General features: G+C 55.3%; 44 protein-coding genes, 1 tRNA gene and 2 pseudogenes (2 of these 47 cut by a window edge). 22 read left to right on the plus strand and 25 right to left on the minus strand.

All coding sequences use genetic code 11. The features are described from left to right. On the plus strand, window positions 1-59 hold the 3' end of the coding sequence (gene ychF / locus CKW31_RS21780) for a redox-regulated ATPase YchF (protein WP_095099930.1). It extends 1,042 nt beyond the left edge of the window; the window shows 59 of its 1,101 coding nt (coding positions 1,043-1,101); the start codon falls outside the window, past its left edge; it ends in the stop codon at window positions 57-59. A gap of 340 nt (window positions 60-399) precedes the next feature. Here the strand turns inward: ychF and CKW31_RS21785 are convergent, their stop codons facing one another. The 8 genes from CKW31_RS21785 to CKW31_RS21820 form a co-directional block, all read right to left on the minus strand. Continuing rightward, on the minus strand, window positions 400-1,047 hold the full coding sequence (locus CKW31_RS21785; RefSeq protein WP_095099933.1) for a response regulator: 648 nt from the start codon (window positions 1,045-1,047) through the stop codon (window positions 400-402). 3 nt (window positions 1,048-1,050) lie between these two features. Then, the gene (locus CKW31_RS21790) at window positions 1,051-4,302 is read right to left on the minus strand and encodes a hybrid sensor histidine kinase/response regulator (protein ID WP_095099936.1); all 3,252 of its coding nucleotides are present in this window, start codon (window positions 4,300-4,302) and stop codon (window positions 1,051-1,053) included. 93 nt (window positions 4,303-4,395) lie between these two features. Then, window positions 4,396-5,592, minus strand: coding sequence for an EAL domain-containing protein (locus tag CKW31_RS21795; protein ID WP_095099939.1), 1,197 nt, complete (start codon window positions 5,590-5,592; stop codon window positions 4,396-4,398). Then, window positions 5,589-8,405 (minus strand): response regulator, encoded by a 2,817-nt coding sequence (locus tag CKW31_RS21800; protein ID WP_095099942.1) that lies wholly within the window; start codon window positions 8,403-8,405, stop codon window positions 5,589-5,591. The genes CKW31_RS21795 and CKW31_RS21800 overlap by 4 nt, the downstream gene beginning before the upstream one ends. 146 nt (window positions 8,406-8,551) lie before the next feature. Continuing rightward, window positions 8,552-9,493, minus strand: coding sequence for a fimbrial protein (locus tag CKW31_RS21805; RefSeq protein WP_095099944.1), 942 nt, complete (start codon window positions 9,491-9,493; stop codon window positions 8,552-8,554). Between the two features lie 241 nt (window positions 9,494-9,734). Then, on the minus strand, window positions 9,735-12,293 hold the full coding sequence (locus CKW31_RS21810) for a fimbria/pilus outer membrane usher protein (RefSeq protein ID WP_095099947.1): 2,559 nt from the start codon (window positions 12,291-12,293) through the stop codon (window positions 9,735-9,737). A gap of 122 nt (window positions 12,294-12,415) precedes the next feature. Next, window positions 12,416-13,159, minus strand: coding sequence for a molecular chaperone (locus CKW31_RS21815; RefSeq protein ID WP_095099950.1), 744 nt, complete (start codon window positions 13,157-13,159; stop codon window positions 12,416-12,418). A gap of 47 nt (window positions 13,160-13,206) precedes the next feature. Further along, a complete protein-coding gene (locus CKW31_RS21820) occupies window positions 13,207-13,731 on the minus strand; it encodes a fimbrial protein (RefSeq protein ID WP_095099953.1) in 525 nt (174 codons plus the stop codon). A 216-nt stretch (window positions 13,732-13,947) separates the two neighbouring features. On the opposite strand from CKW31_RS21820, the pseudogene CKW31_RS21825 reads away from it, so the two are divergent. Beyond that, window positions 13,948-14,293, plus strand: a pseudogene (locus CKW31_RS21825) (DUF933 domain-containing protein); the annotation flags it as partial. A gap of 53 nt (window positions 14,294-14,346) precedes the next feature. Here CKW31_RS21825 and CKW31_RS21830 read toward each other — a convergent pair. From CKW31_RS21830 to CKW31_RS21840, 3 genes are all read right to left on the minus strand, one after another. Next, the gene (locus CKW31_RS21830; protein WP_095099956.1) at window positions 14,347-14,922 is read right to left on the minus strand and encodes a serine acetyltransferase; all 576 of its coding nucleotides are present in this window, start codon (window positions 14,920-14,922) and stop codon (window positions 14,347-14,349) included. Beyond that, window positions 14,919-16,130, minus strand: a complete 1,212-nt coding sequence (locus CKW31_RS21835) for an O-antigen ligase family protein (protein WP_095099959.1) — start codon at window positions 16,128-16,130, stop codon at window positions 14,919-14,921. Before CKW31_RS21835 ends, CKW31_RS21830 begins: the two co-directional genes overlap by 4 nt. 667 nt (window positions 16,131-16,797) lie before the next feature. After that, the gene (locus CKW31_RS21840; RefSeq protein ID WP_095099962.1) at window positions 16,798-17,706 is read right to left on the minus strand and encodes a LysR family transcriptional regulator; all 909 of its coding nucleotides are present in this window, start codon (window positions 17,704-17,706) and stop codon (window positions 16,798-16,800) included. Window positions 17,707-17,851: 145 nt separating this feature from the next. Between CKW31_RS21840 and CKW31_RS21845 the strand changes: the two genes are divergently transcribed. From CKW31_RS21845 to CKW31_RS21855, 3 genes are read left to right on the plus strand one after another with little or no spacing between them, the layout of a single operon-like run. Further along, window positions 17,852-18,742: an NAD(P)-dependent oxidoreductase gene (locus tag CKW31_RS21845; RefSeq protein ID WP_095099965.1), complete on the plus strand. Its 891-nt coding sequence runs from the start codon at window positions 17,852-17,854 to the stop codon at window positions 18,740-18,742. 3 nt (window positions 18,743-18,745) lie between these two features. Beyond that, window positions 18,746-20,263 (plus strand): aldehyde dehydrogenase family protein, encoded by a 1,518-nt coding sequence (locus CKW31_RS21850; RefSeq protein ID WP_095099968.1) that lies wholly within the window; start codon window positions 18,746-18,748, stop codon window positions 20,261-20,263. Between the two features lie 5 nt (window positions 20,264-20,268). Then, window positions 20,269-21,426: a M20 aminoacylase family protein gene (locus CKW31_RS21855; protein WP_095099970.1), complete on the plus strand. Its 1,158-nt coding sequence runs from the start codon at window positions 20,269-20,271 to the stop codon at window positions 21,424-21,426. A 616-nt stretch (window positions 21,427-22,042) separates the two neighbouring features. On the opposite strand, the gene CKW31_RS21860 is transcribed toward CKW31_RS21855, so the two are convergent. Further along, window positions 22,043-23,419: an L-serine ammonia-lyase gene (locus tag CKW31_RS21860; RefSeq protein ID WP_095099973.1), complete on the minus strand. Its 1,377-nt coding sequence runs from the start codon at window positions 23,417-23,419 to the stop codon at window positions 22,043-22,045. 128 nt (window positions 23,420-23,547) lie between these two features. On the opposite strand from CKW31_RS21860, the gene CKW31_RS21865 reads away from it, so the two are divergent. Next, window positions 23,548-24,462 (plus strand): LysR substrate-binding domain-containing protein, encoded by a 915-nt coding sequence (locus CKW31_RS21865; RefSeq protein WP_027902858.1) that lies wholly within the window; start codon window positions 23,548-23,550, stop codon window positions 24,460-24,462. Between the two features lie 182 nt (window positions 24,463-24,644). On the opposite strand, the gene CKW31_RS21870 is transcribed toward CKW31_RS21865, so the two are convergent. Both CKW31_RS21870 and CKW31_RS21875 read right to left on the minus strand, forming a co-directional pair. Continuing rightward, a complete protein-coding gene (locus CKW31_RS21870) occupies window positions 24,645-25,973 on the minus strand; it encodes a DUF3100 domain-containing protein (protein ID WP_095099976.1) in 1,329 nt (442 codons plus the stop codon). A gap of 543 nt (window positions 25,974-26,516) precedes the next feature. Then, entirely contained in the window at window positions 26,517-28,574 is a 2,058-nt protein-coding gene (locus CKW31_RS21875) for a methyl-accepting chemotaxis protein (RefSeq protein ID WP_095099979.1), read from the minus strand. A 294-nt stretch (window positions 28,575-28,868) separates the two neighbouring features. On the opposite strand from CKW31_RS21875, the gene CKW31_RS21880 reads away from it, so the two are divergent. From CKW31_RS21880 to CKW31_RS21905, 5 genes and pseudogenes are all read left to right on the plus strand, one after another. Next, window positions 28,869-29,990: a J domain-containing protein gene (locus CKW31_RS21880; RefSeq protein ID WP_095099983.1), complete on the plus strand. Its 1,122-nt coding sequence runs from the start codon at window positions 28,869-28,871 to the stop codon at window positions 29,988-29,990. Window positions 29,991-30,110: 120 nt separating this feature from the next. Further along, window positions 30,111-30,187 (plus strand) — tRNA-Met (locus CKW31_RS21885). Between the two features lie 274 nt (window positions 30,188-30,461). Continuing rightward, window positions 30,462-31,517: pseudogene (locus tag CKW31_RS21890) on the plus strand (DUF927 domain-containing protein); the annotation flags it as partial. Between the two features lie 93 nt (window positions 31,518-31,610). After that, window positions 31,611-32,555: a chromosome segregation protein SMC gene (locus tag CKW31_RS21895; RefSeq protein ID WP_095099986.1), complete on the plus strand. Its 945-nt coding sequence runs from the start codon at window positions 31,611-31,613 to the stop codon at window positions 32,553-32,555. Between the two features lie 220 nt (window positions 32,556-32,775). Continuing rightward, window positions 32,776-33,141: a histone-like nucleoid-structuring protein, MvaT/MvaU family gene (locus tag CKW31_RS21905; RefSeq protein ID WP_095099993.1), complete on the plus strand. Its 366-nt coding sequence runs from the start codon at window positions 32,776-32,778 to the stop codon at window positions 33,139-33,141. Window positions 33,142-33,468: 327 nt separating this feature from the next. On the opposite strand, the gene CKW31_RS21910 is transcribed toward CKW31_RS21905, so the two are convergent. The 4 genes from CKW31_RS21910 to CKW31_RS21925 are packed head-to-tail and all read right to left on the minus strand — an operon-like array spanning window position 33,469 to window position 38,906. Continuing rightward, the gene (locus CKW31_RS21910; protein ID WP_095099996.1) at window positions 33,469-34,431 is read right to left on the minus strand and encodes a hypothetical protein; all 963 of its coding nucleotides are present in this window, start codon (window positions 34,429-34,431) and stop codon (window positions 33,469-33,471) included. Then, entirely contained in the window at window positions 34,418-36,493 is a 2,076-nt protein-coding gene (locus tag CKW31_RS21915) for a hypothetical protein (RefSeq protein WP_095099999.1), read from the minus strand. The genes CKW31_RS21910 and CKW31_RS21915 overlap by 14 nt, the downstream gene beginning before the upstream one ends. 2 nt (window positions 36,494-36,495) lie before the next feature. After that, window positions 36,496-37,458 (minus strand): hypothetical protein, encoded by a 963-nt coding sequence (locus tag CKW31_RS21920; RefSeq protein WP_095100002.1) that lies wholly within the window; start codon window positions 37,456-37,458, stop codon window positions 36,496-36,498. After that, complete coding sequence (locus tag CKW31_RS21925) at window positions 37,458-38,906, minus strand: hypothetical protein (RefSeq protein ID WP_141230174.1); 1,449 nt, start codon at window positions 38,904-38,906, stop codon at window positions 37,458-37,460. The genes CKW31_RS21920 and CKW31_RS21925 overlap by 1 nt, the downstream gene beginning before the upstream one ends. A gap of 882 nt (window positions 38,907-39,788) precedes the next feature. Here CKW31_RS21925 and CKW31_RS21930 point away from each other — a divergent pair. The 3 genes from CKW31_RS21930 (at window position 39,789) to CKW31_RS21940 (ending at window position 42,734) form a co-directional block, all read left to right on the plus strand. After that, complete coding sequence (locus CKW31_RS21930; protein WP_095100007.1) at window positions 39,789-40,343, plus strand: winged helix-turn-helix domain-containing protein; 555 nt, start codon at window positions 39,789-39,791, stop codon at window positions 40,341-40,343. Window positions 40,344-40,377: 34 nt separating this feature from the next. Beyond that, window positions 40,378-41,166 (plus strand): hypothetical protein, encoded by a 789-nt coding sequence (locus tag CKW31_RS29890; RefSeq protein ID WP_176469944.1) that lies wholly within the window; start codon window positions 40,378-40,380, stop codon window positions 41,164-41,166. 833 nt (window positions 41,167-41,999) lie between these two features. Then, window positions 42,000-42,734, plus strand: a complete 735-nt coding sequence (locus CKW31_RS21940; RefSeq protein ID WP_095100010.1) for a hypothetical protein — start codon at window positions 42,000-42,002, stop codon at window positions 42,732-42,734. A 328-nt stretch (window positions 42,735-43,062) separates the two neighbouring features. Here CKW31_RS21940 and CKW31_RS21945 read toward each other — a convergent pair whose 3' ends face one another. After that, window positions 43,063-43,326, minus strand: a complete 264-nt coding sequence (locus CKW31_RS21945) for a hypothetical protein (RefSeq protein WP_095100012.1) — start codon at window positions 43,324-43,326, stop codon at window positions 43,063-43,065. Between the two features lie 388 nt (window positions 43,327-43,714). Here CKW31_RS21945 and CKW31_RS21950 point away from each other — a divergent pair, with 388 nt between their 5' ends. Together CKW31_RS21950 and CKW31_RS21955 are read left to right on the plus strand one after the other, a co-directional pair. After that, window positions 43,715-43,930, plus strand: coding sequence for a type II toxin-antitoxin system prevent-host-death family antitoxin (locus CKW31_RS21950; RefSeq protein ID WP_095100015.1), 216 nt, complete (start codon window positions 43,715-43,717; stop codon window positions 43,928-43,930). 285 nt (window positions 43,931-44,215) lie between these two features. Beyond that, the gene (locus CKW31_RS21955; RefSeq protein WP_095100018.1) at window positions 44,216-44,677 is read left to right on the plus strand and encodes a hypothetical protein; all 462 of its coding nucleotides are present in this window, start codon (window positions 44,216-44,218) and stop codon (window positions 44,675-44,677) included. Here the strand turns inward: CKW31_RS21955 and CKW31_RS21960 are convergent. Next, window positions 44,667-45,203 carry an AAA family ATPase gene (locus tag CKW31_RS21960; protein WP_095100021.1) on the minus strand — a complete coding sequence of 179 codons (537 nt, stop codon included), beginning with the start codon at window positions 45,201-45,203 and terminating at the stop codon, window positions 44,667-44,669. The two genes, CKW31_RS21955 and CKW31_RS21960, sit on opposite strands and share 11 nt — an antisense overlap. 153 nt (window positions 45,204-45,356) lie before the next feature. Here CKW31_RS21960 and CKW31_RS21965 point away from each other — a divergent pair, with 153 nt between their 5' ends. From CKW31_RS21965 to CKW31_RS21980, 4 genes are all read left to right on the plus strand, one after another. Beyond that, a complete protein-coding gene (locus tag CKW31_RS21965; protein ID WP_095100024.1) occupies window positions 45,357-45,779 on the plus strand; it encodes a RidA family protein in 423 nt (140 codons plus the stop codon). Between the two features lie 750 nt (window positions 45,780-46,529). Next, window positions 46,530-47,249, plus strand: a complete 720-nt coding sequence (locus CKW31_RS21970) for a gluconate 2-dehydrogenase subunit 3 family protein (RefSeq protein WP_095100027.1) — start codon at window positions 46,530-46,532, stop codon at window positions 47,247-47,249. A 36-nt stretch (window positions 47,250-47,285) separates the two neighbouring features. Next, on the plus strand, window positions 47,286-49,055 hold the full coding sequence (locus tag CKW31_RS21975; protein WP_095100031.1) for a GMC family oxidoreductase: 1,770 nt from the start codon (window positions 47,286-47,288) through the stop codon (window positions 49,053-49,055). Window positions 49,056-49,066: 11 nt separating this feature from the next. Continuing rightward, complete coding sequence (locus tag CKW31_RS21980) at window positions 49,067-50,443, plus strand: cytochrome c (protein ID WP_095100037.1); 1,377 nt, start codon at window positions 49,067-49,069, stop codon at window positions 50,441-50,443. 437 nt (window positions 50,444-50,880) lie between these two features. On the opposite strand, the gene CKW31_RS21985 is transcribed toward CKW31_RS21980, so the two are convergent. Beyond that, entirely contained in the window at window positions 50,881-51,444 is a 564-nt protein-coding gene (locus tag CKW31_RS21985) for a GNAT family N-acetyltransferase (protein ID WP_095100043.1), read from the minus strand. 180 nt (window positions 51,445-51,624) lie between these two features. Beyond that, window positions 51,625-51,996 carry a PH domain-containing protein gene (locus CKW31_RS21990; RefSeq protein ID WP_095100046.1) on the minus strand — a complete coding sequence of 124 codons (372 nt, stop codon included), beginning with the start codon at window positions 51,994-51,996 and terminating at the stop codon, window positions 51,625-51,627. An 89-nt stretch (window positions 51,997-52,085) separates the two neighbouring features. Here CKW31_RS21990 and CKW31_RS21995 point away from each other — a divergent pair, with 89 nt between their 5' ends. After that, a complete protein-coding gene (locus CKW31_RS21995; protein WP_095100049.1) occupies window positions 52,086-52,400 on the plus strand; it encodes a hypothetical protein in 315 nt (104 codons plus the stop codon). Here CKW31_RS21995 and CKW31_RS22000 read toward each other — a convergent pair. Beyond that, the gene (locus tag CKW31_RS22000) at window positions 52,391-53,722 is read right to left on the minus strand and encodes a PLP-dependent aminotransferase family protein (RefSeq protein ID WP_095100052.1); all 1,332 of its coding nucleotides are present in this window, start codon (window positions 53,720-53,722) and stop codon (window positions 52,391-52,393) included. The genes CKW31_RS21995 and CKW31_RS22000 overlap by 10 nt on opposite strands. 88 nt (window positions 53,723-53,810) lie before the next feature. On the opposite strand from CKW31_RS22000, the gene CKW31_RS22005 reads away from it, so the two are divergent. Then, the gene (locus tag CKW31_RS22005) at window positions 53,811-54,707 is read left to right on the plus strand and encodes a DMT family transporter (protein WP_095100055.1); all 897 of its coding nucleotides are present in this window, start codon (window positions 53,811-53,813) and stop codon (window positions 54,705-54,707) included. A 573-nt stretch (window positions 54,708-55,280) separates the two neighbouring features. Here the strand turns inward: CKW31_RS22005 and CKW31_RS22010 are convergent. Together CKW31_RS22010 and CKW31_RS22015 are read right to left on the minus strand one after the other, a co-directional pair. Beyond that, window positions 55,281-57,047 (minus strand): ABC transporter ATP-binding protein, encoded by a 1,767-nt coding sequence (locus tag CKW31_RS22010; protein WP_095100058.1) that lies wholly within the window; start codon window positions 57,045-57,047, stop codon window positions 55,281-55,283. Then, window positions 57,037-57,671, minus strand: the 3' portion of a protein-coding gene (locus tag CKW31_RS22015; RefSeq protein WP_095100061.1) for a beta-glucosidase. It continues 481 nt past the right edge of the window; only the last 635 of its 1,116 coding nucleotides appear in the window; its start codon lies off the right edge, out of view — the gene reads right to left on this strand; it ends in the stop codon at window positions 57,037-57,039. Before CKW31_RS22015 ends, CKW31_RS22010 begins: the two co-directional genes overlap by 11 nt.

Genomic DNA, 57,671 nt, shown 5'->3' on the forward strand with positions numbered 1-57,671 from the left:
AAGGCAAGGACTACATCGTCAAAGACGGCGACGTTCTGCACTTCCGCTTCAACGTCTGATGGTCCGCGTGGCGCGCCACGCATTCAGCCAGAACAAAAATCCCCGGTCATTCATTGATCCGGGGATTTTTTGTTTCAGCAGGAGCAAGCCAGTCGAAATAGTCCGCCTGCACGCTGGGCTTCTGCAGTCACCGATATCCGAGAGAAACCTATGTTTGCCTGCAAGCGCTGACACCGGTGGGGTACATACGCTGCATTTGTAGCGCCTGAAATACTGTCTTCCCGAATTAATTCGGTCCTACCGGTCAATCATGAACATGAGATCAAGGCCAACCGGTGTAAGGTGCTAGGTCTGGGCGGTATTCCAGCCTTATCGCGGGCAAGCCCAGCTCCCACAAGGCTACTGAAACTGCCCCGCCTTGATGCAATACGTCATCAAAGCATGGTCGCTGGTGACTTCGAGTTTGCGCATCGCCGAGATTTTCTGGGCGCTGACTGTTTTGGTGCTGCGGTTCACCTGCCGGGCAATGTCGCTGACGCTGTTGCCAATCACGAACAGTCGTAGCACTTCCACCTCTCTGGGTGACAGGCTGGCAAAACGTTCATCCACTTGCTGGGTGTTGACCTGCACTGAAATCGCCTCCTGCACCGGCCCTCGATAGCTGCGGTTCAACGCCAAAGCATCCAGTGCGTTCTCGATTTCTTCGTGCAGATGATTTTTCTGGATAACACCGACCACCCCCAACTCATGCAGTCGGGAAAGGATCAGGTTATTGGAAATCATCGTCAGCACCAGCACCTGGGTTTTGACAAATCTCCGTATCAGGTACTCGACGAGTTTAAGCCCGTCGCCGTATGTCGAGTCCCCCGGCATGTTGAAGTCGGTGATGACCACCTCCGGCTCGTGAGTCGTCAGCTCGGCAATCAACTGGCTGGAACTGGTTGCCTCGGCAGCCACCTCGAAACGCCCGTCCCGCTGGATGATTTCGCGTAGCCCAAACAGTACGATCGGGTGGTCATCCGCGATCACGACCTTTATTTTCTTCATTAGCTACCTGCCATTGGATGGCGATTCGTCTGTTCCAGGATCGGTGGGCAATGCACGTAGCATGACCTCCAGACGTTCTAGCAAAGTTCGCACCGCATCGGCGGATTCAGCATCCAGCGGTTTATCCAGCAACAGTATTTCCAGTCGATTACACGCCGCCGACAACTGCGAGGCACGCACCGACGCCAATGAGCCGTTCATCCGGTGCAAATGCCGCACCACACCTGCGCTGTCGGACTGGTCGAGGGCCTGCTCAGCCATGTTGATGTCGTCTTGCATGGTTTCGATAAACAGTCGGTGCATGGCCGGCGAAAAGCTGATCCAGCCATCCATGTCACCCGCCTGCACAACCGCTGGGGAAGGCAGTTGGGGGCTACTACCAGTTGCACAATGCGTGATCAAAGCCTGACGCAAGGTTTTCAGGCTCAACGGCTTGACGATCCAGGCGTTCATGCCCGCCGCCAGACATTGCTCGCCTTCCTCGCGCATAGCGTTGGCCGTGACCCCGATTATCGGCGTCTGCGCATCACGCGCACGTAATGCACGGGTCAGCTCGTAGCCATTGAGAAGCGGCATGTTGACGTCGGTGATGATCAGGTCGAACAGCTCCGGCCTCCAACGCTGCAAAGCTTCTTCACCGTTTTCGGCAATCACTACCCGAGCGCCCAGCGCTTCGAGCTGTTCTTGCAGGATCGCCCGATTGATCGGATTGTCTTCCGCCACCAGCACGCGCAACCCTTCAGGGATCGTCGTGTCGGTGCGCCTCGATGCCAACTGACGCGCCGGACCGGGACACGCAAGGGTCAGGGCACGGGCGATGGCACGAATATCAAAAGAACTCACTTCCCAGCCTTGTTCCGTTGGCTGCGGCTGGCTTTGTCCCCGTTCGCTGACGGTAACGCGCTGGCCGTGCCAGATCGCCACTTCTGTGTTGCTCTGCCCCATGTCGAGCAACAGGGACTGACTATTACCGTTGAAATCGTCGGGCAACACCATGGCTCTGGCACCCCAGCGACTGAGCCAGTCGATCAGGTTTTGCTCCAGTTCTTTCATAGGCGCGCGAACGTACACCGCCACATCATCCAGCTCGATATCGGCACAATCGGCCAACGGCCCTGGCACCACAGGGAGCCGGATATGCAACGAGAAACTGCTGCCAAGACCTGGTTCGCTGACCACGCGAAGCTTGGCACCCATCAGTTCGGCGAGACGCGCACAAATCGACAGCCCCAAACCTGCGCCCCCTGCCCGCTCGCTGCCGTTGACCTGTGTGAACGGTTTGAACAACGTAGCCAGTTGCTTCTCGCTGATACCCGGCCCGGTGTCCGAGACCTGCCATTGCAGTGAGGCATGGGTCTGGTCCAGATCGGTGACTTTAAGGCGCAGCACCACCCGACCCGAGTCAGTGAATTTAACCGCGTTGCCGAGCAGATTATTGATGATCTGACGAATGCGCCCGCTGTCACCGCGCATCTGGGCAGGCAGGTTCGCATCGGCACAGGCGAACACCTGCAGGCCCTTGTTGCCTGCGGTGGCGGCGTAACTGCGCACGGCATCTTCGAAGACATCCAGTGGGCTGAACGTCGAGGTTTCCAGGGCCATTTGCCCGGATTCGATCTTCGATACGTCCAGCACATCACTGATCAATTGAAACAGGATTGACGACGAGCGCTGAATGGTCTGCAGATAATCGTGCTGACGGGGGTTCAGTTCAGTAAGCCCGAGCAGCTCAAGGTTGCCCAGTACGCCATACAACGGCGTACGAATTTCATGGCTCATGGTTGCCAGAAACAAGGTTTTCGCGGCGCTGGCATGATCGGCAGAAAGCCTGGCCTGCTCCATCAGTTGCGCGTCATCCACGTGCCGGGTGATATCGTTGAAGCCGCACAACACCACGTCTTCGCCTTGATAACGAGTCGACACGAAGCACACCAGCAAATGCCGACCGGCGACTTCGATCTGCACTTCCTGAGGTTCCTGATCTTGGTAGTCGCGCTTGAGCAGGCTGATCAGCTCGGCAGTACCCTGCCACTCCTGGGCACGCTGGTTCTCCAGCAGGACTTTGCTGTTGTTGCGTTGCACCACACACAGCCCCACCGGAGCGCTGTGCAGCATCACACGGTTGAACGCTTCGCTCTCGGTCAGACGCCGATTGGCGCGCTGCGCAGGGTCGACTATTTGCGTGCGATACCAGCGGTTGACTCGCCAACCCGCCAGGAGCGCAAACAGAAACACGCCCAGGATGCCCAGCAGGGGCCACTGCGCATAACGAAAGAAGCTCCGATAACTGACCGTGTACAAACCCACCCACTGTTGACTGCCCGATGAGCTGACTTTGAAATGCAAGCCATCACTGTCGATGCTCAAGCCGGCGGGGCTGTCGATATGATCCTGGGCCAGCCCCAGCAATACTTCGCCGGTAGGGGAAATCAGCGTCACCTCGTTATCAATCGGCCGTTCAAGCAGGCGATCCAGCTCATTGAACTTGCCCGCATCGAGCAGCGCAGCGAACGTCAGCAGGCCGTTGTCCTGCCGGGCGGGCATGATCTCGGGCGTGATGTCGACGCCGATAAACGCAATGATATTTCGGGTCCCTGACAGCAAATCAAGCGGAGCACGCATCCAGCGCACCTGCGTGTCATTCAATTGGCCGCGCTGCTGGAGCAACGCCTGAAACAGACGACCAGTGACGTCGAAGAAGTTACCCTTGAGCAATACCGCCTGCCTGCGCGATCCATCAATACCGGGTACCGCGATGTTGAACTGGTCCGACGGCGAAAACAGAAATGTCTGCGGCGCTGAATAATAAGAACTCGACCAGAAGGTGCTGTAGTAATCAGTCAGTTGCACGCCGAGCGAGTAGGCGCCCTGCAACTCGGCCTGACTGTAGCGGGTGCGCTCGCTCAAGGTGAATGGCTGAGACATGGCCAGGCCACGATTCTGGAACACCCGCTCGTCGCCCTGCTGCATCAGCTCCACCCGGGACATCGGCCGAACGTCGGTTTTTACATTCTGGTTGGTGCGATCGTAAGCGTCGGCCACGTTGTGCAGAAAGGACTCATATTCATGGATACTTTCTACCAGTCGGGCGAAGTGAAAATTGACCTTATCGCGCTCTTCTTCCAGCACACGGTCAATCGCCCACCAGCACGTACCGATCAACAACAAGGACAACCCGGCCATTATCAGCAGCAACTTGTTAAGCCGCTGAGAGCTTAGCGCCAAGGCACCTAATTTCAGGCTTTCATGTTTCATCAAGTGCTGCCGTTTATAAAGGGAATGTGGCAACGCCACTGCTTACAGCTTGATCGCCATTCCCTGGCATGCTCATGAATAGACAGTAGCAGATTATTTTAGTGCTGGCGGTTTGCCATCTTCGCGCAACAAATCAAGAAAAAGTTCGGGGGCAACCGCTGCACAAATCAGAAAACCCTGCACCTGATCACACCGAATCTTGCGCAAGAAGGCCAGTTCAGCCTGTGTCTCCACGCCTTCGGCAGTGACTGTCAGGCCCAGCTTGCTGCTGAGCTCGACGATGCTCTGTAAGGCGGCGGCCATGCTTTCGTTCTCGACACAACCACTGACCAATGATCGGTCAATTTTCAACTCACTGAACGGGGTGGAGATCAGGTTGAAATAAGAACTGAAGCCTTTGCCGAAATCATCCTGAGCCAGGCCAAAGCCCATCATTCGTAAGCGGCAGGCACCGGCGTAATAGGCACTGAGCGCTTGAGTGGTCGAGGTTTCCAGCAGCTCGAAACAGATTGTGCGTGGTTCGCCCCCCAGCGCCAGCACTCGGGCATAAAGCCGGTCGGACAGGTCATGACTGTCAAGCAAATGGGTCGGCAGGTTGATTGATACCGAAACCTCGTACCCCCGCTTGCGCCAGTGGCCTTGTACCTCGACGGTGCGCTCCAGCATCACCCAGAGCAACTCCTCGTCCAGCGCAAACCGCTCGATTGCAGCCAGGAAATCGCCGGGCATCAGCATTCCGAGTTGTGGGTGCAGCCAGCGAACTAACGCCTCGGCGCCGCAAATCCGTCCATCCTGTAACGACTTTTTGGGCTGAAACCAGGGCTGGATCTGACCGCTGCGCATGGCTTGCAGCAGCCGCTGGCGATCATGCCTTAACGGGCTGCCAATCGGTGCGCTGCTACGTTTGCGTAACGCATCAAGGCCCTCCCGTAAACGCAGGATCGCCGTCGCTTCCACCGGCTTGGAGATCAGCCCGATGACATTCAGGCCCAGGTTCTTGGCCGCCAGCCCGGCGCTGACCAGCATTCGCCGCGAAGCGACACTCATCAACGCCAAAGCAGGACAATCAGGCAGCCCGGCCAGTTTCTCGATCAGTTGTACGCCGTCCATACCGGGCATGAACAAGTCGCTAACGACCAGATCATAGTGGCTGGTACTCAGTCGCTTCAGCGCGGCCGGACCATCCCAGACCGCATCGACGTGAAAGCCCCCCAAATCGCTGAACAGGTGCAGCAAGTACTCATGTTGAAAGGGGTGGTCTTCAACGATCAATACCCGATAGAGCTTCAATTGCTGCTCCTTTGGTAGGGTTCAAGGCAGTTGTAAAGGGCGCGCAATGCAAACGGTTTGATCAGGCACTGATTCATGCCCGCCTCCATGCACCTGTCGCCTTCTTCGCGCATCGCATTTGCGGTGGCACCGATGATCGGCAGACTGCAATCCTGCCGACGTAACTGTGCGGCCAGCTCGTAACCGTTCATGCGCGGCATGTTGATGTCGGTGAGGATCAAATCGAAGGAAGACGTGTGCCACATTTCCAGCGCCGCAACGCCATCGTCAGCAAGCTCGACCGTACAACCCAACTCTTCCAGCTGGTCACGCAGAATCAGTTGATTGATTACGTTGTCTTCAGCCACCAGGACATGAATGCCGAGATTGAAGGCCGCACGGGTATCGTCCAGTGGCGCCTTCAATTCCACAGTCTGGCCCTGCGCCGAGGCCAGAGCCCGATGCAGCGCAGGCAGGCTGTTGAGGCTGACCGGCTCAAATGCCGAGCCAAGGGTGTCGCCATGAATATCGGTGGCCGCGACCACCCGGGCACCAGACCAATCCGGCGCGAGCGAGCCTTGCACGCGGCCCGGATGCACTTCGAGCAACACTGCAGCATCCGGCTGGTCGCTAACGCCGGGCACGCCGATTTGCGCCCTGGCGCCCCAGCGGCACAGCCAGCCGCAGAGGTTCTCGGCCAGTTCGCGAATCGGCGATACCACGTAGACCTGTTCTGGCAGCAATGGATTGGCGAACAGTGCGTGACCGAGAGTCGGCAACTGCTCCAGCGACAAATGCAACGTGAAGCTACTGCCCAGACCGGGCTCACTCACGACCCGCATACTGCCGTTCATCAAATGCATCAAGCGCTTGCAGATCGACAACCCTAAACCGGTGCCTGCTACCACATTGGTGTTGCCATCGGCCTGATAAAACGGCTCGAACAAGTGCTGCTGACTGTCGTGAGCAATGCCCTTGCCAGTATCAGACACCTGCCAGTGCAACGTGACCCGCTCACCGTCCCGGCTGTCGAGCCGGACCCGCAAGATGATCCGGCCGCTGTCAGTGAATTTCAGGGCGTTGTTCAACAGGTTGTTGAGGATCTGCCGGATACGGGTCACGTCACCGTTGAGCCAGTCCGGCAGTTGCGGATCGATACAGGCAAACAGCTGCAAGCCTTTGCTTTGTGCCGCTGCGGCGTAGCCCTGGATTACTTCCTCGATCAGCGCCAGGGGCGAGAAGCGACTGATCTCCAGCTGCAACTGACCGGCCTCAATCCGCGATACGTCCAACACATCGCAAATCAACTGCAGCAAGTTGGCGGATGAACCTTCGATGGCCTTCAGATAATTCTTCTGCTGTTCACTCAACGCCGTACGTGCCAGCAACTCAAGGGTACCCAGTACGCCATACAAGGGCGTGCGGATTTCGTGACTCATGGTCGCCAGGAACAACGTTTTGGCTTCGTTGGCCGCGTCCGCCATACGCCTTGCCTGCTCCAGCGCGACCTCCACCTGTTTGCGCGCGCTGATATCGCTGAACGCACAGATCAGCACGTCTTCGCGCTTGTACCGGGTGGGAGCGAAACTCAGGTACAAGTGCCGACCATCCGCCATCTGCAGCTCATCGGTGCTGTTCTGATCGATGTCGTCGAAACCGCGCCGAATCCAGCCATGACAGAGTTGCTGACGCTCGCTGCCGTCGCCCAGCCATTGCTGGGACAGCGGATTTTCCAGCACGACAGCGCCGTCCTGACGACGCAAGACACACAGCGCAACTGGCGCGATCTGAATCACTGCGCGGCTGAAGGCTTCACTTTCCACCAGTGCTTCGATGCGATGACCGGCGGGAATGATCAGCCGTTGATCAATACGCCGTACCAACCGATACATCAGCCAGGTAATGACCACGCACAACAGCAGGCAAATTAGAAACGGTAGACCCAGGACCGGCAGCAGCGAGCGCATCTCGATGGCGTACACGATCTGCCAGTCCGAATAACCCAGTTGCTTGCGGATCGCCAGGTGATCAGGCATCCAGCCATTGCCCACGAAACCAAAAGACTGCCTGGCGCTCAGTTGCTCAAGGGCCAACGACAGCGGACGCCGATCAGCACTGGCGAAAATCAGTTGACCTTCAGCGTCGAGCAACATGAATTGCCCGGCGCTCTCCTTGTGCAGGGCGCTCATAAGATCTGGCGACTCGACCTCAAAGCCTAGCCAGCCGGATTCGCTGCTGCGCTCGTCCAGGCGGGTAAAAATGTACAACGACGCATTCAACGAATGTTGGTCCGTGAGCCACAGGTCGTCGTCGGCGATATCGCCCTGATGATCGCCCAGACGCAAACGCGCCAGCACTGCGGCAGGGATCACAGGTACGGTGTCGCTGGCGGTGAAAAGACGCACGACTTCGCTGCTGTCAGCTTTGCCAACGTAGAGCAGATTGACCTTGTTGGTACGCAGGTAACTGACCGTTCGCTTGGTCAGCCAGAGGCTCCAGCTTTGGTCGCCAGCGCCCAAGCCGAAATGCACTTCCTCACCCTGCATGACGCTGGCACTGTTTTGCGGCGCGGTGACATTACGCACGGCGGCAAGGCCGAGTGTTTTCAGCAGTGTCTGGCGGCTGACGAAAAAACTCTGCGCATCGGAAATCGCCGCATTCATGTCACTGCGACGCAGAGAAATCTCCTCGCTCAGGCGGGCGCTCAGGTAGCTATAGATTCCGGCATAAAAACCCAGCACCAAGGCAATGGCGAACAAGTGCAACAGCTTGCGCGCAGCCTTGGGGGTCGAGAATGACGAGTCCAGCGGATCAATGAATTGACGTAGTTTCATGAGAGGTCGCGCTTTGTTCCTGATTCAGCGCTGTCGCGCAGCAAACGATTGGGAATGCTTTTCAATTCAAAGGATTGGTTTTTGTCAGGAGCAAAGTAAGCCTTATGTCCTTTGGCGGACATAAGGCGAATCTTAAAAAGCAGCGCTTATTGATAAGTGATGGTGAATTGCATGGACGCGTTGGCTGGACCGCCGGTAACCGTATTGGACGTTTTGTAGTAAGCAGCGCGCAGCGGGATCGAGTAGTTGCCGGAAGGCGGTGCGGTGCGAAAACTATGCACCTCGCCTAAAGCAATCGCACTATTGCTAGCGTTAGTGATCTGGATGCCGACCCCGGTCGCACCGCCAGTATCGAGCGCAAGAATGCCTTGTTTTGCATTGAACGCAGTGTTGACCGGGTCCAGCCGATAGCTGATTCCGCCTAGCCCACTCGGGCAGCTATTAAGCTGAATATTGAACGCTTTCTGCCCGGTGGTGCTGCCAACAGCGCCAAATTCGCTGCTGCGATGTTTGCCCAGGGCGACGTTGACTGATGGCGTCTGGCAGCTGACTTCGGTCAGTATCATTGCTCTGGACAAGCTCATCCTGACGACGTCCAGGCTGCCGAAACGAAACGTTCCTATAACGCCGCTCGCTACAGTGCCCGCTGAAACCGCACCGATTTTGACAATTTGCAGCGCATTGGTCGTGCCGTTGAGTCCCGCACCACCAGTAAGCGTCCCAGCGTCGGGGTGCCCATTCATTCTCCCTCCGTTATAGATCCAGCGCCAGCCAAGCCCAGTGGTCCCAATAGGCTGGGGATCAGACTTCTGCGTTGCCCCCCTGCTGTTGGAGATACCATACCCGTCACCAGCACACGTAAACCCCTGTACTCCCGATAGCGTTACCGCGCTGGATAGAAACACTACGGTCCCATTAGGCGTGTTCTTTGGCACAGCAAGGGTCGCGGGGACAGTGACATTGAAGGTCGAATTACTGTCTGGTCCCAGATAAGAACATGCCGCAAAACTTTGCCCGACCCAAAACAGCAGAACAAACGCACCCAGGCACCACTTGGCGGGGACGGGTTTCAGCAGAAAATCTTTCATGTGGACTCCTGTAAAAAACGCATAACTAACTGAGTTAAGCGCTCAAAAAATATAACTTACTGATTTTTAATGCTTTTCTGTAGGAGCTCACGAGCACGGCGAGGCAGCGATGGCATCCTTTCTGATACACCGCTATCGCGGCCTCGCGGTGCTCGTGCGCTCCTACAGGTCCCGTGTTTACTGCGCGACAGCGCAGCGGCGGCGATGCGGCGGAAACTCCTACGGTCCGGCGGGTGTTGGCTCAGCGCACTTTGCAGGTGGCTTTCATCTGTACGTAACCGCTTTGCGCCGAGTTGTGATCGCTGGGCAAGGCGTAGCTCAACTCGCAACTTTCGCCCGGTTTGCTGCCCCAACTGATCAGCAGTTCACCTTTGTTTTCGCTGGCCCGAATGAACAAACGCCCACCCTGCCCGACCATGGTCAGGAAGTTGCCTTGAGCATCTTTCACCTGAGCGCCCATCGGCAGGCTCTGTTTGTCGTCACGTACGACCTGCATGAGGATGGGCGTACCGCTGATGGTTTCGTACTTCACCAGACTGATCGCACCGAAGCGCGGCGCGATGGATTGCGAAGTGGTCTCGAGTTCAACTGTGTCGGAGGTGCCTTTCGGATCCAGGGCTATGTCGTTCTGGCGGTAAGGCATCAAGCCCGACACCAGCGCGTAGCCGCTGTCGTTGATCACTGCGTTCGAGGCGTTACCGACCCGGGCACCACTGGCACCCTCGGCTTTGACCAAGGCCATGGTTTCGCCCTGATCAGCGCTGAATGTCACCCCGCCTGCGTGAGCCACCAGACTGCCGCTCGCACCCACATTGGCCTGTTTGTAGCCATTGCCGGTATTCACACCTGCGCTCAGGGTGGTTTGTTCGGCGCGGTATTGCGCAGAGGAACCGGCGCTGGTGGTCGCACTTCCAGCGCTCTTGTCCGCCGAACCGTAGACGTTGTAATTAAGCTGATTGCGCTCCCCGGCGCTGCCACCCAATGCAACCTGAGTATTGCTGTCGCCGTTGTCGGTGTAGCGCATAGTGCTGCTGATGTAGTTGGAGCGCGTACGGCCAAACGGGATGTTCACACCAACCTGATACTGAGTCTGAAAAGCGCCGTTGAAGTCCCGTGTCCGACTGGCGCCCACGTTCAGCGAACCCCAGTTGTAACCATTGCTGTAACCGGCCTGATAGGTCACGTTGCTGCGCTGATCACCGCCCCAATAGTTCTGCGCCGAGCCGGTCACATAGACGTTGCCACGACGCTCACCCAGCGGCTGATTGATGTTCAGCTGGAAGCGGCTGCGTTGTCGATAAAGCGTGCCGGTGTCTCGACTGCGCAATTGCGCATAGTCGCTAAAATTCAAATAGCCTTCGCTCGAAAAGCGATACGCTGCCACCGTGAAGTTGGTCTGGGTGGAATCCAGCAACTTGCTGTAAGTCAGCCGATAGCTGCGCCCACGCATACTGGAATCGAGCGCTCCGGCGCTTTGCTCCAGACCTGTCGCACGGGATTCGGTGACATCCAGCGCCATTGCACCGAAGGGCGTGCTCCAGGCCGCGCCCGCCTGCACCGCCAGATACTGCTCGGCGATGATGCTGCCGGTGTAGGCGCTCCATCTGTCCGAGATACCGCGTTGATAGCTGCCCTGCACAAACTCCGGCGTATTGTTCAGGTATTCATCGCGGTAACGTCCCGCCGTGATGTTGAAACGTGTGGTACCAGGGCGCAGCAATTGCGCGACCGAGGCAAACGGCACGATAAAACTCCGGGTACGGCCGTCTGCCTCCGTGACGGTGACTGACAGATCCCCGGAATAACCGGTGCTGTACAGGTCATCAATCACAAACGGCCCCGGTGCGACCGTTGTTTCGTAAAGAATACTTTCACCCTGACGCACCGTAACCCGGGCATTGGTGTCCGCCACCCCCCTGATCGGCGGGGCAAAGCCGCGCATGGAATCTGGCAACATACGATCGTCGCTGCCGAGCTGCACACCACTGAAAGGCACGCTGTCGAACAACTCGCCGGGGGTGTAGTACTCGCCCATCGTTAGTTGCGATTTCAGGCCTGTGATATCGCGTTGTGCATAACTGCTGACCGCTTGATAACCCTTGCTTGACGGGCCTTGGGCAGATCGGTTGTAGCTGTACGAGCCGTTATGCCGCAGACGCCAGTCGCCCAGATTGACCCCGGTGTTAAGACCCAGATAAGACTGAGTACTGGCTACGCCCTGATTGTCGTTCTGGTAGAGATTTGCGTTGTAACCGACGAACGCAGCATTGATACCGCGATCCCAGTTTTTCGGGTCGACGTAGCCACGGGAGACTCGCTTCAAATAGGCCTGGGCAATACTCACGTCGGTGCGTAGCTCACTCATGTCCACCGCGACACTGATGTCGGGCGCCAGTAGTGACAGCTCGACGCATTCCGGGTTCTTCAGCAAATCCGCTTGTCGATCACGGTTTGGCAGAGCGTCAAGATTCAGGCCCCAGCGGGTCAGATCATCCAGTCTGAAGCAGAAATGAGCTTTCCCCGTCGCGCTATCCTTACGCACCGTCAGCAATTCGCGCCCCTGCCAGTTGCCGTTCAAATACAGGTCAACGCGATAACCGCCCGCCGCAAGAGGATTGCCATTTTCGAACTGGGATACATCCACCGCTCGTCCTTGGCTGTCAGTGATGAAAGCGGGGTTGAAGTCCACATGCTCGCTGTCGTCTGCCAAAACACTGCAAGGCAGCATCGTCAGCAAAACAAAAAGCGCACACGGCTGCCGCACCCTGAGGCGCATGGCCGGGCAGATAAAATCAAACATGAGTAGTCATCCTGGACAGGCTTGCATCATCAGAGCAAGCAGCAGAGGTCCAGCCTGTCTGGCCGGAGTTAGCGAAAATGGCGGTCAGCGTGCTCAGCCGAAACCGTAAGCACCGCGTGCAATCAATTGCTGAGGCGGGTATCGACGGACTTGCTTGAGCCGTAGTCGGTGATCCATTCGTAACGAAGGGTCAGTTGCCCGGATGGCATGGTTTTCAAGTCCTCCAGCAGGAAATCTTCAGCACCTCGTGGCAGGATCATTCCGCCCTTGCTGCTGTAGGTCTTGCCCGCCACCACCAGCTCAGTCTTGTTATAAGAGACGCTGAACGCGGTTGGATTAGAGCCGCGCAATACGACGCCGTTGGCGGTTGGAACCAGCTTCCAGCTCACCGCGGCGGGTGCATCTTCGGCATAACCCTTCAATTGCTCCGGGCGGTAAAAGAGTTTGATCCGTGACCGGTAGGCCAGTTGAACAAAGTTGCTGTCGGCATTTTTCGGGTTGGGCGGAACATCCAGAACGTTCAGCCAGAACACCGATTCGACGTCTGTCGGCAATGGGTCATGGGTATAAGTGATACGCAGGGTCTGCGAACGCCCTGCCGAAATCCGCACAATGGGCGGCGTCAGCAAAAAAGGCGCGTCAGCCTGATCGGGACGCGACTGTGGGTCTCCCCGGTCAATCCAGGCCTGAACCAGAGAAGGCTCCTGCCCAACGTTATCGAGTTTGAGAGTGATTTCCCGTTCGCTGGCCGGATACACCACACGAGTGCCTGAAATCACCACGTTGGCCGATACGGGTGAAATCCCGATAACAAAAAATGCACTGCACAGCGCACACGCGGCACGCTTGAGGAAAGAAGTTTTCATAAGATTGGCTCGATCAACGCCCGGGGCTAGGCCCCGAGCGCACGGGATCAGTTGTAATCCATGGAGAACTGGACGTTGGACGTGACCTGACCGGCAGTAGCGGCGGCGGTAGCGGCGACGTACTGCGCGTAGAACTGCAGGTTGGCTGCTTTATCAGTGACAGCGGTCGACAACGAACCCGCATTGGTTTGCAGGTTGATCGGCGCGTAGTTCGCGTTGAGTATCTGGATCTGAGCGTTGGAACCGTTTGCAGTCTGGTTAATCAGGTTGCCGGTGGCGGCATCGACCGAAGCGCCCTGTTCGAAGCGCACCAACGCGCTCGTGCCGGTGCAGGCAGTCAGCGCCAGGGTGAAACCGGTACGCCCGGCGGTTTGACCGACTGTGGCCAGTGATGAAGCAGCAACCCGTGGCAGGGCGACAGTCTTGGCCGACGTGCCAGTGGTGTTGCCTTCGATGGTACAAGTCTGGCTGCTGATTTCGCCGGTAAAGTTGATGGTCCCATCCGCTGCCGAGGCGTTGAACGAAGAGGCAACTGCGGCCATCGCACCAAGCGCTAGTAAAGTCTTTTTCATATCGAACTCCGCTGATCAATCAAAATTCAGCAACAGACGTTGTGCCTGCTGCCGGGCTATTGAGAGACGCAATCTTAAGGAGCTGACCGAATGATCAGAATCAGACGATTCTTAAAGTGCTGGTTGGGTGGTGCGGCGGGGGTGAGTCTGTTGGAGCTGAGCTTGCTCGCGATAGACCTAGAGGCAATGGACCTGATCTGCGGCGTTCTTATTGCAGGCAAGCCTGCTCGCAGCCTGATGAAGAGCATGAGCCCTGACGAAAAAGCAGTGATTCGTGGCTTCCACCTGCTGACCAACAAGCCGGTCATCTACATCGCCAACTTTGCTGAAGACGGTTTCGAGAATAACCCGCTGTTGGACGTCGTTCGCGCCATCGCCGAAGAGGAAGGCGCAATGCTGGTGACGGTCTGCAACTAACGACTTCATCCAGCACAAGGGTGAAGCCGGTGCCAAGGAAGCTGGCAAATGGCGCCTGGAGGGCAAGGATTACATTTTCAAAGACGGCGAGGTTCTGCACTTCGCTTTAACGTCCAAGCCAGCCGTGATTTATCACGGCACTTGATGTCTACCCCGCCGTAATCGTCATCAGCTCGAGGAGGATAATGGATTGAAAGTTTATTTTTGCAGTCGACCAAGCAACTCCTGATCATAGGGGATGGACTCGCCAACTCGCCGATTAAAAAAAACAGTATTGGATGGGATGCTTTTATTTACAAAAGTGCATGCCCCTACGACGACGTTATCCCCGATCTGGATGTCATCGGAAATGACGCAGGCATGAGCCTGGATCCTCACGCCATCCCCAATAATCAACCGCACTTGCTCAGCATTCCCCTTAACGCCAATGGTGGACCCCTGCCAGATTCTGAAGTCTTTACCGATAACGGCGTATGACGTAATGACGATTCCACTCAGATGAGCGATCCACAGCCCCTCATCGATCTGCGCCCCCAACATGATTTCCACATTGTATTTACGGCTGAGCTTTTCATTGAGCAGCTTTGCACGGCGTCTCCAGAACTTGGAACGCGAGGTATTGAGTACGTAAGCCAGGCGAAACCAGAACAGGTAGGTCGACCTGTTGCTCCGTCGGCACTTCACATACAAACGTTTCCAACTGAAGGGCTTATCCAGCCCCCCAAGCACCTCAATGTGCCAATAGCGCATCGCATTTTTGAGCAGTCCAGTCATGCAATGGGCGCCTCTGAACGCGTCCTTGTCAGCCCTGAGCCGATAGAAAGCACCAAACCTACCGGCATCCAGAACACAAGCCAGTAAACACCTGGGCGACTCATGACTGTATGGTAGTTGAACAGGGCCGTCAGGACTGCAAACACGAGAAGTGGGAAGCCAACTGTTCCAAGCGGGAAATTCCAGTTACTTTTATTCAGAGAACGCGCCAGCACAAAACCTATCATGAGCAACAACAGTAGTGCGCCTCCCAACCCAAACTCATAAAAGAATTGCAAATACAGATTGTGCGCCTGCGTCCAGCAATACCCACTATCGATGCAAACATTAAATTTGTTGCCCGCTCCCGCGCCAGCCAACCAAAAGTTAGGGAGCCGCTTTAGCCAATCATGCCAAATCAAATCCCTATAACTAAAACCGCGGTCGGTCTGTTCCAGCATCATCGGTGACAACCAGATCAAAATAAGTACAACAAAAGCAGCGGTAGCAGCCAACCATTTTCTCGGGCGGTGGTCATGGTGGAATGCAATCGATGCTCCAATAGCTGCTCCATACCCCAACCAGACACCTCGTGACAGTGTGCAGTACAGATAGAGCGATAGCGCGAGCACACATACGCCGTAGACGATCGTCACAAAGCGGCTGTAGCGCTTGGTCAATAGTTGGTGAAAGCCGTACACAGCAAAGAGACCATAATAGAGAGCAGCAATAATTGGATTTTTGAAGTCGGCGTAGTCTTTATAGCCTAGTTTTTGAATGCGCTGGCCATCGAAAAACATATGTGGATCCACGTAAAAAAAAGTGTACACCAAGCTGACCAACGCAAAAATACCGGCAATCACAAACACTGCATCGAAGCTTTTCTCCATCAAATTTCTATCAACCAAAATCTTGATAGCAGTGACGTACAAGAGAATATATAAACCGGTCTTGAGTTGATCCCAGCCTGATAAAGCTGAAGTCGGATTAAACGCTGCGACCAGCACGGTAAACCCCAATAGAACCAGAAGAGGTAAATAGCGTTTACTGCGCAAGGATTCGCGCACTCGGCGGTCAAGAAAAATCAGCATCAACGCCGGTAAAAACAGGGTCAGGTTTGAGATGGTCGTAAATCTACTGCCATCTGAGATGTAAAGCATTCCGCTGATGTGTACAGTAAATCCCGCGAACAAAAGATAAAGAAAAAAGCTGGATACAGCCGCTACCATAAAAACCTCTTAACACTGCTCATACGCCCGCTCCCGTCCGCCAGGAGGCGACCCAACATGAGGTTTGGAAAAATCATTGGATACTGACGTATCAGAGCGTCAATGCCTGATGATGCCTGATTGATTAACCAGATGGATACAATCGATAAGACGTCATACAGCGTCATTTCTTTGGACGCACGTGCGCATTTTCTTCCGAGGACTGGTTGCATGGGGTGTACGGTGTACGCCGTTGATGCGTTGAGCGCTCGAAATCGGTCAGTGCCAGCGACAGGCGCAGTATGCAATGAACGTCTCCGGTGGAATATTGAAATATGGATTTTGCAGGCATGCAGCAATACTCCATGCGACGCTCGAGATTGGCTGCGCATTCTAGTCAGATGTATCAACCCTGTGAAGGTGTGGATGAGGTGCCCACGCTCACCAATCTTGATGATCCCACTCATGCTATCTGCCCGACAGCACCGTGATCGGCATTAGATATAAGGTGGACGTGGCGAAGCTGTTGAGCGCAGGCTGGAGTTGAACAGAGCGGAGGCTGTTTGGGCGTGAAGTCTCCTCCCAGCAGGAAGGCGTCTAATGTGCGATGCAAATGTGTCAGGCAAATCTCCATCGCGGCCTCGCGGTAGTCATGCTACAGAGAAATAGCATTCCAGTTCATCGCCCTTCACTTCCCGTTAAACGCCGTCATGTCCTGCTGCAACAGCCCCAGCAATCGGCTCGATCCAACGCTCAATTGCCTGCCCAAACGGCTGATGATGTGCACCTGTGACTCACTGAACACCTCGGACTCCAGTGGCAACGCGATCAGCTTGCCGCTCGCCAGTTCATCCACCACCACAAAGGTCGGCAACAGCGTTACACCGCCGCTCATGGCAAAGCGTTTGAGCATGGCGAAGGTGTTGCAGGTCAGGGTCGGCATCAGGGAAACGCCGCACTGCTGTTCGGCCTGAGTCAGTATCTGGCGGATGCCGTAGGAAACCCCGAGCAGCCCCAAGCGATAGCTATCCAGACCTTTCAAGGGAATTAGGCCTTCGTGCTGCGCCAACGGATGGTCGGGGCTGACCATTACACAGACCGGCTGTTTCTGGTGGGCATGGGAGCGGATCTTCGGGTCAGCGGGCGGATTGAATACCAGGCCGATGTGCGCCTCGTCTTCTACTACCTGACGGATCACTTCGTTGGTGCCGCACACATTCACTTGCAGCTCGACCTTGGGGTACAGCGTCGAGAATTTCGTCAGCGGCTCGGTCAGGCCATCGATGAAGCCTTCACCAATTGCCAACACCACCGAACCACTCTGCAAACCGCGCAACGCTTGCAGCGACTCCAGCAAAACCTCCTGCTGTGAAAGTCGCTGACGGTAATAAGCCAGCACGCGATCCCCCGCCTCGGTCGGCTTCACCCCACGGCGATGGCGCTCAAGCAACGGAGCACCCAACTCATGCTCAAGCTGGGCAATCTGCCGACTGACTGCGGAGGGCGCAACGTCGAGAAAGTCCGCGGCAGCACGAACACTGCCCAATCGCACAGCCTCGAAGAAATAAAGAATGCGTCGATCCTGAACCAGACTCATGGGCCACCTGCGTTGCTTTCAACGCAACAAAAATGAATTTGGTGATTATTGCTGTGTGTGCAGAGCGGTGTCCATACTCGGATCATCTGCCGACAACCACTGACGGTGCGACGTAGCCTGTCAAACAGCTAAGCGAGCATTCTGAATGACTTTAAAAATAGGCGTGATTGGATTGGGCAATATGGGCGGCGGAATGGCTGCAACCCTCGCCAGCAAAGGTTTCGACGTAAGCGGCTTTGACCTGTCGCAAGCGGCACTGGAAATCGCCGAAAGCAAAGGCGTCAAACCGGTGACCGATCGCACCGCGCTGATCAAGCAAGTAGACGTGCTGATCCTGTCGTTGCCAAAAGCCGAACACGTCGAATCGGTTTGCCTGGGCGCTGAAGGCGTGCTGCAACACGGTAACACTGGCCTGATCGTGGTTGATACCACCACTTCTACCCCGGAAGCCAGCCGCAAGGTGGCCGCCGCTCTGCTGCAAAAGAACATTGGTTTCATCGACGCGCCGGTTTCCGGCGGCCCTAAAGGTGCTGCCACCGGCACCATGTCCATGGTGATCGGCGCAGAAGACGCGGACCTGGAAAAAGTCTTGCCAATACTGGAAGGCATGAGCGGCACGCGGGTTCACGTCGGTAAATGCGGCGCAGGCAACGTGGCCAAGATCGCCAACAATATGCTCGCCGCCTGCCACCTGATCAGCACCGCAGAAGCCGTGAGCATGGCCGCCAAGGCTGGCGTCGACCCGGAAAAACTCATGCTCGGTCTGAACGCCGGTTCCGGCCGCAGCGGCGCCACTCAAGTGATGTTCCCGACCTGGGTGCTGAACAAAACCTACAACTCCGGCTTTACCATGGGCCTGATGCGCAAGGACGTCGGACTGGCCAGCGATCTGGCTGCGAGCCTGGATATGGACCTGCCATTGGCGCGCATCGTCGCCCAACTGTGGGCCGCCAGCAGCGAAACGCTGCCGGATGGTGAAGACTTCAACTGCATCGTTCAGCGGACCGATGCCCAGCTGTTCGGCAAAGGGGAATAACCGATGAGCACGCAAAAATTGCTGGACTTGATGCGCCCGTACTGGGGCGACCGCAACACCGTAGCCAGCTATGTCGGCGGCGAATTCGTCGAAGGCCATGGCGAACCGGTGGAAGTGCGTAACGCCCACGACGACAGCCTGATGCTGAGCTTCCCTGATGCCGACGCATCGCTGGTAGAAACCATCGACGCCGCGGCGAAAACCGCTCAGGCACAATGGGCAGCCCTGACGGCTCAGGCCCGTGGTCGTTTGATGTATCAGGTCGGCGCGCTGATTCGTCAGGAAGCCGCCAATCTGGCGCAGATCGAATCCATCACCGCCAACAAGCCAATCCGCGACGCCAATGTTGAAGTGGCGAAAGTCGCCGAGATGTTCGAGTACTACGCCGGTTGGGCTGACAAGCTGCACGGCGAAGTGATCCCGGTACCAACCTCGCACCTGAACTATGTGACCTATGAACCACTGGGCACGGTGCTGCAAATCACCCCTTGGAACGCACCGATTTTCACCTGCGGCTGGCAGATCGCACCGGCGATTACGGCCGGTAACGCGGTGATCCTCAAGCCGTCCGAGCTGACCGCCCTGTCTTCGTTGGTGGTTGCTGTCCTGATCGAACGCGCCGGTGTGCCGAAAGGTCTGGTCAATGTGGTCGCTGGTTTCGGTCACACCATCGGCCAAGCGCTGATCGCCAAGGCTGATATTCGCAAAGTGGTGTTCGTGGGTTCGCCCGCCACTGGTCGTCACATCGCCACCGCCGCTGCGCAACGTTGCATTCCGTGTGTACTGGAACTGGGCGGCAAATCGGCAAATATCGTTTTCGAAGACGCAGATCTGGAGGTCGCCCTGCGCGGCGCTCAGGCCGCGATTTTCTCCGGCGCGGGTCAAAGCTGCGTGTCCGGTTCGCGTCTGTTGGTGCAGGAATCGATTTTCGAGCGCTTCACCACTGCGCTGGCCGCAGCGGGTAAACAATTCAAAGTGGGTGACCCAAGCGACCCGGAAACCCAGATCGGCCCGATCAATAACGCCAAGCAATATGCACACGTAAAGAGCATGGTCGAAAACGCGCTCCAGGACGGTGCAACGCTGGTCGGTGTCGACGCTGACCCGCTGCCGAACGTGCCGGGCTATTACGTTAACCCAACGGTGCTGGCTGGCGACAACGCGCTGAACTGCGCGCAGGACGAAATCTTCGGTCCGGTGGTCGTGGCGATTCCGTTCAAAGATGAAGCAGAAGCGATCCGCATCGCCAACGACAGCCGCTTCGGTCTGGCGGGCGCCGTGTGGACTCGTGATGTCGGCCGCGCTCACCGCGTAGCCAGACAAGTGCGCGCCGGAACCTTCTGGGTCAACGGTTACAAGACCATCCACGTCAGCTCGCCTTTCGGCGGCTACGGTGACAGCGGCTACGGTCGCTCGTCCGGCCTGGACGCACTGCGTGAATACAGCGAAGTCAAAAGCGTCTGGGTCGAAACGGCTGCCGTACCTGCGGTCAGCTTCGGTTACGGCGCGAGTCTGGAGTGAATCTGATGAAGCTATCCCAAACGTTGATCGAAGACGCCACGGTATGGCGTCGCGACTTCCACTCAGCCCCGGAGTTGGGCTTTGAAGAACTGCGCACCTCAGATCGGGTTGCGCAGTTGCTCGAAAGCTTTGGTATAGAAGTGCACCGCGGCCTGGGCGGCACGGGCGTAGTTGGCACCTTGCGCACCGGCCAAGGCCCGAGCATCGGCATTCGTGCCGACATGGACGCTTTGCCGATTCAGGAGCTGGGCACTCACTCCCATGCGTCCACGCACAAAGGCTGCATGCACGCCTGTGGTCACGACGGTCACACGGCGATTCTGCTGGCCACCGCTCGCCATCTGAGCGAGACCCGTAACTTTAAAGGCACGGTGTATTTCGTGTTCCAGCCTGCCGAAGAAAACCTCGGCGGCGCGGGCAAAATGATTGATGACGGGTTGTTCGAACGCTTCCCGATGGACGCTATTTACGGCCTGCACAACTGGCCTGGCGCACCGGCCGGTCAGGTGATCATCAATCCGGGGCCGATGATGGCTTCGCTGGATACCTTCGAAATCACCCTGACCGGCAAAGGCAGCCACGCAGCCATGCCGGACAAAGGTGCCGACCCGATCGTCGCCGCTGCGCAACTGGTGCTGGGCCTGCAGACGATTGTGTCCCGCCGTCTTTCTCCGCTGGATTCGGCGGTGGTCAGCATCACTCAGTTCAACGCTGGTGAGGCGATCAACGTCATCCCGGAAACAGCGGTGCTGCGCGGGACGGTTCGCTGCCTGCAAACCCCGGTGCGGGACAAGGTCGAGAAGTTGATTGGCGAATTCGTCGAGCAACTCCCAATCGCCTTTGGCGTAACCGGCAAGCTGGCTTACAAAGTGGGCTATCCGGTCACCGAGAATAACGTTGACGCTGCGGCGACGATTCGTCATGCAGCCATAACGGCGGTGGGCGAGGAAAACGTTCAGTGGGGTTGCAACCCGTCCATGGCGTCCGAAGACTTCGCCTACATGCTCCAGGCTCGCCCCGGCGCTTATATCTGGCTGGGCGTGGACGGCGAAAAACCATCAGCGGCGCTGCACAACCCGTATTACGACTTCAACGATCAAGTGATCGGCGCGGGCGTGGCGGTGTGGACGAAGCTGGTGGAGCAGGAATTGGCTGCGGGCTGAGAAGCCGGCAGCACCGCCATTCTCTGATTGAAATGAAATCCCTGTGGGAGCAGAGCAAGCTCTGCCCCCACAGATTCTGCGCCATGCCAAATATTGGCGCGACGTGGGACCGGCTTTAGCCGGGAAGAGGCCGTGACAGACGCTGAATCTTCATCGGCAGAAATACCGCTTTCCCGGCTAAAGCCGGTCCCACGTCGTCAATCAGCTTGCTGGCCAACATAGAATCTCCCACAGCAACCGCATTTCAAGCTGGATTAACACTCCACCCACTTGACCGCCAGCCCACCCCGAACGCCGCCCGGCCGGTCCTACGGGATTGCGTAAAGCCTGTGGGAGTTGGGCTTGGTCTGGGCGGCATTCCGACGATAAACGATCACGCGGTATAGCTTCTGGCTGCGTCTCATGCATCGCGAGCAAGCTCTGCTCCCACAGATTCTGCGCCATGCCAAATAGTGGCGCGATGACGTGGGACCGGCTTCAGCCGGGAAGAGGCCGTGACAGACGCTGAATCTTCATCGGCAGAAATACCGCCTTCCCGGCTAAAGCCGGTCCCACGTCGTCAATCAGCTTGCTGGCCAACATAGAATCTCCCACAGCGACCGCATTTCAAGCTGGATTAACACTCCACCCACTTGACCGCCAAACCACCCCGTGACGTTTCCTTGTACTTCTCAAGCATGTCCGCGCCGGTGTCGCGCATGGTGCGGATGGCGTGGTCAAGGGAGATGAAATGCTCACCGTCGCCCCGCATGGACATTTGTGCGGCGTTGATTGCTTTCACAGCTGCAATCGCGTTGCGCTCGATACAGGGTATTTGCACCAGACCGCCCACCGGGTCGCAGGTCAGGCCCAGGTTGTGTTCCAGACCAATCTCCGCAGCATTTTCCACCTGCTCCGGCGTTGCGCCGAGAATCTCTGCCAACCCCGCAGCTGCCATTGCACAGGCAGAACCGACCTCGCCCTGACACCCCACTTCCGCACCAGAAATCGACGCGTTCTTTTTACACAGAATGCCCACCGACGCCGCGCTCAAGAAGAACCTTACGATGTCATCTTCGTTGGCATCCGGATTGAATTTCATGAAGTAATGCAGCACCGCCGGGATGATCCCCGCAGCGCCATTGGTAGGCGCCGTCACCATGCGCCCGCCTGCTGCGTTTTCCTCGTTAACCGCCAGGGCGAACAGGTTGACCCATTCCATGGCGCTGAGAGTCGAGCTGATCACGTTGGGCTTGCCCAGCTCCTGCAAACTGCGATGCAGCCGGAAAGCACGCCGCCGCACATTCAGGCCACCGGGCAAGATGCCCTCTTCCCTCAGCCCTTTGTTCACGCAGTCCTGCATAGCGCCCCAGATATGAAGGATCCGCGAGCGGATTTCCGCTTCGGTGCGCCAGACTTTTTCGTTCTCCATCATCAGTGCAGAGATGCTCAAACCGTGCTGCTTGCACAGACGCAACAACTGCGCGCCGCTGGAGAAATCGTAAGGCAGTTGAGTGGTATCGCTATCCAGAACGCCGCTGGCGGCCTGTTCAGCATCGACCACAAACCCACCGCCCACCGAATAATAAGTCTGCTCATACACTTCGCCAGTGGCACCATAGGCGCAGAGCGTCATGCCGTTGGGGTGATAAGGCAGGCTTTCCTCCAGCAGGCGCATGTCGCGCTGCCACTCGAACGTAATGCGCTGCTCACCGCCGAGCAGCAGAACTTGTTGCTCCAGCACTGCATCTACACGAGGTGCAACCAACGCCGGGTCAACCTGATCAGGCCACTCGCCCATCAGGCCGATGACCGTCGCACGGTCACTGCCGTGACCAATGCCGGTGGCCGACAACGAGCCATATAAACGCACCTCGACGCGCTCGACCTTGCTCAGCAGATCCAGCTCGCGCAATTGCACGGTGAAGATCGCGGCAGCACGCATGGGCCCTACCGTATGCGAACTGGAGGGGCCGATGCCGATTTTGAACATGTCGAAGACGCTGATAGCCATACGGTTTGCTCGATTCGTGAGAGGCTGTCAGCCTCGAAAGACACTTTGTTATGTGCAGGTATTTTTAGGCTCCCGCCAAGCGATCCACAAACGAAACTTCCTAAGCCATGGTTAAGCAGAACTGATAGATGAGCAAAATCCTCAACGCGCAAATGCACGCATGGCTCCAGGTCTTCGCCTGTGCTGCCCGACACCTGTCGTTTACCCGCTGCGCGGACGAACTGCATGTGACGCCCGGTGCGATCAGCCAGCAGATGCGCCAGCTCGAAGAACGACTGGGGTTTGCGCTGTTCCATCGGGTCGGTCGTGGTCTTGAGCTGACCGCCGAAGGACAACGACTGGCCATCGTCGCCAACGAGGTACACAGCCGTATTGATGATGAACTGCGGCTGCTGCATTCGGGACGTATCGGCGGCGTGTTCAAGTTGCGCTGCATCCCTTCGTTCCTGAGCAAATGGCTGATGCCGCGCCTGCCGCAACTGGAACAGGCGTTTCCGGACATTCAGCTACGAATCATCGCCGAGGACAGCAGCGGCTCGTTGCGCGATGACGATTTCGACCTGGCAATTGACCTCAACGACGGCAGCTATCCGGGCCTGATGACCACCTCGCTGCTGGAGGAAGAGTTATTCCCGGTCTGCTCCCCCGCATTACAAGCAGGCAAGCCGCCGCTGGATACTCCCAGCCAGTTGGTGCATTACCCACTGCTGCACGACATCACCGCGTGGCGCGGCAGCTATGAGTACGCCGAGTGGGAGTTTTACCTGAATGCCATCGGCGCCTCAGGCATCGATGTACGTCGGGGCCACACGTTCAATCGCAACCACCTGACCATTGAGGCGGCGATCATGGGCATGGGCGTGGCGATTGCGCGCAAGGCGCTGATCACCAATGAGCTGGAAGAAGGCTCGCTGATCATCCCGTTCGGCCACCCGATTGCAGCGCGCAAGAAGTATGTACTGGTCTACCGCGAAGGCGCCCTGCAAACCCCGGCACGGCGGGCGGTGCATGATTGGTTGGTGGAGCAGGCGTTGGGGATGTGATGGGTTCATACTTTCTTCGACATTGGTGATGACCTGTGGGAGCGGTGCTTGCCCGCGATGCATGAGACGCAGTCAGAAGCCACACCGCGTTATCGTTTATCGCGGGCAAGCACCGCTCCCACAGTCATCATTCACAACTAAGAATCATTGAAAGAGCTCAGTCATCATTCAGCGCTCAAGAGTCAGTGAAAGAACTCAGCAATCAGCACCGCACCAATGAACGTACCGAAGTTGGCCAGGAAAGACACCAGCACGATGCGCCAGCCCAGCAAACGGAACGCTGGCAGGTCCTTGGCCACCGACAGACCGGCGAACGCCAGCATCGGCGTGATGACCGCAAGCATGTTGATCGAGCCGACCATCTGCGCGATTTCCGCAGCCCAAGGGCAGGCTGGCGAAGTCATGAACATGGCGACCAGAGACACGGTGCACACCGCCGGGATCTTGCGGCGCAGGGCAACGCAGATCATTTCGCCAATGAACACCGCCAGGATCATCACCGCGATACCCCCGAAGGCCGCTGGCGACAGCGTCTTGTAGCCGACATAGTTGGCGATCAATGCCAAGGCACCGGCTGCCACCCACGCGCTGATCCGTCCACCCCAACCCAGTTCCTTGACCTCAAGAGACACCTGATCGTGCTTCAGACCCGTGCTCATCACTGACGCCTTGGTCGTACGGCCAATGATCGGCTCCAGTACGCGGTAGCCCCAGACCGCCAACGGCAAGGAAATGAACAGCGTGAAGTAAGTGCCGATGGTGGTGGTGATCAGGTTCGACGCAGCCGCGAGCGCCATGACTTCCTTGGCCACTTCCGGCGTCTGCTGCGCAGCGATCGCGCCTGCTGCAGCAGCCATCATGCTGCCGGAACCGATGCCTGAGCCCATCGCCAGCGAGTTGGGATGGAAAATCCCGAGGCTGGTGATAAAACCTGCAACGATGGCGATGAACAACGCACCAAACAATGTCCCGGTCAGGTACTCGGCCAGAACACCGCGACCTTCCGGGGAATCCATGCCGTAGCGTTCACCAATGATTGCAAGGCTTGGCTCACGACCGACAGAGAACGTCGCACCAATCGCTTCGCGCTTGATACCCAGCATCAACGCCACCGGCAGACCGAGAATCACGGTGCCGACAAAGTGCCCGAACTCCTGGAACAACAGCGCCCAACCCGAAGCAAACACCAGCGGCAACGAACCGCCGACGACCATGCCCAGTTTGGCGATAAACACCAACAGCGCCGGTTGCAGGATGGAAGCGGAACGTACTTGATCGCCGAGGCTCAGGCCGATCGAGCCCGGCATGCGACGGCTGAAGATGCCGATACCCGCGCCGATCAACAGCGCCCAGACCATCGGCAGCAGAACGACTTTGCCAGGGCCGAGGGGAATACTGATCGCACCGATTGCCTCGGCCACCACGAGAATGACCGCCGCCCAGATGTACAGTTTTACGGTCGATGAAACGGCACGGTTTTCGCCCAGTGTCGCAGCGTGAGAATGTTGCATGGTTGTCCCCTCACCTGTTGGCCAATCGTCATGCGGCTGGCCAATAGTTGTTGTTTTTTCAGGAGGTGCCGACGGCACCCAGGGCAGATTCAAAGTCCATGTCAGGCATGGAGACTCGCATGCTGCGAGCGGAAAAACTTGATGCTCTCGCCTGCTTTATGACGCCCCTTGTGAGGGTTGCTCCGTCAGCAGATCCGGCCTTTGCGCCCCCGTCTGGTGGCGTCGGGGTACGGTTCGAGTATGGGTAGGGAGAGGACACGCACCAATATTACAGAATGAATTTATTGTTGCCTAAAAGAGAACACCGGATGGGTCGCGAGCTCTGCGAAAAAAACTGATGTTTGCCCGCGAAAGGCTATGCGACGCAAATCCTGTGAGTGATTCATGTTTGCCCGCAAGCTGATTGATGACGTGGGACCGGCTTTAGCCGGGAAGGCGGTATTTTTACAGATAAAATCTAAAGTCTGTCCCGGCCTCTTCCCGGCTGAAGCCGGTCCCACGTCATCATCAGTGATTCCTGTGGGAGCTGGTCTCACTCAACCCTCAATCCAGCTGGAAACGCGATGTGTTGTCGCTCAACGCGCGGCTGCCTTTGCTCAGCGTATCGGCAGCCTGATTTACAGCCCGCGCTCCTTCAAGCAAACGTCCGGCAGCCTGATCGACCTGCTGAATGTTGCCGCTGACTTCATCAGCGGTACTGGCCTGCTCTTCAACTGCAGTCGAAATCTGCGCCAGGGTGTCGGTAACGCCCTGCACGGCGCTGGCGATCTCAACCAGACGCTGACCCAGATCGGTCACCGACTGCGCGTCGTTAACTGCCTGACCACATGCAGACTCCATCAAGCCGACCGCCTGGCTCACAGTGGAACGCAGGCTATCGACAGTGCTGGCAATTTCCGCTGTAGACACCTGAGTCCGTTGCGACAGGCTGCGAACCTCATCGGCAACCACCGCAAAACCACGGCCCTGCTCGCCCGCTCGCGCCGCTTCGATGGCTGCGTTAAGCGCCAACAGGTTGGTCTGCTCGGCGATACCACGAATCGCATCAACCACCGACTGAATCTGTTGCCCTTGCTCACTGACTCGGCCCAACGCCGCAGCAGTGTCCGTCAGGCGTTGATTAAGCTGCTGAATGCTGCTGGTCGTGCGCTGGCTGTCGCGACTGCTTTCCTCAGCGATCTTGCGCGTCTGCCGGGCGCTGTCGGACGCCTGCTCACAGCTTTTCGCCACGCCTTGTGAAGTCGCTGCCAGTTCAGTTGCCGCTGCCGCGATCTGGCTGATCTGATACTGCTGCTCTTCAACTTCATTCAAGGTGCCGCTGGATTGGGTATTGAGGGTCAACACCGCACTGCCCAGTTGCTTGGTCTCATGGTTCACGCCCAGCAAACTGGTGCGCAACTGCACCACCGCCACGTTCAGCGCCGTGCTGATCGCCGCCAGTTCATCGCGACCTCGCACTTCAACCTGAACACAGAGATTACCGTCACGCAGCGACTCGGCGAGCGTGGTAATGCCGCTGGCACTGCGACGGATCGAGGCTTGCAGACAGGCGAACAGATACATCGCAGCCAGCAACAAGACGCCAAAGCAGATGCCCATCGGGATGAACTGCATGTTGGATTTCTGGTGGTAATACGCAAGACGGTTGTCCAGCGACTGCAACGACTGATTACGCAGATTTGTCAGATTATTGAGCAATGCATCGACGCTGCGCTCGAACGCCGGGGCATCAAGCTTGATCGTCGCGCCGAACACACCGTCATCCAATACCTTCAGCTCGTTAACGAGCCCTTGCATGGTTGCGTTGTAGTTTTCGGCCCACGGTTTCATTTCAGCAGGCAATTTGGCCTGCAGGAAATCGCCGGTCTTGATCAGTTGATCCTGAGCATCGGTAATCCGCCCGCGCAACTCACGCATCTGCAAACGGCTTTGCAGGCTGAACTGCCCGGTGACCACCGACGTCTGGCCAATACTCGCCATACGCCCGATACGCTCGATCAGATCAGGAATCTGCTGAGTCGACATCTGCATCAACAGATACGTCTCCAGCCACGGGTCGAGGATCAGGCCGCTGTCTGTCGCAATCTGCTCGCGCAAGGCCTGCACATTGCCCAAGGCATTGGTGAACCGGTCATAGCCATCCGGCCACCAGCCGACAGTGCGCAAGGAGGCAATGTCCATGCCGGTGACTGAAGCTTTCAGCGTTTCATAGCGCTTGAGTGCATCAGCACCGGCTTCTTCTTTTCTGAGCGAGGCCTCGAGCGACTCAAGTGCCTGCGCGATACGCGGGCCTGCGGCGTCCATCGCCGTCATAGCGGCTTTGGCGGCCGGCGTCGGCTCTTTCAAAATGTCAGAGGCCTTCCAGCGCGCAGCATTATCCCGCTGATGGGAAAGCTCGCTATCGAGCTGATCCAGGGCCAGCAACTGAGTGACTCCCGAGCGTTCGCCCGCGATCGTCGCGAGTTTGCTGAGATAGTCCTGGCCGATCATCCAGAGGCTGCCCACCAGCGGCAGCATGAACAGAAGAAACAGCATCTGAAACTTACGCGCGAAACCAAAACGGCTAAGCATGCGCATACCCGGCGACAAAAGACTGTACATGACCGACCTACTCCCCCAGAACACCCGGCAGAAACGGCAGGAGCCATCGCAGATGTCTTCGAAAAACTACTACCGGCAAAATGCCATGTTATTGATTGAATTACGATAGCCGCCGAGCGCTTCTTGATTGGCGCCATTGCAGAAACCGTCAACTTTAAGATCACCAAGCAATATTCAGACCGTGTAGGCGATTGCTGTTTTCACCAGTAGGAAGCTTCCCGCTTGGTGGACTGCCCCTACAAAAGTACGTCACCAATGGTTACGCTTTGTCATTTCCCGGAGGAGAGACCCCAAATGGTCGGCAAAAACCCGCAGCTGAGCGTGGCGCCTCAACCCGCCGGAGCCAAACCCAATCCTCAGCAAAAACGCTTTAATAGCCTGCTGAAAAAGATCGAAACCCACCGCAGCACGCTGGAAGGCTGGAGCACCGCCGAACAGGGATACACGCAGCTCTGGGCTGAAGAGTTCAGGCCGGCCATCGAGCAAATCAGTGCGGTGCAACTGGAGTTGCTGCGTACGCTGGATGCCGCCAGCTCGCAGATAAAACTCAGCAAACAAGACCGGGCAACCTTGACTGACATCGTCTGTGACCTGGTCGAGGCCCTCATGGACGAATCGCATCCTGACAGCCAGGAACTCAAGGAGATTTTTGCCAGGCATTTCGGCGAAGACTTCGACGACGTTCAGCAAGAGGAGCTGGCGCACTTCAAAGCGCACATGGAGCATAAGTTTGATCTCGACCTCTCGGACGGTGATCACATCACCTCTGAGCATGAGTTTGTCGAATTCCTGCAAGAGAAACTGTCGAGCCATGCCGATGCCGCCGACCGCGATGAGCAATTCTCAGAACCTCCGAAAAAGTCAGCCCATGAACGGCGCAAAGAAGAGGACCAAGCCAAAAGTAGCCAGTCCGTACGTGAGGTCTATCGCAAACTCGCCAGCGCCCTCCACCCCGACCGGGAAACCGATGAACACGAGCGAGCACGCAAAACCGACCTCATGCAGCGAGTCAATAAGGCCTATGCCGAGAAAGACTTGCTGAGCCTGCTGCAACTGCAACTTGAGATCGAACAGATCGATACCGACCACATCAGCAACCTGCCGCTGGAACGCATCAAGCACTACAACCGGGTGCTGGCCGAGCAGGTCAAGGATCTCGAGGAAGAGATTCACGTGCAGAACATGATCTTCAACGGCCGATTCGCCCTCTCCCCGTATGAGACCACCAAACCAGCGCAGGTCCTGCGCAAGTGCAACAAAGTGATCAACGAACTGGATGCCGAGCTTTTCGATAGGGAACAAGAGGTCGCCTTCCTGCAAGAATCGCCGAAAAACATCAAAGTCTGGCTACGCGCGCAACGGGATCAGCTTGACGAAATGCTGGACTCAGGCCTGCTGGACGATCTTTTTCGCTAACGGCAACCGGGTTTCGTCCTTGAATAGCGGGGCGAAACCCTAACCGCTTGATCACACGCATAAATTTTTCAGAACAAGGGTTGACACATATCCCTTATCCGCGAATAATGCGCGCCACTTGGCTACATAGCTCAGTTGGTTAGAGCATAGCATTCATAATGCTGGGGTCCGGGGTTCAAGTCCCTGTGTAGCCACCAAGTACCTGCTTCGTGACATCATCGATGCTCATGAAACAACAAGAAGCCCGCCTAGTGCGGGCTTTCTTGTTTCTGGGGTTAATAAATCCCAGCGCCATCTCGCCTTGCATGCCGATACATAACTTATCGGATGCCCCTCCCCTCTATCAGTTTTTATGCGCACATGCTGCGCATGAATCATCCGTATTTCATCCATACCACGATCGATTGGGCTGCATGCAACTGCACGTAACTACCTCATTTATGCTGGATCGCGCCAAGTGCTCATAGCGCTCGACTTGAATCAATCGCCGCCGCGCACTCTGACGGGCTATTGGTGCTGGATGAGATCGGCATGTGTGATCCGCGCATCATTGGCGAAACGGTTTACATGCTGGGCAATGGCACCGGCAAGGCCCGCGCCAATGACCGGGGGCAATCAGGCCGCCAGGTTCAGGAGTGGCGCTTGCTGTTCCTGTCGACCGGAGAGAAGACCTTGGCGCAGCACATGGCCGAAGCCAATAAGGAGCTCAAAGCCGGTATGGAGGTGCGCATGCTCGCCATTCCAGCGGACGCGAGCAAAGGCATGGGCATGTTCGACCAGCTCAACGGTTTTGATGATGCCGCCGCCCTCTCCGACGCGCTCAAAGCGCGCGTGGCGAAGTTCTACGGCACACCCTTGACCGCCTTCCTGTCAGCGCTGTGCGAGCCCAGTAAACGACACGGCTGGTCATCTATCTTGCGCCATAGCTTGGAGGCGTTTGTTGCCAGAGCGTTGCCAGCATCCGCTAGCGGGCAAGCACACCGCGCCGCTGCCCGATTCGGATTGGCAGCTGCCGCAGGCGAGCTGGCCACCGCCATGGGCATTACAGGTTGGCCCGATGGCACGGCTACCACTGCTGCGCGGGTTTGCCTGAGCGCTTGGCTCAATGAGCGCGGCGGCGCGGGTAACTTTGAATCGGACGCCATTCTGGCGCGGTTGCGCTAGGTCATCGAACGCTTCGGTGAAAGCCGCTTTACACGCTGGGAGTCGGCAGCCGCAAAGATTGATGAGCACGGTCCACGCACCATCGACCGGCTGGGCTTTCGCAAGTCTTTGGAGCACGGTCTTGGGGATGAATTGCACACCACCAATACCTACTACGTATTGCCCGAAGCGTGGCGTTCAGAGGTGTTCAAAGGCATGAACATCAACGCCGTGAACAAGGAATTGCTGCAGCGAGGCGTGCTAGAGCCGGGCGGTGATGGCAAAGCGTCGAGTCTGATCCGGCTGCCGGGCCTCGGCACGCAACGTTGCTATGTCGTGAAAACGATTCAGGGATTGGCTGAAAACGAGGCTCGGGCTGACTGAGGGCATCTGCATCAATCGAGGTAGCGCCGGCTTATTCCCGGCCTCGCCAGCCATTCAACCAACCCACATTCGAATTAGATAGAGACAAGACAAATGAACGAGATTCAAAAACTGAAAGACCGTCGTTACGAATTGCTGAGCGAGGCAGAACAACTGCAAGCCGAAATGCTGCCACTTGAAACGGCGCTGGAAAGTGAGGAACCCATTGAACCAGACCGCGAAGACGAATTGCGGGAGAAGTACAACGAGATGAAACGGAATTTCGATTCGCGCAAAAACAACGCCGACCTTTTGGACAGGAAGATCAATCGCCGCGAAAACCTCGCCAACTGCGTCGCCCTAATGGCGGGGTACATCGAAGTGATGGATAACTGGACCGCTGATGAGCGGGAGTTGAAGGAGAAGCGCCAAAGCCTCAGTACCCGCTTGGAGCAGATTCAGGAGCAGGCGGAAGAGGACATGGCGAAAGCTCGGCAGGCCGAGATGGACGCTGCCACAGCTTACGCGCAGGCAGTCGCTTGGGGTGATACCGAAGGCGAAAAGACCGTCAACACTGATGCGCAAAAGGCGGTGAAGAACCTCACGGTGGTCACCGAACACAATCGTCGCCAACACCTGATCATGACAGCCTTGGAGCAAGAGCTGGTCACCGTAGACAAACACATCGCAGAAGCATTGATAAAGCATAAAGAGATTGAGCGAACCGCCCTGTTGCTTTCGCAGACAGTACTTGAAGAGCAGTGGAACGAGGCCGCAAAAACATTGTTCGAGGTGGGCGGAAAGCTGTGGGCGAATTACAACCTGATTGGCCGTGACCAGATCGGACTTATGAAGCTCGCAGTTCCAGAGCAAGGCGAGAGCTTTGGGAAGTGGACGTGGGAAGAGCTATCAGCTCGCTCGCGACAGTACCGCGCGCGTGACTTAATCCAGCTCGACGGCTTACCGACACCTCACCAACCTGAAGTCATGAGCAACCTGGAACAACGTAAGGATGAACGTAATGAGCAAGCCGATACAGAACAGCGCCAGTTGGTCTGACATGCTCAAAACCCGGAAGGCCCATCTAACTGCCCTGCTGAAGATCATCAACGCAGGCGAGGGCAAATCCAGTCCAATAAAAACCCTAACGATTAACGCGATTAAATCGGAAATGAAGCACATTGACAGCCAATTGAATCGTCGAAAATAGCGCTGAACTTATAAACAGCTAGTTTTATCCTATAAACCGCACATGACCACTCTGAAAAAGGGAAACACAATGTCCAAACTCGCAGAATACCGTCAGCTGGAAAAACACCTCGCCGAGCAACTCCAGGCACTGGAAGCTCTGAAAGGTGATGATGGGCTGAAGAGAGAAATCGAGTTCGAAACGAAGCTGCGCAAGCTACTCGAACAGTATGGGTTTAGCCTGAAGCACATCGTCAACATTCTAGAGCCGCAAGCTACCGCGAGGCGTTCAGCCGCAGCCCCAGCCGCCAGTACACGCAAACCACGCGAGCTCAAGGTCTACAAAAACCCCAATACTGGTGAAGTGATCGAGACCAAAGGTGGCAACCACAAAGCTTTGAAAGAGTGGAAAGCGAAACACGGAGCCAATGTCGTCGAAGGATGGCTGAAGAAGTAAATCTGCTGCGTCTGAAAAAGGGCCCATGCGGACCCTTTTTGCTATAGGTGTCAAGCTACAAAATCACCTCTCAGACCTGTGTCGATTGAGGAAAACTTTAGGAGGGTCATATTGCCCTGCAACAAAATTTAAGCACTGCTTTCCGCTGGAGGCAATCGTTAACGACCCGGCTGCTTAAAACCGATTTCTCTTCAAAGAGGACCAAAATCGAAGTGACGCGGCCACCCTCAGAACTATCAAGATTAGCGCCCTCTTCCTCAAAAAAACCAGTGATGACAGCATATGGGACTTTCATCGGAACCTCAGCGTACTGCCACCGCTCTCATGTTAAATAGTCCAGGCTGGTAGTTCTATAGAATATCTCCATATTTCAGCGGTACCTATAGATGTTTCTTGTTCATAGCCGTTTGCAAAAGGGAATACTATGCTCGAAGCATTATTTTTTGCGTATAGGTAATACAAAGCAAAGCCTAGTGCTTGCGCCTTAGTAGAAAGAGGGCTCAAATACAAGTTAGTGATCGGCTTTTTTAACGACTCCGCTTGCACTACTTCGTGGATTCGCTCAGCGGTAGAGAATGGATCGTTTACGGGAGCATAATATCGCTGCTTGCCTCTCCCAGTTGGAAACGCTGCTTCTGGAGCCTTACTAGCCCGAACAACACTCTCCTGATACATATCTGCTCTAAGAGAAGGAAACCCCCACAATGTAACTATATTTGCGAAGTCTTTATGCTCAGCGACTTGCTTGAGTAGTTCGTGATCATAGCCAATACCTAGGAGCAGAATATCGTTCGAGCTTTCATTGTTTGGCTCACCTTCAAACCCGGCGATTGATCGAACTAGCGTTACCGGACCAGCAGAAAAATTGGTATCATCTTTTTTCTGATATCGAACAGGTTCAGAATAAATTGCGTCAAACTTCAGAAGACCGTAATACTGTAGCAACTTGATCATAAACAATAAGTGCGGCCGCATAAATCCGGTTATATCAATACAGATTCGCTTACCTGCCAGAGACTGAGCGTACTTCTCAAAAAACTCGTTCAAAAACTCAGATTCTTCCATCTGCGACGAGTAGAACACCTCTCCGCTTACGGGATACTCAGATTCGTTAAACTGGTATTGTGGAAAAATCAGCCATAGTTTTAAGGACGCTTGACATTTATCGAACACGGCTCCAATTCGATCGCTCAAATTATATGCAGAAATGAATACATCATACTGGGCGTCAAGCGGCCAGCTGCCTTCTATCGGCAAGCGAGTTTTATAGAAGTAATCAAATCGCATCATCGTCACCAAAATCCAATGAAAGAGTGCCGTTGGTGGATAGCTCTTCCATATGCGGACGATTTAACTGAGCTCTCGACTTGCCAAAATTAGGAGCCTTCATACCTAAGGTTGCCTCGTTCAACTCCTTTTGAAAGCCTGAGCTGTCAAGCGTACCGAATATGGCTTCCGCTACGCCATGGGGCAAGCGGACATCTCCGCGAACAGATACGGGTAGATCCCACTTGGGCGACAGCATAGGGTTGAGTTGATATTTTTCATCGACGCGCTTGGAGTTTGCGTTGGGACGCCCTTTAGGGTGGCGAAAAATATATGACCAATTTTCCGCTCGTTTAAGATTGTATTTGGCGGCTTCTGACAGCTTAGACACATCCAAGCTGAAGGCCAATGGAGATACCTCAACTGGTTTTGAGGAAAAGCGCACTTCGCGGAGATATTCAGCTAAACGCTCTACTGCTCTCTGAACGTTAGGAACGTCCGCACCTGGCCTAGCGTCTTCGTCAAAGAAAAAGCCGGCGCTTTGTATGACAGCTTCGGCTTGAGTCAGGATTGGAATAGGCCCCTCTCGGAATGGGCGATCACCATTGAACGATGCCCATTTGTAAACATTTTGCAGTATTACCAACAGATTTCTTGGGACACAGGCTGACATTCTGACGAACGAATCGAATCCAGCATACATTGGAGTTGGTGACTGTTTGTAATCTCGATATAACTGAGCCAACAAATCTATAGCGAAGTGCCCGTATAAAGTTTTGTGCCGACCGGGTTCACCTGCAAGAAAACCTTTGCATTCTTCGGAAATTAATTCCGCTGACTTAGTTACGTCTTTTCCCCGATACCAGTCTTGGTAAAGCATGAAAATGTTAACTTTCTCAACCAGTGGATGCTCATGAACGCTGAGCAAAGAAATTATTCTTTTAGCGACAGAAGCAGTTGCGACGGTATTATTTGTCCCCTTTGAATGAAGCTGATCACGAAGCTTCTTAAAGTACGGGCGCTCGGATGACTTGGCTATTCCGACTAATTCTTTAGTGTGGCTACGATAGTAATCGTCTGAACTATACGTTTCAAAAAAACTCTGCAGCAACCCCTTAAGTTTTTGTTCACCCGGTTTATTCGCGAAACCTCCGTCCTCTAAACGCTTGGCGCATAATTCCCTTGAAAACTCTTTGAACGCCTCCCCTTTAGACCTCAGAATCTGATCCAAATATAATGCTTTAAACTCTGAACCCTCCTTGTTTTCTTCATCAGTACCGTAATTAGCAAGAGTTTTGATGCCGTACAATCGAGCACCAAGCCTAAAGGTGCAAGGATCCATTGAATGACGAATTAGAGTATTCAAAAACTTTTGTTGATCTACGGTTAAGTTCTCAACCTCATCCACCAAATATATAAACCGAAGTTTCTCGAATATCTTTATTCGTTTCGTTACGAGCGCCGGCACGCCAAAGAGCAAAGATCCGGGACTTAGCAGTATACTTACATTGAGCGTTCTAGTGAATACACAGTTATTTACACTCAGGTCGACAGCTTTCCGTAGTGAAACTATAAAATCCAGAAGGCCTGTTAGGGTATCTGGTTCTTGGGTTGGCTGCTCGTCCAGCAGCAGCAACACATCGCCAACCAAGGAGTTGAGCTCAAGCATTAACTTGTGATCGAACTTTGATAAATCTATCAATGTAAGTATCAGGTTTTCAACCAGTCGTAGCTCAAAATAATAATTAAACAGCGTCCCCCACTTTTCTCCGTCCTGGCCTTTCCCGGAGAATTTCCCCGTATCTAGGGTGTTAGCACGGAGGAAAATTCCGATATAGCCTTCGCTTACCAGACCTTTTATCGAATGATCCGGAAATCGGAGTTTTTGCACTGGGTAGGAGCAATATCGCATTAAGTGTGTCTTACCGCTCCCCTTACCTCCGAGAATATGCATTGACGTAATCGAAGTTGGTTCCAGCAAAGCCTGAAGTTCTTGCCCTTTAAAATCAACCCAAAAATCTTTTATCTGGAGGTCGGAATAGTCAGCAGCCCGAATAAGATCAAATGGATTAGTATTGTTTTCCATGATCACGCTCCATATTTCTTATCAAATCGTTTGAAAATCGGCACCCAAGAGGTTGATAGTGGATTATCGAACCACATAATTGGCAAAGAATTATCAGGGGTGTTGTGCAAGAATGAAAGTAGCAGCTGACCATTTTTATAGCCTAAAACATGATCGCTAGGTAGTAGCTTAGCGCCGTAACCCGCAGCGACATCTTGTGCACTTTGCTTGTCTAGACCATTGGGAAGGTTTGCAAATGCCCTTGCATTCGGCGAAAAGCATTTAAATGTTTCATCCAATTCAAACACGCAAGAAACGTTATCCCCAAAGTATTCTGGTTTTCTTGCCGTCTTCAAACCTTTAGTTGTAGCAAATAAAGCGTAGTAGTGACATTCGACCCCTGGAAAGCGGCGAATCTCTTTAAGTTTGTGCGAGAGATACTGTTCAATTTGCGAGCCAGACCCTAGCAAATCATCGATAAATACGTACCGCTTTATGCTTTTATCGTGCTGCGAAATTTGGACTTGCCCTTGATTATCACGGGTTAATTTGAAAATGTCACCGCTATCAATAAACAAATCCTTCCCTAGATCATTTATCTGCCTGAAATAGTACAGAAGATGAGGGCCGCTTTCTGAAGGATTTCCTACCCCGACGAATCGAGTCTTGAGACGTTCCTCTAAAAAAAGGGGCTCGATAATTCCAGGGTCTAAAGTATCGTTATTAGCACGACGGATTTGAGATGTTATTGGGTGTCGGTATAGTGTCTGATATACACACTTAAGCATCTCCCTAAGCAAATCAAGCCCAAAATAGTTAACTTGTGAAAGCAAGTGTAACGCGTGCAACTTTTCATTACTTTCATCTTTGAACTGGCCATTGAAATTTTCTAGCCAAGCTTCAACATCGGGCCAAGTTAGGCGAGAGTCCCAAGCTTGCTGAGAAAGAACTTCAATCTTACGCTTTAAGATGTCTTTTAGTTCCATTAAATAATCTTCCTCAAAACCAAGACCCACTCACGAGTTATAAGGCTGGCGGTTTTGTTGCGCTTGGTCATCAAACCTCTTGATTTGATCGAGTCGATAAGCTTCAGCCGTAGCTCCATACCCAAACTTTCACAAATCTCCAGCAAATAGTCTGAAGACATAAACTCATGCCCGCATACGATATTATTCCCAATCACCAAGACAAGTTGTCCGCCCGGCTTCAAAACTCTAAAAACTTCTGTAAGTGCCTGTCGCATCTCGATCAAATAGGTGGAGGCGATAGATGCTCGCAGAGGGTTGACTTCGTATACGTTTCTTAAGATTTTGTCAGCTTCGTCTATTCCTGTGCTAGAAAAGCTCATGTATTTCTGCTTTGGTATGTGCTCTCTACCAATATTTTGGTCTTCGAGACCGCGAAGCTCGCAAGGCTTCGCATACTCTAGCCAGCCTAAGTTAAGGCTAGTCGCCCTAATGTACTTCTGCGCTCCTGCATACGGCGGAGAAGTTATCACTAAGTCTATGGAGCTAGAAGCTAAGGGTTGTCCCGACTCAACAACTAATCTGCGCGCATCTTTTCCCGCCAGACAAGGTCTATGCGTGCCGCTGTCCATGGCGGATAATTCGCGCATGCGTTTTAGGTTTGATTCGAACTGCTCCGAGAAAAAATCAATTACGCTTATAGACTTGCGATCCCTTCGACCTGGATAGTCTTTGATTTTTACTGGGACTGATAACCGTGGATCCGCCAAACTGCTTTTTCTTGTAATCGCTGAAAATGTGACCAGCAGAAAGTCTTTAATTATGCCACTAGGTTGATGGCCTATAGCTGCTTTAAGTCGACTTAGATGCTTGATGGTTTCAGGAGTGTACCAGTGCTCGATATTTACGATTTCAGGATGAGACCGAGTACGATTTTTTTTGAAGTCTGAAAGGCACTGTTTAAACGCCTCGGTAAGATCCTTTTCACTAACAAGGGTCGTCTTTGCTGAAGTTATCAAACGCGCTAATGGGTTAGCATCAGCATAGAACGCCTCACGACCGGATAGCATTGCCTCTAAAGCAACTGTTCCTGTGCCTGAAAAAGGGTCAAGCACCCGACCTGATAGGGGGCAGACCCGATCTGACGCCAAGAAGAAGTGCGCAATGTGTGGCAAAAGCTTCGCTGGGTAGCTATGAATGTAGTGCGTCGCACGCTCTCCGACCTTCATCCATGGCACGAGCTCTCGGAATGAGACCTCCTGGGCCTCTCCCGAATTTATGAAGTTGGCGAGTAAGCGGTCAAGGATGGCATCAGTGGAGAACGGATACCCCTTACCTCGCCACTGGACGAATTTATTCATTCCCGTTTGCTCTAGCGAAGCACTCAAAAGAAGCTGGCAAGGTTTTTTCCGTTTGTTTGATCGTTTGTAAATACGTTTAGCAAGACCCGATGCAGTCAGAGCCTCCATTTTGGAGCGTATCCTATCATCGGTGAGGGCTGGACGCTCGGTCGTCACCTTTACAACGGCCGTTTGGGGCGAACGCATATCGCTGATCGGAAGGCCCCTCAAAAGTTGAGCTCTGTTCCTCTCTGCTATAGACCAATATGTTACACAGATCCGCGTTGTTACACCGAATATCGGGATTGCTCTTGACCAATGTTACTCAGAATTTATTCTTTAAATTCAATGGCTTGAGGAATTCTGTTACACCAGTAACACCTGTAACACGACATTTATTAGGTATCTGCCCCCGCCCCCCCATAATAAAAGCTCCCACCGCGATGAACATGCCAGCGAGAGCGGGGACCCGATGAGGGAATCAGCGTCGGAAACCCGCAGGACTTGTTAGCGGGCAGGCACTCAGCTTAGTGAACAGTGAACCGGGTGAACACCCAGTTCACCAGTGCAGTTGCACAGATCATGTGAGGTCACTGGGGACCCTGAGCGTTTCTAAATGACACGGGGCATAAAACCCGCGCGTTCGTGTTAGCTGCTGGATTTTTGAAGTTGGTTGACAGGTTGAGGGAGTTGACTCGGTTGACGATCACCATGCGTCCGGTATCAGCACCATAAAGTGGCATCCTTACCAACACGGTAATGATGCCCTGTTTTCTTCAAGATCCTTTCAATTTCAACGTTGAAATTTCAGTAAGCTGGGGAAACTACCGCTAACAAGATCTCGCGGGTTTCCGACCCCGTACTGAGAGATAAAGCTCAGGGTCCCCGGCAGGTTTTCAATCAGGCTAGACCTAAGGTCTGTTCCTCTCACTTGCTCACTTCGCTCGCATGCGAATCATGAAGCAGATAAGCTGCGCAGCTCACTACGTAACTCATCAAAATGGACTTCAGATGACGACTAAGGTCAGCAACCCCCTCACCGTTGTAGCTATATTTTCGACTCTCGCTGAAGGCTTCGCGACCATCTCTCTGATAAATCTTCCTCCTGAAATACAGTCCGTCTTCGTGTATTTCGTGATGATTTTCCCAGTGCTCATCGTCGGCGTTTTTTTTGCACTGCTGAACTGGAATCACACCGTCCTATACGCCCCAAGCGACTTTGAAAACGAAGAGATGTATATCGAATCGCTTAAGTTGAAGGAACGTGTAAAAACCGAGGTCATCGGCAGCTTGACCGATGCAGTCGGTGGCGAGGTCCAGCTATCTCCGGAGCAGGTGCAAAGAATTACAGAAAAGGTCGGGGGAGCAGTTGAACAGGCGACAATGGACTCTCGCAAAGAGAAAATTCTGAGCCTTCTGGTCGATGGAGAACTTTCGACTCACGAGGTTTACGAGCGGATGAATATCAGCAAAGTGTATGTCTATAGGCTCCTAGGGGAGCTCCATACTGATGGCAAAGTTGACCAGCGTAAGGAAGGCCGCCACGCATTTTGGTCCCTGCCATGATTGCTCGAAATGACTACTATCTAGGACGACAAGCATGTTTTGGAAGCGATACAAGACGGTCCGCGTAGAGATCACCACGCCTATCAGCATCAAGCAGCCTCTGGACACAGAATCCTCTAGCCAGGGTAAAGAGGCGGCAAAGCGCGAAAAAAGGATAGATGCTGACCTAACATTCAAATTCGCAACATTCACGTTCTTGATCCTGCAGGCAATACTGATCATCCGAGGATACCTAGAGCTCGCAGCCTATTATGAGCAATTCGGTATAGCGACAAGCGAGCTGGACCTGAGCACCCCCACGCTTTTGGTATACGGGTACAGCTACACTTTTTCCGGGCTAATGGCCGCGATAGATCTGATCCCTATCATTGGAGCCTTCATTCCGACAGCGATATTTATCGCTATCGGGGCAGCGGCCACGTTTCTCTACGTCGCAATGCACCAAGCAAGCCCCATTAAAGACAGGCTTCAGAGCAGCTTGTTGGTTGGCACAGCGCTCTTGCTGATATTCATTGCCCCAGTGTTAGCTGTTCATAACGGTGTCGATAGAGCCGAACGACGTTACGAGGCTGAGACCGGCGTCAAGGCAAGCTACGGAATATTCCCTGAGCACAGCATTGTCACGGATCAGAAGGAAACGCTCACGGGACGAATAGTCGTGGCTGATACGAAGTCCACTTTCATCCAGGTTAAAGATACCGTTTATAAAATCGATAATGCCTCAAACCGCGTAATGAGGAAGACACTGATCAAGCCAAAGCTACCAAAAGAGAGTGGGAAATCGCCCCTTGGCGGCAGGTCAAGCTCGGCTGAAAACAGTTAGCAGGATGAGCCGTGTATGCCCACATGTATGCCTATGGGATAAAACAAAAATAAAAATCAATGAATACAATAGCTTAAAGTCTAGGTTCAAATGACTGTGTACCACCAAGTACCTGCTTCGTGACATCATCGATGCTCATGAAGCAACAAGAAGCCCGCCTAGTGCGGGCTTTCTTGTTTTTGGCGTTTGCACATTCTTTATCTCTACGTACCAAGGGATCCTGGCTCCAGCCCCAATGCGCCTTACGGCTCTCTGGATTCCGCATTCGACGCTCACAGCAATCAGCGAGCAATCAAAATGGATATGGCAGCATTTTATCGTTCTTACAATTTGCCCTTCTCCGTCCAGACATCATGTCTTGGGCATGGACTTTCTGTTTGTATTGTAAATCCTGCCAACTTTCTGAAACACGATAATTCGATCAAGAGTCCGCCAGGAAAAATAGATAATATCATCGCTTCCGAACAACTCTGAGTATGATATCAATCTCCTGTAATAGCATCACCGAACATATCATATTTGCTGCCAACAAAAAGCTCTACTCAGCGCCCATAACACTGGTATGCCCAATAAAAAATTAGCAACTTATGAAACATGGAGCTATTAAGCACGCCGCGCCGCTGGGAGTGACTTCACTTTCAAGCGGTAATTAGACAGATAACTTTTCCAAAACAATTTCGCAGAGCGGCACGCCTGACCCAATATCCCGCGAGACAGCGCAATCAAAAAGCTCGAGACATTTGATTTCTTCAAGCGAAATTACTATTGTACCGCTGCCGAAAATGCAATTCATGACCGCACACCCATTCGTTTTTCACTGGTAGGGATACCCGATGCGTTGCCTTCTAGCCCTGAGCTTTTTGTTTTTCCCATTCCTCGCCTCTGCCGCCTCTCCAAACTGCGAAACATACCTGTCGAGCTGGGCCAAGACATTGCATCCGACGTTAGCCTTTGACAAGCAGCGTTCCGCATGTAAAACGGCCAATGATGATCCCGACCACACACTGGCAGTTCTGGTTCTTGTTGAAGAAAAAGCTGAGGTAGAAGATGACCCTGAAGGTTTGGTCACCTATGGCCTGGAGATCATAAGCGCTAAAAAGGGTGTGATAGAGAGCCATGTTTACGAGAGCAATGCTATCGAGATTTCTCTGTTCAAGTTTTCCGGACTTAGTCTTGACCCGACCAGCTATCAGCTCAACCCGGACGCTTATACTTTTGGAGTCATTTTAAAACACAACATGGCGATTGAGCCTTTCACCCGTTCCATAACACAACTTAATTTTTATACCATTGAAGGAAAAAAGGTGCGAAAAATTCTTGAGATGGAGAAAGACATAGCGTCCGCCGAACAAAATCCCGATAGCTGCGCAGGCAGTTTTTTAGAGGGGCACCTTACTCTAAGTATTGGCAACAACAGCAATCACGGGTATGCCGATCTGGAGGTGGCGGAAAAAGTAATCGCTACCGAAAAAACGGATACGGGTAATGGCTGCACTAAAGAAGAAAAGCCTACCTCGAACGAATACGTACTGATCTATAACGGCGAACGCTACAACCCAAAGTATTGATAGATAACTCTCAGCACCGCGGCGGGTTGCGGGCTTTCTTGTTTTGGGCGTTCGCCAATCTCAACACTGCCTCATCTTGCGTGCTCCTATCGCTTTTGATTCCCGACCCAACAGCGCATAACTGTATGGATTGAGGAGCTTTCTGTGGACTGTCCGTCTGGCTGCGAACTCAACCCACGTGAGAGCGAATTTATTCGCGAAGGGGTGACACATCCTGTGCGCATGTATCGCCTGAGCATCGCCTCCCAAATGGAAGTTGAGCGCCACCTTGATCCGTCCCGCGGGTCAGCCATGAGCCAGAGATCGTAGCCAACCCGCGCGGTGTTTATCAGGCGTTGACCTTATCCAGCCTCACTTCCATCAACTCCAGCACATCACAGCTGTCTTGCAGCAACAGGAAAGCAGCCTCAGCGACGTGAGCCAGTTGATCTTCATCGGAGTCCTTGGTCGTGGTGCTGGCCAAGCAGCTCATCAGATTTTTGACTGCGCGCAAGCGTTGCGTGGCGCAGAGGTGCAGGTCGGCCATTGGGGCTTCGGGGTTTATGAAGAGGACGGAATTGGGATATTGATTCAGCGGAGTATGTTGGGTCATGAAGGAATCCAGAGGGTAATGGCTAAACTCGCCACCCGTCTCGTCGCCAAACGAAATCAGGTGGCAACTGTGCGCAGGTTGGCGAACCGGTCATACCCACCCGGCAGACCCGAAGGTCTCCCGCGCACAGCCGCCATAAATGTCGCCCGCACGAAGTGAAGACAACCAGCAACTGAAGCTGTTGAAAAGGTATGAGCCGGATCGCCAAATCCGGTCGCTGATGTGCAGCGACGGAGCGAATGATAGGTGCGAGGTTTGCCTGGTGCAACCGCTGTTAAATCGATGTTGAAACTGAGTGAAATCGCTTCATTGATAAGCCTGGATCTGAACCCACATGATGCTGGTCTAGAATCAGCACTGACGCTTGATGGCTTACAGGAGCACCACAGTGAAAACTCACAACGTCCATGGAGACAAGAAACACCTGACCCAGCCCGTCGTTGCGGCTGCGGATGGCGAAACAATCATCATTGCCAAGACTGAATCTCCAGTCACTAAACTGATGCCTACAACCTCTAAGCGACGCGGAATGCTGCCCGATATGAGGTTTAATGCTGAGGCTTTCGAAGCCATGGATTCAGAAATTGCTGATTTGTTTAAGTAAAAAATGAAGCTGCTGCTCAACACTTACGGGACGATCACACAGACCAGCCCTCATCTTTCCGTGCAAGAGGGGCCGTCCCGTCTTCGACGCTGCGTTGTCGCGTGGCAACAGGCTCCTACAGGCGGAAAGTATTCCATCAGATGGTTAAATTTTGTTTGATGAGACCCCGGCAATGCGGGCTTGATCCCACCCGCTCAATAACCGCAAATTATTCAAGTAAACGCCCCACCTGCGGACATTCTGTGAACGCAACCTTCGTTCAATTCACTAAGGCAGCCAACCCCGATGGCCTTTGTATTAGTTTTCATTGGTTTTCTGGCCTTTGTGTCGGGCTACATTGTCTCGCTTGAAGACAGGCTTCAGCGCGATGGAAAGTTTTGCCCGTTCAGTGTGCGAACAAACCTCAAGGCATCTGTACGAGCACGCAAAATCTTGACCTGGCTGGGAATGCTGATCTGGCTGATAGCGGGTGCATGCTACCTCTGGGGGCCACCGCTGGAAGCTTCGCCGGATGACCAACTCGGTGGACTGGGCGTTATCGGTCTTATCTTCGCGTTCATGTATTGGGGCCGCGCGCGAGAGCATGAACTCCAGAAAACCGGAGCCTCGACCGACTCATACGCTTATCAGGATGCAATCGAGCCTCATGAATGGTGGCCGATTACGTTCCGGGCTTTGGTTGATGTCGCGAAAATTCTGCTCTTTCTGGTATTGATGTATGGGATCAAGCGGTTGATCAACCTCTAGTCCGGGCGGTCTCGCGGCGGAGCTTCCCAAGCACTGCCAACACCGCACTCAGCCGTCCCTCCTCCGACAAATCACCCTCCAGCCTGAACACCTCACACCTGCGCTGCTCAAGCCAAGCCCGATGCTGCTGCAAACTCCGACCCGGCTCGGTACCGCTGTCGTACTGCGCGGCCCATGCGAGAAACTCGGGCCTGGCCACACCAAAGCGTTGCTCTTCGCGCAGCTTGAGTCGGGCGAGGCGCACATCGCTTGGGAGGTAGAGGAAGACCACTAGATCGAAGGCATCTTCAAGCTCTCTACCCCAGCCCATCACCGACCCGGAAACGACCGTATCGATACTGGCTCGCATATCGGCCAGCAATGCGACGCCACGCTGATCTTTCGCGACCATTTGCTGATAGGGAGGGTGGGTGGGCAGCCACTGATAATCATCACCCTCCAGATGCTGCGCCGATAATGCATGGGAAAGGTCGCGACCTAATGTCGAGGTGCCGGAACCAGGTGCTCCGGTGATAAGGATGTGCATATTTTCGGGCCAACCAGATGCTGAAAAAGGGTATGTCTGAGAACAAGGTCTGGATGCTAGTTGATCAGTTCATGACGATCTATTGAACAGATGCCTTGACCTCAACCTAACTAGAGGTCTGAGACTGCCGACTCTTCCATCAGGAGTCAGCACATGTCCAAATCCGATATTGCCCCTGCTTTCCAGTTATCCAATCCACCAGGCCTGTACGATCCCAGCCCGAATGGGTACTCCCATGCCGCCCAATTGCAGCCTCAGGCGCGGCTGTTATATATCGCCGGGCAAGGCGGTGAAGACTCACAGGGCAAGCTCTCGTCAGTGTTTGCCGAGCAAGCCAGACAAGCACTCGCCAACCTTGCCACTGCGCTGCAATCCAGAGGCGCAAGTTTCGATCATGTGTTCAAACTGACGTTGCTGATCGTTGATCACGGCCAGGAAAAACTGAGCACGTGGGTCGAGGAGATTGATCGGGCATGGGGCGAGTCGATGAAGCCTGTGTGCACGTTGATTCCGGTGCCACGCCTTGCGCTGGACGGGATGCAGATCGAGATTGATGCTGTTGCGGCCATTCAGTAGCAGGTTGTACGACGCCTTCCATGCTGTCTCCAAACAGACATTGGATCTGTAGGGGCTCACCGAGGTTACGAGGCCAGCGATAGCGGAGTGTCAGACGAACCGCCATCGCTGGCCTCGTAACCTCGGTGAGCTCCTACAGGATTTGAATCAATTGAGAATCGCATTTCAACGGATAAGCATGAACTCAATACACCCTGAAAATCATCGGGATTATCCCCATCGTCGCCAATCTGGCCGATATGCGGCATGGAAATACCGAAAGCGTCCCGGATGCGACACCACAACACCTTGACAATAATCGGAAATAATTTGTCGCATCTTTTTCAAACCTGATAGCATCCTGCTACCCGTGATGAGCAGACGATACTTGAGTATCGCGCCTCAATGCTGTGCTGGATGAATGTTGTTCATGCAGTCGCACCTACGCAAACGATCACAATTAGAGCAACCCTTGAGGTCTGCCAGCCCTGTTTCAGATTGCGCGCTAGCGCCTGAGACGATCGCGAGTTGTACGTTGACTGGTAATGTATGCCTTTTACGTTAACCGTCGCCGGTTGGAAACCACCAACCATCGCGCTTCGTTGAAACGATCCGGAACCTGAAAACGTCGCCGTTAGTGTCCTTCAAACGAGGGCGAATCCGGCTGCGCGCTATTCACGTTGGCTAAAGGAGTTGCACAGCAGGTCGAGGCTTTCGATTTCCGATAGCACCGTCCGGGGTTTTCTTGTGAGCATTCATAGGGGCCTCACCATGTTGTTGAATAAACCAACGTCACGAAGAAAGTTTCTGCTTTCTTCTTTGATTGCATTACCTGCGATAGGCGTCGCCATTAAAGGCCTGAGCGCTGCGGAAGCAGCGGAGATGGTTGCGCCGAAACTCGAAGAATATCGCCCGACTTTTTTCAGTGCGGCTGAATGGGCTTTCATCATGGCGGCCTGTGATCGCCTGATCCCCGCCGGTGGCCGTGGGCCTGGCGCGCTGGAAACCAACGTCCCAGTGTTTATCGATCAACAACTGGCCAGCGATCTGGGCAGTGAGATCTACCTGGAAGGTCCTTTCAAACTCGATGCCCCAGCGGAAATGGGTTATCAGATTCCTTATCGTCCGCAAGAGATCTATCAAAAAGGCATCAAGAGCGTTGACGCCTTTTGTCAGGACAAACACCAGAAAAACTTTGCGTCTCTGGATGCCGCGAAACAGGAAGACATCCTGAAACAGCTGCAAAAAGGCGAAGTGAGCTTCAAGGCATTTGGCGAAGACGTGCTCAAGTCCAAACAGTTCTTCGGTGAACTGTTGAACCACACCAGGCAGGGCTATCTCTCGGACCCGATCTACGGCGGCAACAAAGGCATGAAGGCCTGGATCGCCATCGGTTTCCCCGGAGCCCGCGCCAGTTACGTGGAGTGGGTGACACAGCACAACGTCAAGTACCCCCTCGGCCCGGTCAGCATCAGCGGCCTGCGCGGTTGATCTCCCTTCGCCTAGCATTTCCAGGATAGTTTTCTCATGGCAAATATTACTAATGACGAAGTCGACGTAGTCGTCGTCGGCCTCGGCTGGGCTGGCTCGTTGATGAGCATCGAACTGGCTCAGGCCGGTTTGAAAGTACGCGCTCTGGAGCGCGGTGAAGATCGTAACAACACCGACTTCGCCTATCCAAAACCAGCAGATCAATACGCCTACGGCATACGCAACAAGATCATGGCCACCCCGAAAGCGGCCGCGATGACCGTGCGCCACACCGCCAACGACGTCGCGCTGCCGACTCGCAAGTGGGGCGCTTTTGAACCAGGTACTGGCGTGGGCGGCTCGGGCCTGCACTGGACCGGCGTACTGATTCGTCCGACCCCGACCGATATCAAGCTCAAGACTTATGCAGACCAGGCGTACAAGCCGGGCATCCTGCAAGAAGACATGCGCATCGGCGATTACCCGTTCACGTGGGATGAAATCGAACCGTTCCTGGACAAGTTCGACAAGATCTGTGGCCTGTCGGGTAACACCGGCAACCTGCAAGGTCGCATCATCGAAGGCGGTGACCCGTTCGAAGGCCCGCGTTCCAGCGCCTTCCCCCTGCCGCCTCTGGAAGACACCCTGAACTGCAAGATGTTTGCAGACGTAGCCCGCAAGATGGGCTACCACCCGTTCCCGAACCCGTCGGCAAACGTCTCTCAGGCGTGGACCAACCCGTACGGCAACCAGATCGCGCCTTGCAACTACTGCGGTTACTGCAGCAAGTACCCGTGCCTGAACTACTCGAAAGCTTCGCCGCAAACAGCAGTGCTGGATTCGCTCAAGCGCATGGAGAACTTCTCCTACCGGGTTAACGCCAACGTGCTGAAAGTGGAACTGCACCCGGACGGCAAGACTGCCAAAGGCGTGACCTACGCCGACGCCGACGGCAATCTGGTGTTCCAGCCTGCGGGCATCGTCGTGTTGGCAGGCTTCCAGTTCGTCAACGTGCGCCTGATGCTGTTGTCCGGGATCGGCAAGCCTTACGACCCGATCACCGAGACCGGCACCGTGGGCCGTAACTATGCGTTCCTGAGCAACGGCGGTTCCACGCTGTTCTTCAAGGACAAAGAGTTCAACCCGTTCGCCACCGCCGGTGCTACCGGACAAATGTTCAACGACGTTTCGCCGGGCAACTACGACGGCGCGGCGCTGGGCTTCATTGGCGGCGCGAAGATCCACAGCTCCCAGGCCACCGGCGCACCCATCGGTACAGCGCTGCCAAGCGGTACGCCAGAATGGGGTCAGGGCTGGAAAGACGGCATGCAGGACTGGTACGGCCACTCGATGAAAGTGAGCATTACCACCAGTTGCCAGTCGTATCGCGGCCATTACGTGGACCTGGACCCTACCTACAAAGATCCATGGGGCCTGCCACTGTTGCGTATCACCTTCGACTGGAAACAGAACGAGCTGAAACTGCAGCAACACCTGCGCAAGATCGTGCTGGATATCACCAAGGAACTGGGCCCGGACAGCTACAGCGAAAGCTTCCTGTCGATGGACTCCCATTGGGACATCACCAAGTACGTGTCCACCCACAACGTGGGCGGAGCGGTCATGGGCGACGACCCGAAAACCACGGCACTCAACCGGTACCTGCAAAGCTGGGACGTGCATAACGTCTTCGTACCGGGCGGCAATGCCTTCCCGCAGAACTTCCAGGCCAACCCGACGGCCTTGATCGGCGCTATTACCCTGTTCTCGGCCAAGGCCATTGTTGAGCAGTACATCAAAAACCCTGGCCCACTGGTTCAGGTATAAGGAGCGAGAACATGACATCCAAATCCCGCTCCCGGCTGCTGGCACTGCTGGTGGTCTGTGTGGTGCTTGCGCTGCTGGCCTGGCTGGTCAGTGTGTTCCTCAACAAATCGGGTGACGCGGCTGCGCAGATGACTCAGGAAGTAACGCCTGAACTTATCAGCAAAGGCGCTTACCTGGCGCGCGCTGGCGACTGTGTGGCGTGCCACACCGCTCACGATGGCAAAACCTTCGCGGGCGGCCGTGGCATCGAGTCGCCAATCGGCACGATCTACGCGACCAACATCACGCCGGATAAGGACACCGGTATCGGTGGCTGGACCTATGGCGACTTCGAGCGCGCGGTACGTCGCGGTGTGAGTCACGATGGCAGCGCGCTGTACCCGGCGATGCCGTTCCCGTCGTATGCCAAGGTCTCGGATGAAGACACGCAGGCGCTTTACGCGTACTTCATGAAAGGCGTTGAGCCAGTCAAGCAAGCCAATCAGGCCAACGATATTCCGTGGCCGCTGTCGATTCGCTGGCCGCTGGCTTACTGGCGTACGTTCTTCTCGCCGACACCTGAGTCCACTGTTACACCTGTTGCGGGCACCGATCCACAGCTCGTTCGCGGCGCGTATCTGGTACAAGGCCTAGGCCACTGCGGTTCTTGCCACACACCGCGTGCGCTGACCATGCAGGAAAAAGGTCTCGACGAGAAAAGTACCGACTACCTGACGGGCGCTCTGCTCAACGACTGGGCTGTGCCTTCGATCCGTGGCGTTGCTCACTGGTCGCAGGACGAAATCGTCGACTACCTGGGTTCTGGCCGTAATGCCAAAGCGTCGGTTGCCGGTGAGATGACTGACGTTGTAGCCAACAGCACGTCGCACATGACCGATGAAGACCTGCATGCGATGGCGGCTTATCTGAAGTCGTTGTCTGGCCCCGCTGACAAGAATGGCGAAACTGTTTATCAGCACAACGCTGAACGCAGTGCCGCCACGGCCAACAAACTGACCGCAGCCAAAGACCTGACACTGGGCGAACGTCTGTACCTGGACAACTGTGGCGCGTGCCACTTTGTCAAAGGTGAAGGCGCTTCACGGATCTTCCCGCGTCTGGACGGTGCTTCGATCATCAACGCAGAAAACCCGACCGCGCTGGTTCACGTGATTCTCGCTGGCGCAAAAACGCCATCCACCGCGAGAGGCCCGTCGATCCTGCCGATGCCAGGTTTTGCTGAGCGCATGAACGACGCCGAAGTAGCCGAACTGGCGACCTTCCTGCGCCAGGGCTGGTCCAACCAGGCGCCTGCGGTGTCTGCGAAACTGGTTCAGGAAGTCCGCACGGCCCTGGCCGAAGGGCATCCGAAGCAACAGAAAAAGCTTGAGGCCAGCAACGAGAAGTAAGTCTTACTCGTTGTAGTCAGAGCTGTTCAGAGAGCCCGCCTTGTGCGGGCTTTTTGTTGGTGGGTAGGTGCGCGCTATAAATGATAACGGGGCGCGTCTTCTGGCTACTTCTCATGTATCGCGGGCAAGCACCGCTCCCACAGGTTTGATACAGCACCCAGTGCGTGAGTCAGGCGCAAAACGTGTGGGAGCGGTGCTTGCCCGCGATACATGAGGCGCGGTCGGAAGACACACCGCGTTATCGTTTATTTTCGGGATGCGGCTCGGGCCATTCACCGCTTACAAATATTGGTACTCACCTGTAGGAGTGAGCTTGCTCGCGATGAACGATGACACGGTGTAGCTGACAAACCGAGTCGCCTGCATCGCGGACAAGCCTCGCTCCAACAGGTTTACGGGCCAACATAGAATCTCCCACAGGGCCGCACTATCAGGGCCTACTTACGCCGCGGCCGCGACACCACCGACTCAATGTTCTTGCGCCCGATCAGCATGGGCTTTTCAGGCTGTTCCTGGGCCAGCCATTTGAACATCACCAGACAATCCACCAACCCCAACCGCGCATGCTGGTAAGCACGCGGCAACCGGCCAACGATGTCGAACCCGAGCTTCTGCCACAGCGCCACCGCCACTTCGTTGCTCGCCACCACCGAGTTGAATTGCATGGCCAGGAAACCGCTTTCAGTGGCGACCTTTTGTGAGTGCTCACACATCAACCGCGCTACCCCACGACCACGCGCCGCTTCGGTGACCATATAGCCGCAATTGCACACATGACTGCCGGGACCTGCAGCGTTGGCTTTGAGGTAATAGCTGCCGAGCAGTACGCCCTCCTCCTCAGCAATGAACGTGCGCAACGGCATTTCCAGCCACAGGTGCACAGCCTGCTCACGGGTCAGCTGCGGATCGTAGGCATAGGTTTCCCGGGCGGCGATCACGCTCTGGAAAGTGGGCCAGAAGAGGTCGAAGTCTTCGGCGGTCATGGGCCGGATGTTGATCATTGGGCAACCTTGGAGATGTGAGTCAAAGGGGAAGTTTCAGGCCTGTCGCGCAATGTGCAAAGAGGCGACCTCGCTGGACACACCTCTGTAGGAGCTGCCGCAGGCTGCGAATAGCGGTGTGTCAGGTATAACTGATCGCAGCCTTCGGCAGCTCCTACAGGGGCCGCATATCAGTTGAAACTACCCCAACAGATGCTTGGAAATGAGCCTGGAGACTTCAACCATTGAAGTCTTCCCGGTGAACTCGAACTTCACTTTGCCCAGCGCGGAAAAGTAGATTTCAAGCTCCGAGTCCAGATCGAAGGTGCCGGAGGTTTCGATGGAGTAGGCAACGATATTTTTGTACGGCAACGAGGTGAAGTCTTTCTTGCTGCCGGTCAGACCTTGCACGTTGACGGCGATGATACGCTTGTTGGTAAACACCACGCCGTCGCGCATGGATTTGTAGGAATCAATGACCTGCTCACCGTCCAGCAACAGCGCCGTGACACGCTCGGCGTATTCATCGTTCTGTTTGAGTTTGAAGAAGCCCTTGTTATTGAAGTCGATCATCCACTGCGCCTCGCTTGTAAAGTAATCTTCCCGGATCCAGCGGGCATGTTCAGGCAGCGCCGCATCGGTTTCAACAAGAGAATATCCGTATGGCAAAAACCACGACCGACCTGACAGCCCGCGACGTGTATCAACTCCTGAAAGACATCGCTCTCGAAACGCGAACGTTGCACGCGGTGGACAGCCGAAAGGGGCAAATTGAAATCGAGGTGGATGGCTGGCAGCTCACGCTGGTCAGTGAGGACAACAAACTGAGCCATTGCCAGGCCTGCCGGTCCCCCGAAGGCAGTCACGTGACCGCAGACAGTTGGCAGCGCTACGGCACCGACCCGGTCAAGCTGCTGAGTATCTGGGAACATCAACAACTGCAGCGCCTGCTGAAGTTATCTTCGACTCAGGAATGAGCTCCGACGACCCGGTTCACTGTCTTCAGCGCAGCGCGCAGTGTTGGCATGTCCACCGAGCCGAGGGCTAGGCGGATGGCATGCGGCACCTGTGCAGACACCGCGAAAGGCTCGGCTGTGGACACCGAAATATTCTCGCGCATCAACGCCGCCGCAACCTGATCCGCTCGTGCATCTTCGGCCAATGGCAGCCAGGTGAAATACGAGCAGGGATGCCGGACGCAATTCACCCCGCTCAACAGCTCATCCGCCAGCGATTGTCTTGATCGGGCATCTGCACGCTTTTGCGCCTCCAGCCTGCTGACAGTACCGTCGTCCAGCCAGCCGGTTGCAATCGCTGTCATCACCCCGGCCGTGTTCCAGCTGGTGGCTCTGATAACACGTTCGAGCGCACTGACCCGCGCGACCGGGGCAGCGATGAATCCAAACCTAAGCCCGGTGGCGACGCTTTTCGACAGGCCTGACACATACACCGTGCGCTCCGGTGCCAGGTGCGCCAGAGGCGGTGGTGGGTTGGGTGCAAGAAAGGCGTAGGCCGCGTCTTCGATGATATGCAACGTATGTTGCCGCGCAATCCGTACCAGGCGCTCGCGCTGCTCGATCCCCATCACCCAGCCCATGGGGTTATGCAACGTCGGCATGCTATAGATCCCCTTCACGGTTCTCTGTCGGCAGAGTTTCTCCAGGGCATCCAGATCAGGCCCTGAATCCATCACAGGGACAGGCAAGACTTCCAGGCTCAGGGACTCAGCCAACACCTTGAAACCGGGATAGGTCAGCGCATCAGCCGCAACGACGTCGCCGGGTTTGAACAGCGCCATCATCGCCACCGTCAAACCATGCTGAGCGCCATTGACCAACAACACCTGACCGGCCTCAACGATCAGCCCGCGACTGCGCAGATGACGTGCCACGGACGCTCGCTCATGGCTTCGCCCGGCATGCGGCTGGTAGCGCAACAGCGATTCCAGATCACCGGACAATGCCAGCTGGCGCAGCGCCGTGCGCAACAGCTCGGCCTGCCCCGGCAAGGACGGATAGTTGAAATTCAGGTCAATAACGCCGGTCGCGACGTCCGGCTGATCAATGCCATGCCCCGACGGCAACGAAGTCTCCCGAACGAACGTGCCCCGCCCTGCTTCGCCACTCACCAGGCCCATGGCCTCCAGCTCGGCATAGACCCGAGACGCCGTGGCCAACGCCAACCCCTCGGCCATGGCCAGGGTTCGGTGTGTGGGCAGGCGTGTTCCCGGCGGCAAGCGCCCCGAACGAATGTCCGCGGCGAAGGCGTCCACCAGTGATTTGTAGCGGGCCAGTGGCATGTCGAACTGTATCCATGACAATTTTTTGATTGTACTGATACTCAGCCCTAGGATGCCTTTACGCAACCCCGCCCGGAGAGTGGCCCGCATGGAACAGGCATCTGCACCGAAAATCGTTTCCATGGAAAATGCCACCCGAGGCTGGATCAACGGCCTCATCGGCGTAGTGATTTTCAGCGGCTCGCTCCCTGCGACTCGCGTTGCCGTACTGGAATTCGACCCGGTGTTTTTGACGGTAGCCCGGGCAACCCTCGCAGGCGTACTGGCCCTGTGTATGCTGCTGCTGTTCAAAGAGCAGCGTCCGGCTCGCCATCAATTGTTGTCGTTAGTGATCGTTGCCATTGGAGTCGTCGTCGGCTTCCCGTTACTGACCGCGTTGGCGTTGCAGCATGTCACCTCCGCGCACTCCATTGTCTTCCTCGGTTTGCTACCCCTGACGACGGCTCTATTCGGCGTGTTGCGCGGGGGCGAGCGGCCGCGTCCTGCTTTCTGGTTATTCTCGGTGCTGGGCAGCTTGACGGTGGTCGGCTACGCCATTTCACAAGGCCTGAACGCTTCCGCGACAGGCGACGTGCTGATGCTGCTGGCGATTCTGGTCTGCGGCCTGGGTTACGCCGAAGGGGCCAAACTCTCCAGAACACTGGGTGGCTGGCAGGTGATCAGTTGGGCACTGGTGCTGTCATTGCCGGTCATGGCCTTGCTGAGCCTACTGCTGAGTCCAGCGTCATTTTCGAGCATCAGCCCGCCTGCCTGGTTGAGCCTGGGCTATGTATCGCTGTTCAGCATGTTGATCGGTTTCGTGTTCTGGTATCGCGGCCTAGCACAGGGCGGGATCGCTGCGGTTGGGCAGTTGCAATTGCTCCAACCGTTTTTCGGACTGGCGCTGGCGGCGACGCTGCTGCATGAGAACGTCAGCGCCGGAATGCTTGGGGTGACGGTTGCGGTGATTCTTTGCGTGGTGGGTGCGAGGCGGTTTGCCCGGTAGCGAGTAGAGATTGCCCTGCACCCTGGCACGGCGCCAAACAGGAGGGAGCGAACGTGTTCGCGAGGCGTCAGGCCTGAACCACCGGGTAAAGCCTCTCGCCAACAAGTTGCCTCCTACCTGGAGCGGCGCTATCTGATTACCCTGCACCCTTGCGCGGCGCCAAACGGTAGGAGCGAACTTGTTCGCGAGGCGTCAGGTCTGAACCACCGCGTAAAGCCTCTCGCCAACAAGTTGCCTCCTACCTGGAGCGGCGCTATCTGATTACCCTGCACCCTTGCGCGGCGCCAAACGGTAGGAGCGAACTTGTTCGCGAGGCGTCAGGCTTGAACCAACGCGTAAAGCCTCTCGCCAAAAAGTTGCCTCCTACCTGGAGCGGCGCTATCTGATTGCCCGCTGCTTGATAACAGAAAGCCGACCGAATCAATCCAGCGCAACAGTCTTGCCTTCGAGCGTCAGGCTGTCAGCACGCATTTCATTGGGTACTTGTTTGCTTTGGTACCCAGTCACCTCAACTTTTTTACCCACCGCAAGTTTGGCTGCGGAACACGGTGAAAACGTGAGCGTCGAACACCTTCACGCCTCCGGAGCATTCATGCTTTGCGTCTGCCAAAGCGCGCGAAATACCCCGTCCTGATTACGCAACTCATTCGGCGAACCGTCTTGCACGACACGGCCGCTTTGCAGCACCAGAACCCGGTCAAAGCCGGCAATGGTCGATAACCGGTGAGCGATGGCCACCACCGTGCGCCCGCGCATCAGATTAGCCAGGGCCATCTGGATGACCTTCTCGGATTCAGAGTCCAGCGCAGACGTGGCCTCGTCCAGAATCAGGATTGGTGAGTTGCGCAGAAACGCCCGCGCCAGACCAAGACGTTGCCGTTGGCCGCCCGACAACATCACGCCGCGCTCGCCCACCTGCGTAGCGTAGCCACCGGGCAGCGCGTTGATGAAATCTTCGCAATAAGCCTGCCGCGCCGCATCGATGACCTGTTGCTCGGTGGCCTTAGGTTGGCTGTAAGCAATGTTTTCGTAGATGCTGCGATTGAAAAGAGCGGTCTCCTGCGGGACCACTGATATCTGTCGGCGCAGGCTGTCCTGACTGACCGAACGGATATCGCGGTCGTCGATCAGGATGATGCCGCTGCGCACGTCGTCCAGGCGCTGCAACAGACTGATCAATGTCGATTTACCTGCACCCGACACGCCAACTATGCCGACGCTTTGCCCTGCCGGTATCTCCAAAAAGAAATGCTTGAATACCGAACGTCCGTCCGGATAGCTGTAGCTCATGTCGATGAAGCGAATATTGCCACGCGTGGGAGCCAGTTCTTCGTGGGTGTCGCTCAGGCCGTGGGGCTGGGCAATGATGCCGAGGGTTTCCGCGATCACGCCCATTTGCTGGGACGTATCCACCAAAGCCAGCGCCAGATCCCTTGAGCCGTGAAGGATACGAAAGGTCAACGCGCTGACCATCACCACATCACCCGCTGTGACCAGACCGTCGACCCACAGGTCTATGGCCCAACCGAGCATGCCACCGGCCATTACCGACAGACACACATCATGCAACACGCGGGCTTTTTCCAGGTAAATCCAGCTGCGGCTTTGGGCCTTCGCTTCGACGCCTATGGCTTTTTCCAGCCGCAGACGTTCTCGCTCACGAGCAGAAAAGGCTTTGATGCTCCACACGTTGGACACCAGGTCGACGATCTCGCCCCCCACTCGCGCGGACTGCGAGGCAAAGGCGATGTGTTTGGCCCGGCCGCGTATGCCAATCAGCGTGATCAATGCTGCGACTGCGATCACACAAGCGATTAACACCAGCGCCATGGACAACCGCACCGTACACAGCACGATCACCGCGCCGAGAAAATCGACACACGGCGGAATGATTTTCCATGCCAGCCCGCCGTAAATGGAACCGGCTGCCGCACCCGCCGAGGAAATCCGGTTAGCCAGCGCGCCCGCAAAGTGTTGGGAAAAATAGCGCATCGGATGACCGGTCAGATGGCTGAACAGGTCGATGCGCAAATCTGCGCAACTGCCCACCACGGTTCGACACCCGAGCCAGCCCCCTGCCCGCCAGAACAGGTTTTCCAGCACGATGAGCGCAATGAACAACACAAACGGGAACCACACATGGCCTGCAGCACGGTCCTGGTGAGCCATGGCATCCACCAGCAGTTTCATGCCGTATTGCACGGCAACCGCACAACTTGCAGCACCAACAACCAGCCCCAGCATGGTGCCGAAATGCCAAGGCCGCACCCGGACGTAACGCCAGAGAAAACGCACCGGAGTATCCGGCAGCGGGCATTCCCGTATTAGGCTATTGATCATGGCGGCTCGAAAGCGCCTGGATCTGCACATACAACGGATGATGCGGTGCCCGGTTGCCCTCACCGTCAGCGTAACCAAACAGACCTGCCGGGCAGTATCGCCCGTCGTCCCAGCCGGGATAGTCCAGAAACGGATACCAGCACAGCGCTTCCACTTCCACGCCACGCTGCCGGGCCACAGCGATCTGCGTGCTGACGTAGTCGAGCCAGGGCACACGCTGCTCGTCTTCGGCACCGGTCTCCGAGATTAATAACGGTCGCTGATAACGCTGCTGCACCTCCTTTAGCATGCCCGCGAACGGACGGTAGCCAGGCTCACCGCGCAGGATTTTCCCGCCGTTGAGCACCCACTGGTTTTGCGGGTAGAAATTGACCCCGACGATGTCCAGGTATTCTTCTCGTCCCCCCAGACCTGGCCACTGACGGCCCGTTAACAGGTCCCAGCCTTCAAACTGCGCCAGTCGATACTCTTCGGCCTGATTGACCTCGTCGCTTCGACTCGACCCCGCGACCACGTTGATCAACGGGTCACATTGCACAAAGCGGGCATTGGGCGTGCGCTGACGAACAGACTCAATCGCCGCGATACTGGCGCGCACCAGTTGATGCTTGAGTTCCTGCCCTC

The sequence above is a fragment of the Pseudomonas sp. Irchel 3A5 genome, from assembly GCF_900187575.1.
Lineage (GTDB): Bacteria > Pseudomonadota > Gammaproteobacteria > Pseudomonadales > Pseudomonadaceae > Aquipseudomonas > Aquipseudomonas folii.

Coding starts and splice junctions, on each gene's coding strand:
- CKW31_RS21960 (WP_095100021.1), bottom strand. CDS start 45,203: ATGCACATCCTTATCACCGGAGCACCTGGTTCCGGCACCTCGACATTA.
- CKW31_RS21835 (WP_095099959.1), bottom strand. CDS start 16,130: ATGGTAGCGGCTGTATCCAGCTTTTTTCTTTATCTTTTGTTCGCGGGA.
- CKW31_RS21810 (WP_095099947.1), bottom strand. CDS start 12,293: ATGTTTGATTTTATCTGCCCGGCCATGCGCCTCAGGGTGCGGCAGCCG.
- CKW31_RS21940 (WP_095100010.1), top strand. CDS start 42,000: ATGCGTTGCCTTCTAGCCCTGAGCTTTTTGTTTTTCCCATTCCTCGCC.
- CKW31_RS21955 (WP_095100018.1), top strand. CDS start 44,216: ATGGCCTTTGTATTAGTTTTCATTGGTTTTCTGGCCTTTGTGTCGGGC.
- CKW31_RS21985 (WP_095100043.1), bottom strand. CDS start 51,444: ATGATCAACATCCGGCCCATGACCGCCGAAGACTTCGACCTCTTCTGG.
- CKW31_RS21875 (WP_095099979.1), bottom strand. CDS start 28,574: ATGTACAGTCTTTTGTCGCCGGGTATGCGCATGCTTAGCCGTTTTGGT.
- CKW31_RS21920 (WP_095100002.1), bottom strand. CDS start 37,458: ATGGAACTAAAAGACATCTTAAAGCGTAAGATTGAAGTTCTTTCTCAG.
- CKW31_RS21815 (WP_095099950.1), bottom strand. CDS start 13,159: ATGAAAACTTCTTTCCTCAAGCGTGCCGCGTGTGCGCTGTGCAGTGCA.
- CKW31_RS21905 (WP_095099993.1), top strand. CDS start 32,776: ATGTCCAAACTCGCAGAATACCGTCAGCTGGAAAAACACCTCGCCGAG.
- CKW31_RS21850 (WP_095099968.1), top strand. CDS start 18,746: ATGAGCACGCAAAAATTGCTGGACTTGATGCGCCCGTACTGGGGCGAC.
- CKW31_RS22005 (WP_095100055.1), top strand. CDS start 53,811: ATGGAACAGGCATCTGCACCGAAAATCGTTTCCATGGAAAATGCCACC.
- CKW31_RS21895 (WP_095099986.1), top strand. CDS start 31,611: ATGAACGAGATTCAAAAACTGAAAGACCGTCGTTACGAATTGCTGAGC.
- CKW31_RS21830 (WP_095099956.1), bottom strand. CDS start 14,922: ATGACTGGACTGCTCAAAAATGCGATGCGCTATTGGCACATTGAGGTG.
- CKW31_RS21880 (WP_095099983.1), top strand. CDS start 28,869: ATGGTCGGCAAAAACCCGCAGCTGAGCGTGGCGCCTCAACCCGCCGGA.
- CKW31_RS21840 (WP_095099962.1), bottom strand. CDS start 17,706: ATGAGTCTGGTTCAGGATCGACGCATTCTTTATTTCTTCGAGGCTGTG.
- CKW31_RS21855 (WP_095099970.1), top strand. CDS start 20,269: ATGAAGCTATCCCAAACGTTGATCGAAGACGCCACGGTATGGCGTCGC.
- CKW31_RS29890 (WP_176469944.1), top strand. CDS start 40,378: ATGTTTTGGAAGCGATACAAGACGGTCCGCGTAGAGATCACCACGCCT.
- CKW31_RS21930 (WP_095100007.1), top strand. CDS start 39,789: ATGACGACTAAGGTCAGCAACCCCCTCACCGTTGTAGCTATATTTTCG.
- CKW31_RS21820 (WP_095099953.1), bottom strand. CDS start 13,731: ATGAAAAAGACTTTACTAGCGCTTGGTGCGATGGCCGCAGTTGCCTCT.
- CKW31_RS21915 (WP_095099999.1), bottom strand. CDS start 36,493: ATGGAAAACAATACTAATCCATTTGATCTTATTCGGGCTGCTGACTAT.
- CKW31_RS21965 (WP_095100024.1), top strand. CDS start 45,357: ATGTCCAAATCCGATATTGCCCCTGCTTTCCAGTTATCCAATCCACCA.
- CKW31_RS21980 (WP_095100037.1), top strand. CDS start 49,067: ATGACATCCAAATCCCGCTCCCGGCTGCTGGCACTGCTGGTGGTCTGT.
- CKW31_RS21790 (WP_095099936.1), bottom strand. CDS start 4,302: ATGAAACATGAAAGCCTGAAATTAGGTGCCTTGGCGCTAAGCTCTCAG.
- CKW31_RS21860 (WP_095099973.1), bottom strand. CDS start 23,419: ATGGCTATCAGCGTCTTCGACATGTTCAAAATCGGCATCGGCCCCTCC.
- CKW31_RS21800 (WP_095099942.1), bottom strand. CDS start 8,405: ATGAAACTACGTCAATTCATTGATCCGCTGGACTCGTCATTCTCGACC.
- CKW31_RS21990 (WP_095100046.1), bottom strand. CDS start 51,996: ATGATCGACTTCAATAACAAGGGCTTCTTCAAACTCAAACAGAACGAT.
- CKW31_RS21805 (WP_095099944.1), bottom strand. CDS start 9,493: ATGAAAGATTTTCTGCTGAAACCCGTCCCCGCCAAGTGGTGCCTGGGT.
- CKW31_RS21785 (WP_095099933.1), bottom strand. CDS start 1,047: ATGAAGAAAATAAAGGTCGTGATCGCGGATGACCACCCGATCGTACTG.
- CKW31_RS21870 (WP_095099976.1), bottom strand. CDS start 25,973: ATGCAACATTCTCACGCTGCGACACTGGGCGAAAACCGTGCCGTTTCA.
- CKW31_RS21845 (WP_095099965.1), top strand. CDS start 17,852: ATGACTTTAAAAATAGGCGTGATTGGATTGGGCAATATGGGCGGCGGA.
- CKW31_RS21970 (WP_095100027.1), top strand. CDS start 46,530: ATGTTGTTGAATAAACCAACGTCACGAAGAAAGTTTCTGCTTTCTTCT.
- CKW31_RS21975 (WP_095100031.1), top strand. CDS start 47,286: ATGGCAAATATTACTAATGACGAAGTCGACGTAGTCGTCGTCGGCCTC.
- CKW31_RS21865 (WP_027902858.1), top strand. CDS start 23,548: ATGAGCAAAATCCTCAACGCGCAAATGCACGCATGGCTCCAGGTCTTC.
- CKW31_RS21945 (WP_095100012.1), bottom strand. CDS start 43,326: ATGACCCAACATACTCCGCTGAATCAATATCCCAATTCCGTCCTCTTC.
- CKW31_RS22000 (WP_095100052.1), bottom strand. CDS start 53,722: ATGCCACTGGCCCGCTACAAATCACTGGTGGACGCCTTCGCCGCGGAC.
- CKW31_RS22010 (WP_095100058.1), bottom strand. CDS start 57,047: ATGATCAATAGCCTAATACGGGAATGCCCGCTGCCGGATACTCCGGTG.
- CKW31_RS21995 (WP_095100049.1), top strand. CDS start 52,086: ATGGCAAAAACCACGACCGACCTGACAGCCCGCGACGTGTATCAACTC.
- CKW31_RS21910 (WP_095099996.1), bottom strand. CDS start 34,431: ATGATGCGATTTGATTACTTCTATAAAACTCGCTTGCCGATAGAAGGC.
- CKW31_RS21925 (WP_141230174.1), bottom strand. CDS start 38,906: ATGGAGGCTCTGACTGCATCGGGTCTTGCTAAACGTATTTACAAACGA.